The organism is Pseudogemmobacter humi (assembly GCF_900609055.1).
In the GTDB taxonomy this organism is placed as follows: Bacteria; Pseudomonadota; Alphaproteobacteria; order Rhodobacterales; family Rhodobacteraceae; genus Pseudogemmobacter; species Pseudogemmobacter humi.
Genome location: NZ_UXAW01000041.1, coordinates 1 through 47,186, shown reverse-complemented (window position 1 = coordinate 47,186; position 47,186 = coordinate 1). Strand labels below are relative to the sequence as shown.

Here is a 47,186-nt window from a genome sequence, read left to right as displayed (position 1 = left end):
GTTCCTGCGTTTCCGCATTCCTGATCTCCTCGTCATTGGAGACCAGCAAACGTCAGATCGTAGCTTCCGTCACTGTCCGATTTCCGGGGAGTAGCTCACCCGACCACGACTGACACTCACGATCAATGCGGACTGCCCCTTAAGTTTTCAACCTCTTTGTGGCGCGAACACGATCTCGGGCAGAACCGTCTCCCAAGTATCCCTGCGACAGTAACCGGCGTATTTTTCTTCACCGTCAGACTTTCGCCACCGCACCACGGCGCCAACTCGGCCCTCCATGAAGGTATACTCCGGCGGATGCTTCCAAGTCTTGGACATACGGCCGATGACGCATCCGCGCTGATCGACCAGCATCCAGTTCGTATCCCGTAACTCGAGTCTGAGACTGTCCCCCACCCTGCAGCGCCGAACAGCGTCGTGAATCTCGTGTTGATCGCCCTGCCGTCCTGCGAAGGAGAGATCGGCATTTCTCAGATTGGGCGGGTGATAGACATTCGGTGACACCATCATATCCGACTGATTAGGACGAACAGGGCGTCGGAGCACGTTTGTAGAATCGTTCTTCAGCAAGACGTGCTCACCCGTGGTCATGACCGCCAGGCTCTTCTGGGCGCGCGTCATCGCCACGTAGAACAACCGGCGCGGCGCATCCAGATCCTCGCCTTTAGACGGTCGGTCCCAGCCTCCGTTCAGGATCACCACATGGTCAAACTCCAGCCCTTTCGCCCGGTGCGCCGTCAGCAGAAGCAGCCCGCGCTGTTCGCCGCGCGTGTCGCGGGACCATTCGGCCAGCCACTCGACAATGTCCGGCACCGGCATCGTCTTCGAGCCCAGCTCCCGCGCCAGTTCCGCCACGCCTTCCGCCAGGAGCTCAACCCACCGGTTGGTCACCTGTTCGTTGAGCACGGCCAGTATGTCGTCGATCCCCAGCAAATCCCCCTGACGTTGGCGCAGGCCCGCCACTAGCGCCTGCGTTTCACGCAGCCGCCAGATGTTTGGTAGGTCTTCATTGGCCATCTCGACCTTCACTCCCTGCGCCTCGGCATAGGACCGCGCCGCGCCCAGCTTGCGCCAGTCGCGCGAGATGATCGCGGTCCGCGACCAGGACCAATCCGGATCCAGCCGTGACAGGCGTATCAGCTCATCCACCGCCGCGATGGCCTGTGCGGCATCCCCGGCGGGCGCATCAAGCAACTGCACCCGGCCTTTGGCCACAGTGTCCATCTGCTCCAGAACGCCGCCCAACGGGTTAGCGCGCCGGGCCGCGTTGATCCTGATCTCGTGATCCAGTTTCATACGGTCCTTCGCGCCCGCGATCACCGCATTGGCGGCCGCGATTATGTTTCCAGTCGAGCGGTAGTTTTCGACCAGAAAGACCGGGCGCGCCTTATAGTCCTCTTCGAACTTGCGGATGAACTCGATGGAGGCGCCATTGAAGGCATAGATGTTCTGATCATCATCACCGACCGCGAAGAGGCTGAGCTTCAGGTCGCTGTCTTCCTGCTTCCGGCCGGCGACGGCGGCGATCAGCTTGTATTGCGCGGGTCCGATGTCCTGGTATTCATCGACCAGGATCCAGCGATAGCCCTGGATCAGCGTCTCGCGCTGCGCCTCGGCCTCGGATTTGGACAGGCCCTCGCCCTCCAGCTGGCGGACGGCCTCGAGCACAACATCGTCGAAATCCTCGGTATCGGCCCGCTGGCCGACGAAACTCGCCCCCACCAGTTTCATGGCAAGCGCGTGGCAGGTGGAGATCGTGACGCCCTGCGCGTCATCGCCCACCAGCGCCCGGAGCCGCACCCGGATTTCGGCGGCGGCGTGCCGGTTGTAGGCCAGGACCAGGATGCCGCGCGGATCCTCGCGCTTCATCCGCAGGAGATAGGCGATCCGATGCACCAGCACCCGGGTCTTACCCGATCCCGGACCTGCAAGGGCGAGAACATTGGTTCGGTCCCGGTCGTCGGTCACGATGTCTTGCTGGACCTTGTTGCCAAGCGCCTCGACGATTGTGCTCCACGAGGCACTGGTGGTCTGGCGCCGGACCTCGCGCCCCATACCCGGCATCCAGCGCTTCATGAACTGCTCTTTGTTGAGCAGGAAGTAGTCCTCTGACAGACGGGCGGCATCCGTCATGGTTTTAAGCCCGGTTTCCGCATAGGCGGCCATGACATGCGTCTGAAGGGTCTGCTCGGTATAATGGTCTTCCAGCGGGGCGAAATGGCCTTGCGTGAAGGCCCCGCCTGCCGGATCCAGATAGACGGTCATGGCCGAGCGGAAGACCGCCAGCCCCTTGCCCAAGGTCAGGACGCCCTGCTCGTGCAACCACATCAGCGCGCGTTCCAGAAGCTTGGTCATGTCGCGGATGCCACTGGTCCGCAGCAGGGCATCCTGCGTCAGCTGAGCCAGGAGATCCCCCACGGTCGTCTCGACCTGCACGTCCTTGCCGCGAACACCTTTCTCCAGCCGACCGGTCAGATGGGCCAGCAGCAACTCCGCCGCCGACCATCGCAGCCGGGCGGTCTCGTTCACCGTGGCCCAGGGCCGGATCAGCGTGACCAGCAGCGTGTTGCGGCTGGCCTTGCGCAGCGCGATGTTGCCGCGCCCGCCCTCCAGGCTGCGCCCGTCCTGCGCGATCCCACGCATCAGCCGGTCGATCGTGTCAGGCCGCACATCCGGGTGATGCTTGTCCCGCAGATGCTGGCAGGTCTCGGCCAGATGCAGCGGCGCGGGCGTCCTGTCGTCCAGATCCGGGGCAAGCTCCTGCAGGAAACCGATCAGATCGCGCTCCAGCGCGCAGGCCTCCGACAGGCGCTGCACCGAGGCGCGCGGGACACCGACATGGAGGAAGACCGTCATCGCGATATCATTGCGCGCGATCCCGAGGGCTTCCAGCGTGGCCATCGCCTTTGGCAGCGCCCCGGGGGACATCTTCGCCGCGCCGCACAGCTCATCCGTCGAGACGCCCTCATCGGGTGCCGCGTTGAACAGCCGCGAGACGATGCCCAGAAGCTGCGTGCGCGCAACCTGGGTCAGATCGGCCTGCGCGAGAAGGGCCTTCGCCTCCTCCAGGGTCCGCACCATCAACGAGGAGGGGAAGACCTGGACCCGGTTCTCCTCGCGCGACAGGAGCTTGGCCTCCTCCAGCCAGGACACGGCGGTCTTGACGCGGGTATCGTCCGTATTGCCGTCGCGCTCGAACTCCTGGTCCTTCTCCGACCGCACGATCTCGCCCGAAGTGACGACGACCTTCCCCGTCTTCTTTGTGCGCTCGTCGATCCGGCGCAGCGCCTTCAGGATCGCTCCGATCTCGTGCCGGGCCAAGCGCGAGCTGGCCGAGAGCCGGAATTGCCGCTCCACATCATCAGCCACGAACAGAAGGACGCAATGCGCGTCCTGCCGGTCCCGGCCAGCCCGACCGGCCTCCTGCAGATAATTCTCCAAGGATCCGGGAATGTCGGCATGGACGACCAGCCGGATGTCCGGCTTGTCGATGCCCATACCGAAGGCATTGGTTGCCGCGATCACGCGCAACTCCCCGACGCGGAACTGCTCCTGAACCGATTGCTTGTCATCCGCGCTAAGGCCGGCGTGGAAATGCGCGGCATCAAGGCCCTGGGTGCGCAGGAAGGCGGCCACCCGCTCCGTCTCCGCTCGGGAGGCACAATAGACGACGGCGCCGGACCGCCCTTCTTCGGGCAGCAGCTCACCGATGACGGACAGCACATCCGACAGCTTGCTGTTCTTCGTCGTCGGGCGGACGTCGAAGGCCAGGTTGGTGCGCGATGCCCCACCGTCAAGCGGTAGCAGCGTGATCCCGGCGCGGGTCTGGAAATGGTCGATGATATCCGCCACTACCTCGGGCTTGGCGGTGGCCGTCAGGCACAGCACGGGGGCCGGATCCTGATCCCCGGAGAATTCCTTGATGAACCGGCCGAGATAGCGGTAGTCGGGCCTGAAGTCGTGCCCCCACTTCGATACGCAGTGCGCCTCGTCGATCGCCCAGAGCCCGACCTCGCGCTGCGCCAGCACATTGCGGATCGAGACGCTGCGCAGCTGCTCGGGCGAGATGATCAGGATCCCGGCATCGCCCAGCCGGACCCTGTCCAGCGCGTCCTGCCGTTCCGGCATGGAAAGCATACCGTTGATCGTGACCGAGCAAGAAATGCCCGCGCGCTCCATCCCCTGGACCTGGTCGGCCATCAGCGCGACCAGCGGCGAGATCACGACGGTCAGCGCGCCGATCTTGTCGAAACGCGAGAGCGCGGGCACCTGATAGCACAGCGATTTTCCTGTCCCAGTCGGCAGGATTCCAAGAACGCTGTTGCCCGACATCGCCTCATCGACGATTCGCTCCTGCAACGGTCGGCCCTCCGGGTCGACAGGCTGTGGGCGGAAGGCGGGAAAGCCGAACCATCTTTCCAGCGCCCGCACGGGGTCATTCTGCTCGGCGCACCAGCCGCAGCCGGGATCCTTGCACGACGTGTCGCGCAGATGCCGAACGATCAGCGAAGCTTCCCGGAACCGGGCGCGCACCCAAGGCGGCATCACAGAGTCGCCCCCGGCCACCGTGATCCATGACAAGGCATAGGCCATCGGCCATCCGTTACGCGGACTGCTCAGCCGGGTGAGGGTCTGCTCGACACGCCGGTCACAGGCTCGCCCGGCCAGCATACGCCGGACTGCGGCCATCGCCTCATCGAGGTCAGGGCAAGCCTTGCCACGCAGGTATCGGAAGACCGCATCAAAGCCTCCGGCATTCTCGATGCGCGTGGACAGATAGTGATAGGCCGTTAATGCATCGGGCGCGTCACGGCCCAGTTGTCCCAGCGCATCAAGTTGGTTCGCCAGCACTTCGAAAACAAGACGCGCATCCCGTTCGGGATCATTCACATGCCCTGTGGCAAGGCGACCATCATGGTAGTGTTTCACCAGATGGTGATACGGGTTCCGAGGGAAGGCGAGCGGGTTTAGCCACAAGGTGTCGATCGGCGACCGCATGGCCCGCTCAATCCCTGGCCGCTGAGCCACGAGATGCTCGAGGTCATGATTTAGTATGTTATGCCCGATTGGATAATCGACATGACCAAGCTGGACCTCAAGTGCGTCCAGAACTTGCTCGGTCAGTCGGCCCACAACCTTCAGGGCAGTCTGGTCATCGTTGCGCACAGCAGCAACCGCAAACACCTTCGCCTCACGCGGATCCACCTCGAGGTCGATCGATAGGCAACGTGACAAGATGTTAGTGTGTCGAAGTTCCATCCGCGAATGCTTACCGAAATGGGCACAGTGAAAAAGCCCGTTTGTCTTCAATGATGTGTGGAAGCTTATCTGGTCGTCCTGATGATGGCGAGATCATCCTTCGTTGCCAAACAGGGGGCATATTGTTTGCCCCCTGCCAAATCGACTTTCAGGCCGCCTGCCAGACCTGATTGAGTATCCTCGCCGCGATCTCGGCCTTGTCCTGGGGCAAGAAGCGCCCGTAGTGCTGCGCGACCATCTCGGCGGTATCCTGGATCGCGTAGCTGGCCTGTTCATAGGAACCGGTCTGCTTCAGGATATGCGTGGCCAGAACGTCCCGGACATTGTGGGGGCCGTGAGGCAGTAGGCCCTTGATCGCGCCGCGCTCTGTCCAGGGGTTGTAGATACCATAGCGCTGGATCGCGGTGCGCCAGGCCTCGTAGAAGGTATTCTGACAATAGGCGGCATTGGTGCTGGTCATCTTCGCAGTCTTGACAAATAGAGTGCCAGGATCGGCGGCCGCACCGATCAGCCTGCTGCGATGACGATCAATCCAGGCCTCAAGCAGTTCATAGAGCCGACTGAGGTCTGGGAGGATCAGGCGGAAGGGCTTTGAACCGAAAAATGACGAATTCGCGTTCTTGAATGCGACAGATGGGATCAGGATTTCCCATCCGTGATCGCGGCTGCTCCAGCGCAACTCGCCGCGTTTCATATCCTCGAGCTTGCGTTCCGCCGTGGGCAGGTTGCCCGGTTTGCACAGCAGCAGTTCCCTCAGGTTCTTCTGCCGCAATCCGGTGTGCAGGCCGATGCGAAGCAGAAGAAAGGATCTGACGACCTCCGCCGCAGCGCGCGGATGATGTCGCTCATCCGGCATCTGGTTCAGGATCTCCTCGGTGATCTTGCGATACTCGCCGACCGGACTGGAGGCCTCCAGGACCGGCAGGATGGGCTCGAAGGGATCGCGGTGGATCCGGGCGACGCGGTCGATTTCCTTGATGCGCCGCCGGGCGTGCTTATACATCCGCTCGCACGCACCTGCCCAATCGGCACGGACTGCGGCTATGTCCTGACCGCTGATCAGCCCGTCGATCTCACGCAGGTTGTCCGCGATACGCGGGGTCTGGCGCAACCAGCCGGTTTCCTCCCGGCAGAAGGCGGCGGCGATGGAAAGAAGGTCGACTTCCCATTTCGTGTAGAATCCGCGGCGCCGTTCGCGCCATGTCAGATACCAGTCCCAGACCTGCGGAAAGACCATCATTGCGAAGGTCAGCAGCTTTGGATCAACGCCGCAACCCTGAACCTCGCTTTCGGGCGGGGCGGCGAATGCGCCGAACCACAGCCCGAAATGCTCGACCTTCTGCGCGGCGGTCTCGGTGCCCCAGACGCCGTTCCGTTGCAGACCGAAGTCGGCGAAAGTAGCGGTCTTGAACCTAAGGATGGCAGCCATTTCGTCATTCAGCCGTTTCGGCGCAATCGTTATGCCGGAGTCCTCCGGTGTCTGGGCGATGGAAGATGGTCGCCGGGGGCCTGAGGCGCAGGTGAACCGCACGGCATAGCGCTGCCGCATCATAGCGGCCTGATAGCGCCGATAATCCGTCGAACCGCTGATGATGACGTTGCGCACCCAGTCTAGGATTTCCGACTTCTCATGGCGGCTGCGGTGGTTGAAATCATCCGGCAGATGCCAGGCGAGGCGCCGGCGTTCGGCGGGTGTTACCCCTTCCAGATTGAAGTCACCCGGCGCACGGTCCCGGGTGCCGGCCTTCTCCACAAAGTAGCCCTCGGGAAGCCGGTATCGCCGCTCGATCCGTCCCAGAATTTCTAAGCTGAGGGTGGCGCGCGGTAGTTTGGTCCCGCGGCCCCAACTGATCAGCGTGCTGCGATTGACGCCATCTTCGGGCCGGACGACAGCGTCGTAGAGGTGATAGGTCGTTTCGCCGTGGCCGCTTGCGTGCAGCCTCAGTGCGGCGCCGAAGCTGTCTGGTTCGTCCCAGGTCGAGAAAAGGGGCTCCGGGAACTCAACTATCAGGCGCGCTTCCCTGCCAGGGCGCTTACCGGTGTGGCCCGGGACTTTTGCGTTACACGTTGGCACCGCCTTCGCGGCAACATCCCCTGCCTTTGCGATGGCTACCGATGTGGCTCTGCGGCCCCCAGCCTCCAGGCCGGCTCGAAGTCGGCCTTCTGCCGCCGCGCGCGCGATCGCGTCAAATACCGGGGTGAGGTGCGCCTTTTGCGCCTGTAGCAAGGATCGGTCCAACCCCAAGGTCTCAGCCACAGCTCCGAGGTCAAGCGTTGCCCCTCGGTAGGGAGGATACTCCTCTCGGCTGAGCAGCTCGGCCATGTATCGATGCAGGGTCCGGACAACTTCCTCCGACAGGACGGGCGCCAGCCGTCTGGCGCAGAATTCTGACAGCATGCGTGGGGTCAAGGTTGAAGCTTTTGTTTTCATTGGGGCCTTCCGATCTTTCGAATGGCCGGTCTACTGAATGCTTCCGCGGATAGGGAGGTGCGCCTCCTCCCGATAATGCGAAGCTGTGACCTGATCACAGCCACTAAGAACGAAGGGCTTATTCCGGCGAGGTAGGCCCCGCTGACCAGCTGCTTCGCTCCAGTATGCTCACGACGCCCCACCGCGATCGGGATTGGACAGAGGGCAAGCAGGACCTGCACCATCCGGTGTGGGCGCTCACCATCGCATCGCGGGGTTTCTCATGGGCGAAGCCCTAGCGGATAGACGGTGTTCACCCCGCTTACCTGCCGCAAAACGCGGCAAAAGCTACCAGCGCAATCGAATCGAGGAATCCAACAGGGTTTGCCTGCCCATCCCCCCATCATATCATAGCATAATCAATGCTTTACGTCTGCGCACATTATTCCTTTCCTGCGCACCATTTGCCAGCCCACCCGAAGGCCCGCTTCACGCGAGCCTTCTTGCGTTTTCAACTGCCGAATATCGAAAGTTCCGTTGCCCACTCAATAGCAAGCTGAGAATATTCGGCGATCAGGATAAGGAAAGATAATGGGCCGGCGCAGCAGGAAGCAGATCGAAGACGACATGATCGCCAAGATTGTCGTTGTATTTCTCGCTGTCGGTGGAGCTGTCTCAGCCATTGTATGGTTCGCGACCAAGGTCATCAGGAGCGTGGCAGCGCGATGGGCCGAGAGACCGGCTGACGTCATCATTGTCGCGATCGCCCTTATCTTTCTTGCGCTCATCCTTCTGTCCCTAAAAACCAATATCCGTGTCTTCCCGAAGCCGATGCATGACGCCCTCCACCGGCACGGCAAGACACGCTCGTCACCCAGAGTGACAAACACCGGCACCAGGGTCCCGACCATCTCAGACGATCCACCGATCAACGGACACGAGTTCGAGCATTGGGTTGCGGCTAAGCTGAAGGCCGATGGTTGGGATGCCACAGTGACCCGCGGTTCCGGCGACCAAGGACTCGACATTATCGCCTGGCGCTATGGCAAGTCTATTGGCATCCAATGCAAGCGTTTCAAGGGATCCGTAGGCAATGGGGCGGTCCAAGAGGCACATGCGGGGAGAATGTATCATCACTGCAATGCGGCCGCGGTAGTCACTACTGGTCGCTACACCCGATCTGCCAAGGATCTTTCGCTCAGAACGGGCGTCATCCTTCTCACGCCCGACGATCTGCCCCAGCTTGCCCAGATAGCGGGCTTCGCTTCCGCCTATTACAACTGGCCGCCGCGACATCCCGCTCAAACGTCAAAGCCAACCGGCTGAAGAACCGGTGTCTGGCTTCAGATGTCAATCGGCGTGAAAAGTTGACCCATCATTAGCGCACAATATTGATGGGAAGGACGATTCCTGTTCGGGACACGGCGCACGTCGGCGCCGTGGTATGATCAGGGCTCCATAATTGCACACCGGAACACACTGAAGGGCGGTCCCTCGCACCCAAGACCTCCAACGCGCCCCGATACACGCACACCGAACCGCCGCCGAACCTCGCAAGAGTTCGCGCTTGGCGGTCTTTTCGCCAACTTCCTCCAGAACTGATGTCAGTGGCACGGCTTACCCGCAGAGGGGATTATTTCTTCTCGATATTTCATGCATTTAGCTTGCGCATGCTTTTGGTTTCTTGCGCAGGCTATTGCTTTTCGTGGTCAATCAGCCCAATTTTAAGCAATTGAATCGAAATAGTTTTTCGATTTCCCGAATCGATGGCGCGTCACGTTCTGCGCATGCTTTTGGTTTCTCTGGCAGGTATCCCGCGCAGGGTTGAATGGCCATGGCCTGCGATAACGGCCAGACCCGTCGCAGGATTGATGATCGTTAAGACTGCCCGGCCCCTCGGGATCATTTGATTTCAATATGTTACGCCAGGCGTCCCTGGCCGGGTGTTTTCGGGCCATTGCAACGCGGCCGAGCCCGCCGCCGGTCAGCAGCCTGGCGCGGGCCGCGACCGGACCCGCCGATCTTCAGCAACTGACGATGCGAGACGACGGGGCCGACATCCCGGGTGTCGATACTGTGGCCGAAGGTGACGCTGGCTGCCCGTCCGGGCCCGGCTGTGGGCGGGGCGAGCCCGGACGCATCGGGCGGACACAGGGACCGGCGAGCCTCGCTGCCGGAGATTCAAAATCCCATGGCACTCCGTATTGCCGGGATACTCCTGACGCCCGCGAAAGCTCCGGGGTGACTGCGGCTGTCGTGGGGGATGACCTTCATCGCGCCCGGCTTCCGGTCATCCGGGGAAACGGGGCCATCGCCGTTTCGCGGCCCCGGCGGCGGCGATCACCTAGGTAAACGATACCTATAGACCTAGATGACTAAGGGTTGCATTCATTTCCGCAGAACGAAGGAATGCCCTCTGGCAATGGCCAGAAAAGACGGCCCGTTGCGCGGCGGAAGCGCATGAAAAGCAGGGGAACTGACGGCATGAACGAAGCGGCGATCATCGGCACGGGGTTGATCGGACAGGGCTGGGCGATCGTCTTCGCCCGGGCCGGCTGGAACGTGAAGCTCTACGATCCCGCGCCGGGCGCGGCCGCGCGGGGGCTCGGGATGATCGTCGCGCAACTCGCGCTTCTGAAGCGCGAGGGGCTGATCGGCGACGATCAGGCGGCAGCGGCCCGGATAGCCATCGCGGACACCCTGGAGGAGGCGCTGAGATCGGCGGATTACGTCCAGGAATCCGCGCCCGAGACGCCCGAGGCCAAGCGCCGTCTGTTTGCCGAAATGGACGTGCTGAGCCGCCCGGATGCGCTTTTGTGCAGCTCGACCTCGACCATTCCCGCCAGCGCCTTCACCGAACATCTCGGCGGCCGCGAACGCTGTCTGGTCGCCCATCCGGTGAACCCGACCTATCTCGTTCCGCTGGTCGAGCTTTGCGGTGCGCCCTGGACGGCGGGCGAAAGCCTGCTGCGGGCGAAGGAGATCCTGCGCGGCATCGGGCAGCAGCCGGTCGTGCTGAACAAGGAGATCGAGGGTTTCGTGATGAACCGGCTTCAGGGCGCGGTGCTGCACGAGGCGTTCCGGCTGTTCAGCGAGGGCATCGCCTCGGCGCGGGATATCGACAGCACGATCAAGCACGGCCTCGGCCTTCGCTGGGCCTTCATCGGCCCGTTCGAGACCATCGACCTCAACTCGCCCAACGGGATCGAGGAATATTGCGAGCGTTATCAGGGGGTCTACCAGTCGATCGGCGCCACCCTGGGCCAATGCGTCGACTGGCAGGAGGCGCTGCGTCAGGGGATCGCCGCCGAACTGCGGCAGGATCTGCCGCGCGAGGATCTGGAAAAGCGGCGGCTGTGGCGGGACGGGAAACTGATGCGGCTGGTGCGCCAGCTTTACCGCGGGGCCGAGTAACCGGCGCATCGCCCGCGAGGGGAAGGAAACGGATATGTCTGCACCTGTTATCATCACCTGCGCGGTGACCGGCGGCACCGATCATGCGCATAAGAGCGCGGCGGTCCCGGTGACGCCCGAGGCGATCGCCGCCTCGGCGCTGGACGCCGCCGAGGCCGGGGCGGCCATCGTCCATATCCATGTCCGCGATCCGGTCACCACGCTGGCCTCGACCGATTTCGCCCTCTACGAGGATGTGACCCGGCGCATCCGGCAGGGGCGCCCCGATCTCATCATCAACCTGACCACGGGGCCGGGCGCGATGGTCACGGCGGATCAGATCCGCGACGGGCAGTCCGGCGCGGCGGCGATCCATACGCCGGAAAGCCGGGTGGCCCATATCACCCGGCTCCGCCCCGAAATATGCAGCCTCGATATCGCGGCGATGAATTTCGGGGATCAGATGTTCCTGAACTCCATCCCCGATCTGAAGGTGATGGCGCGGCTGATCCGCGAGGCGGGCGTCATGCCCGAGCTGGAGGCCTTCGATCTCGGCCATCTCGGCATCATCAGCCATTTCCTCGCGAAGGATATCGTCGCATCGCCGCCTCTGGTGCAGATCGGGCTGGGGGTTCTGGGCGGCGCGTCGCCCGATGCGCACAGCATGTCGGCGCTGGTCCGAATGCTGCCCGCAGGTGCGGCCTGGGCGATGTTCGGCGTCGGGCGCCATCAGTTCCCGGTGGCGACTCAGGCGATGCTCATGGGCGGCCATGTCCGCGTCGGGCTGGAGGACAATCTCTGGCTGGAAGACGGCGTCCTTGCAGAGTCGAACGCGGCGCTGGTGGCGAAGATGGTCTCCATCATGCGGCTGCTGGACCGGCGGCCCGCGACGACCGCCGAGGCCCGCGCCATCCTCGGTCTGCGGGGGGCGTGAGCATGGCGGCCGACCCGGGGGAATATACGGATGTCTGCCGGATGGCGCTCCAGATCCGCTGGGGCGACATGGACGCGGCCGGGCATGTGAACAACACGGTCTATTTCCGCTTCATGGAGCAGATCAGGATCGCCTGGTTCGAGGGCCTCGGGCTGCTTGGCGAACTGGGAAGCGGCGAGGGGCCAGTCATCGTCGATGCGACCGCGCGCTTCCTGCGGCAGCTCCGCTATCCCGGGGATGTCCTCGCCACGATGTCGGCGGGAAGCCCGGGGCGCAGCAGTTTCGATACGCGCTACCGGCTCAGCCGCACCGACGATCCCGATACGATCTGCGCCGAGGGCTCCGCCCGCTGCGTCTGGATCGACTTTCGTCAACAGAAGTCGGCGCCGATGCCCGACAGCCTGCGCAACGCCATCCTCCATCCGCGCCCGATCCCCGTCGGACCCGGCAGAACACAAGATTGATAAGGAAATGCCATGTCTCGTCTGCATGATGATCTGATCGTTTTCGATGGGCTGATCGTCTCGAATTTCGATCGTTCGGTTTATGAGGACATGCGCAAAGGCGGCGTCACCGCCGCGAACTGCACATGCTGCGTCTGGGAGAATTTCCACGACACCATGCGCAACATGGCGCGGCTGCGGCAGGATTTCGTGGCCCATTCCGACCTTATCACGCAGGTCTGCAAGGTTCAGGACATCTACGACGCCCGCGATCAGGGCAAGACCGGCATGATCCTCGGCTGGCAGAACACCTCGGGGCTTGAGGACCGCATCGAATATCTCGAACTGTTCTACAGGCTGGGGCTGCGGATCGTTCAGCTGACCTACAACACGCAGAACTATGTCGGCTCCGGCTGCTACGAAAGCGTGGACAGCGGGCTTTCCGATTTCGGGCGCGACGTGCTGGCGGGGATGAACAGCCTCGGGATTCTCTGCGATCTGTCCCATGTCGGGCCGAAGACCTCGGAGGATGCGATCCTCGCTTCGACGAAGCGGGTCGCCTATTCCCACTGCCTGCCCGCCGGGCTGAAGGCCCATCCGCGCAACAAGACCGACGAGCAGCTGCGTTTCATCGCCGGGCATGACGGCTTCGTCGGCGTCACCATGTTCCCGCCCTTCCTGAAGAACGGAACCAGGTCGGATGTTTCCGATTATGTCGAGGCCATCGAATATGTCATCAATATCGTCGGCGAGGATGCGGTCGGAATCGGCACCGATTTCACCCAGGGCTATGACGCATCCTTCTTTGAATGGATTTCGCGCGACAAGGGCACGGGCCGCCTGCTCACCGATCTGGGCGAGATCGTCAATCCGGCCGGAATGCGCGAGATCGGCGATTTCCCGAACCTGACCGCCGCGATGGAAAAACGCGGATGGCCGGTGGGCAGGATCGAGAAAATCATGGGCGAAAACTGGGTGCAGCTTCTGAAAGATGTCTGGGTGGAATAAAGCCCCACCCCGGCTTGCCCCAGGCATACGGAGATATGCGGGACGATACAGTGGCCTGGAAAAGAAAATGCGCACCGCAACCGGCCGCGATGCCGCGCATGACGCCAGAATTATCCAACGGGAGAAATGACCATGACGATCAACAGACGAAACCTCCTTCTGTCCGGGGCGGCCTGCACCGGGGCCTCGGTATTCGGTTTCGCCTCGCTCGACGAGGCGTTCGCGCAGGCCACGGGCCGGCTGACGGTCTGCCTTTATCCCGAGCCGCCGTCGCTGATGCTGGGCCTGACGCAGACCACGCCGGCCTTCATCGTCGCCGGCAAGATCTATCAGGGGCTTCTGACCTATGATTTCGATCTGAACCCGCAGCCCGGCCTGGCCAAAGAATGGAGCGTCTCGGAAGACGGTCTGACCTATACGTTCAGATTGCAGGAAAACGTCAGGTGGCATGACGGGGCGCCGTTCACCGCCCATGACGTGGTTTTCTCGACCCAGGAATGCCTGCCCGAGATCCATTCGCGGGCGCGCGCGAATTTCGCCAGTGTGGAATCGGCCACCGCGCTGGACGATCATACCGTCGAATACAGGCTGAAGACCCCGTTCACCGCCTTCCTGCAGGTGTTCGAGGCCAGCGGCGCGCCGATCCTTCCCGCGCATATCTACAAGGGGACCGATTACCGGACCAATCCGGCCAATGAATCCCCCATCGGCACCGGCCCGTTCAGGCTGAAGGAGTGGCGCCGCGGCGAATATATCCATCTCGTCCGGAACGAGGATTACTACAAGGAAGACCTTCCGCTTCTGAACGAGATCTATTTCCAGATCATCCCGGATTCGGCCTCGCGCCTGGTCGCGCTGCAAAACGGCACGGTCGATGTCACCGGCTATGACAACATAGATTACGTCTTCATGCCGGCGATCAGGGAATCTGCGGATTTCGGCATCACCCACGACGGCTATCAGTTCGCCGCGCCGCTGGCGACGCTGGAGTTCAACACCCGCAGCGGCCATGTCGCCGACAAGCGTTTCCGTAAGGCGATGCTGCATGCGATCGACCGCGATTTCATCATCGAGAACATCTGGTTCGGCCAGGCCGCGCCGGCGACCGGGCTGGTCAGCTCTCCGACCCGCTATTACAAGGATACCGGGCCGCTTTATCCTTACGATCCGGGCCAGGCGACCGCGCTGCTGGACGAGATGGGGTTGCAGCCGGACGCGAACGGCGTGCGGGCGAGCGTGAAGCTGCTTGGCATTCCCTATGGCGATATGTGGACCAAGCTCGGCGAATATGTGAAGCAATCGCTGAGCCAGGTCGGTATCGACATCCAGATCGAGAACACCGATCCGGGCAACTGGGCCTCGCGCTATTCCAACTGGGAGTTCGAGACCACCTTCTGCTTCTGGTATCAGTTCGGCCATCCCGGTCTGGGCATCACGCGGCTCTATCACAGCTCCAGCATCGCGAAGGGCATCTACGGCAGCAACACCGCGGGCTACGAGAACCCCGAGGTGGACAGGCTGTTCGACGAGGCCATCCGCGAGATCGACGAGGAGAAACGCGCCGCGATGTACGGGCGTCTCCAGGAGATCCTGATCGAGGACCTGCCGAACGCCCCGCTGTTCGAGATCAAATGGGCGACGGTCATGCGCAAAGGTGTAAAGAATGTCGTCACCACCGCGATCGGGATCTGCGAAGGCTTCGAGACGGCGACCGTCGAGTGACCCTGCCAGAGGAGTGATCTGACATGCTGAAAGCCGGGCTGGGGCGCGTGATCAAGGTGCTGATGGTATTGATCACCGTCATTATATGCAATTTCGCTCTGGTCCGGCTGGCGCCCGGCGATCCCGTCAGCGTCATCGCGGGTGAGACGGGCGCGTCCGATGCGGCTTTCGTCGCTTCTCTGCGCGAGGAATTCCAGCTGGACAAACCTATCCATGTCCAGCTGGGAACCTATCTGGCCAATGTCGCCACCGGCGATCTGGGCTACAGCTACCGGCAGCGCCGGCCCGTCGCGGATCTGATCTGGGAACGGATGCCGGCGACGCTGCTGCTGACCGGGACGGCCTTCGTCCTCTCGCTCGTGGTCGGGGTGGCCTCGGGCATATTCGCCGGGCTGAAACGCGGCACCTGGGGGGACAATACGCTGGTTGTGCTTTGCCTCTTCGGCTATGCGCTGCCCGCGTTCTGGCTGGGGCTGGTTCTCGTCCTGATCTTTTCGGTCTGGTTGCAGTGGTTGCCGGCCTTCGGCATGCAGACGCTGGGCTTCACCGGCACCTGGTGGGAGCAGGCCGCAGACGTGGCGAGGCATCTCGTCCTGCCCGCCGTCACCCTCTCGGCCTATTACATCGCCCTTTATACCCGGGTGATGCGCAGTTCGGTGGCGGATGTGCAGAGCTCTGATTTCATCAAGACCGCGCGGGCCAGGGGCCTTTCGCGCCGGCGGATCATCGGCGTTCACATGCTGCGCAACGCGGCGCTTCCGGTCATCACGCTTGCCGGGGTGCAGGCGGGTCAGCTTATCGGCGGCTCCATCGTCGTCGAGACGGTTTTCGCATGGCCGGGCATCGGCCGTCTCGCGCTCGATTCCCTGCTTCAGCGCGAATACATGGTTCTGCTGGGCGTGTTCATCGTCACTTCGGTCATGGTGATCGCCCTGAACATCATCACCGACATCATTCTTGCCATCGTCGATCCCCGGATCAGGAAGGCGGCCGCATGAAACTTTTCCTCAGCAACAAAAGCGCCGCCGCAGGGCTGGTGATGCTTGTTCTCATCGTCCTTGCCGCCCTTCTGGCGGATGGGCTTGCCCCCCATGATCCCTGGCAGACCGTGGGGCGGCCGCTGTCACCGCCCGGCACCGCCTATCTGCTGGGCTCCGACACCCTGGGGCGCGACACCCTGTCGGGCATCCTGCACGGCGCGCGTGTCAGCCTGGAGATCGGCATCCTTGCCGCGATCGTATCGGTCTGCATCGGCGTCGCCGTCGGCCTGGTCGCGGGCTATTTCGGCGGCCGGGTCGATGACCTCGCCATGGGCCTGACCGAGATCGTCCAGACGATCCCGTCCTTCGTGCTGATGGTGGTGCTGGTTGCGATCTTCCAGCCCTCGATCACCTCGATCATCGTCGCGATCGCCGTCGTCAGCTGGCCGCCGCTGGCCCGTCTGGTCAGAGGAGAGGTGCTGTCGCTCAGGACGCGCGAATTCGTCGAGGCGGCACGGCTGTCCGGCCTTGGAAACCTGCCGATCATGCTGCGGGAAATCCTGCCGAACTGCGCCTCGCATATCATCGTGATGGGCTCGCTCATGGTCGCCAATGCGATCCTGCTGGAAAGCGCGCTCAGCTTCCTTGGCCTGAGCGATCCGAATGTGATCACCTGGGGTTATATGATCGGATCCTCGCGCGCGATGCTGCATCTTGCATGGTGGACCTGCGTCTTTCCGGGCCTTGCGATTTTCATCACCGTTCTGGCCATCAATCTTGTCGGCGAAGGCATCAATGACGTCTTCAATCCCAAACTCGCCGGGCGGAGGGGATGATATGACCGCTCTTCTCGACATCCGCGATCTCGATGTGGCGCTGCCCGCGGTTTCCGACCGCCGTTTCGCGGTCAGGGGCGCCAGTCTCCGGGTCGACCGCAATGAAATCGTCTGCGTCGTCGGCGAATCCGGCTCGGGCAAATCCACGCTCGCCCATGCCGTCATGGGGCTGCTCAGCCCGGCGCTGAAGATATCGGGGGGCCGCATCGACCTGGACGGCAGGTCCGTCACCGATGCGACGCCCGCCGACCTGCGCGCCATGCGCGGCGAGAAGATGAGCATGATCTTCCAGGAGCCGCTGACCGCGCTGAACCCGCTGATGCCGGTGGGCAAGCAGATCGCCGAGGGGTTCCGCGCCCATAACGTGAAGGCCTCCGGGGCCGGGATCGCCGGACGGGTGGCCGATCTGCTGCGGCAGGTGGGGCTGCCGGATGTGGAGCGCGTCGCCCGATCCTATCCGTTCGAGCTTTCCGGCGGCCAGCGCCAGCGGATCATGATCGCCTCGGCCATCTCGCTGAAGCCGAGGCTGCTGATCGCCGACGAGCCGACCACGGCGCTTGATGTCACCACCCAGGCGCAGGTGCTGCGGCTGATCGTGGATTAGCAGAAGGAATATCAGCTCGGCGTTCTGTTCATCACCCATGATTTCGGCGTGGTCGCCGATATCGCCGACCGGATCGTGGTGATGCGGCAGGGCGAGATCGTGGAACAGGGACCGACCGCGCAGATCCTCGGCGATCCGCAGCAGGAATATACGCAGAAGCTGATCGCGGCGGTTCCGCCGCTGAAGCCGAAGCCCGCGGCCCGGGTGTCGGGGGCAGAGCTGATCACCATCCGCGACCTGTCCAAGACCTATGGCGGCAGGCGCGGCCTTTTCGCCGCGAGGACGCCGGCCTTCACCGTCTCGGACAGGATCAGCATGACGATCCGCGAGGGCGAGATCTATGGCCTCGTCGGCGAATCCGGCTCGGGCAAGTCGACGCTGGGGCGGATGATCGTCGGGCTGGCCGACCCCGACAGCGGCGAGATCCGCTGCGGCGATCAGCCGGTGAGCCGGGCGGCCTTCCTTGCCAGCAAGACCCTGCGCCGCAGCATCCAGATGGTGTTCCAGGATCCCTACAGCTCTTTCAATCCGCGGATGAAGATCGGCCCCGCCCTGATCGCCGGCAGCGTGGCGGGGGGCGAGAGCCGGGCCGATGCTATGCGGCGCGCGCGCGAGCTGGTGGAACTGGTCCAGCTGGACCAGAGCGCACTCGACCGCTTCCCGCATGAATTCTCGGGCGGCCAGCGCCAGCGCCTCGGCATCGCGCGCGCGCTGATGATGCAGCCGCGGCTTCTGGTGGCCGACGAGGCGGTCTCGGCGCTGGATGTCTCGGTGCAGGAGCAGGTGATCCGGCTGCTGCTGGACATCAAGGCCAGGATCGGCCTCTCGATCCTGTTCATCACCCATGACCTGCGGGTCGCGGGCCAGATCTGCGACCGGATCGGCGTTCTGCGCAAGGGCGTCCTGGTCGAGGAGAACACCGCCGAGCGCATCCTGACCGAACCCACGCATGATTATACCAGAATGCTGCTGGATTCGGTGCCTGGCCGCAGCTGGCGGTGAGGTGCGGGGATCGCGTCCATCTGCGTCGCCGCCCCGAAGTCGCGGGGGGCGCGCGGTGGACCGGAAGGCGGCGATGCACTAACGTCCGCAGCGGACCACAGAATGGGGGAGGCACATCGCCCCCGGGAGCTTGCCGGCAGGATGTCCGACACCGATCTCGACTACCGCAGGATATTCCTTGGCCTTCCCGTCGCGGCGATCATCGCGAGAAACCGGGTGATGGTGGATTGCAACGATGTCACGCTCAGCCTGTTCCGGGCCGAGCGGGGCGATATCGTCGGCAATCTCTTCGAGGTGCTCTACCCCAATCACACCGAATTCGAGGCCGCCGGTCAGCGGATGGAGCCCCTGCTCGCCGCCCGGCTGTCGCGGTCTGACGACCGGATCATGCGCCGCATCGACGGAACGCATTTCTGGGTGACGGTGCGGGGCCATGCGTTCAACCGGAAGGTGCCGCATGAGGTGACGGCCTGGACGTTTTCCGAGCTTTCGGACGATGCGGGCCAGCAGCGGACCGCCGTCGCGCTGACCAGGCGCGAAAGAGACGTTGCGGCTTTGCTGATCGACAGGATGACCAGCAAACAGATCGCGAAATCCCTGAACATCAGCCCGAAGACGGTCGATATTCACCGCGCGGGCCTGCTGCGGAAATATGCGGTGCGCAACACCGACGATCTCATCAGATGCCTGCTCAACTGAGGCTTTCGGGCCCTGCCGGTCGCAGGTTCCGGCGGAACCGTCCCGCCGCCGTCCTGGCCGGGATCACATCTCCCCGACCCGCCCGAGGGGCCCCGGGCCATCCGGCCGCCCTCAGCGGCGTCATGGCAGCCCGCATGTCATGACCGGGGCCTGTTGCGCCGGGCTGCCCCGGGCCGGCAAAGGCCGTCCGCCTTTGCGCCAGCCCCGGGGCAGGGGTCAGCCGGCCGCGCGTTCCCCGATTGCGTCCCGGATCGCCTCGGCCGCCTCGGTCAGGTCGGCGCGCACGGCGGCATCGGCGGCGTCGGCATCGCGGCGTTTTATCGCGTCGATGGTTTCCTCGTGCCGGTGCTGGCCCGTGCGCGACAGAACCCCGCTGCGCACGATGTTCATCAAGGGCCCGTAGCGCATCCACAAAAGCTCGATCAGATCCACCAGGTCGTCGTTGCCGCAGGCCCGGTAGATGGTGAAGTGAAACTGCTGGTTCAGCCGCAGGTAATTCTTCGTATCCTCAAGCGGCACCATGCGGCGCATCTCGCGCTCGATCGCGGTCAGTTCCGCGACGATGGCGGGATCGGCCCGGGTCGCCGCCAGCCGGGCGGCCTCGCCTTCAAGGTGCAGACGCAGCGGCAGCAGCGAATCAAGGCGTTCGGTCGTCGCCTCGGGCACGCGCAGCGAGCGCCGGGGCAGGGCCTCGATGGCGCGCGCCACCACGAGGCGGCTGGTCGCCTCGCGCACCGGCATCTGGCTGGTGCCGAAGGCCTGGGCCAGTTCGGGCAGCGTGATCTTCTGGCCGGGCACGAATTCGCCGATCATGAACCCCTGCTTGAGCTCGCTATAAACGTGATCCGGTTCGGAAATCACCTTTCGCTGCTGGAAAGCGGGAAGGGCGGTGGCATGCTGAGGCATCATCTGAGTTCCCAATGGATCCGGTTCCGGTCTTTCCGGACGGGCAGGCCGACATCCGGCGCCGCTTCTTTTTAGGGCAGAGACCGGAGCTTTGTCAGCAGGCGATCCGACATCCGCCCCGGTGCGGCCCGTCTTGTCGATAAAAAATATCTGATCAGATATCATATTGACAAGAGGGTTCCTGCGGACCTACGGTAACTCAAATGACCGTGCCGAAGCATGGCGCCAACCTCTCTCAACAGGGATAAAAGCTATGACCAAACACACTGGGCCTGCCCAAACGCGGCGGCATTTCCTGCGCATGGCCGGGGCTGCCGGGCTGGCCGCGCCGGCGCTGATCGGATCGCGGGGCCTCGCGGCCGAGCCGCAGCGCATCAAGATGGGCATGGTCACGCCGCTTGAGGGCGAATGCGCGCAATGGGGCATTCCGATCACCCGCGCCGGTCAGATCTGGGCCGATGAGCACAACGCCGAAGGCGGCATCCTCTGCGGCGACGGCGAGCGCCACATGATCGACTATTCCGCCTATACCAATGTCTGTTTCTATCCGAACGAGGAACTGACGGCCTTCCGCAACGCCGTGCTTCAGGACGGCTGCAAATACATGTTCCAGACCTATACCCCGGCCTCGCGCAAGGCGATCGCCCGCTTCGCCACCCAGAACGAGGTGCTGACGAACTCTTACGGCGGCGGCTTCATGAGCGGGGATTTCCCCTATCTGATGGGCGGGATCACCGGTTCTCCCACCGCCTTCCTCGGGCTGGTCTCGCATGTGCTGGAGCGGCACCCGGAAATCAAACGCGTCGCGCTGATGTTCACCGACAATTCCTTCGGCCTTGCGGGGCGGGCCTACAGCCACGCCGGTTGTGCACCCTATGTCGCCGCCGGCAATATCGAGATCGTCTATAACGAGCTGTTCGACCCCAATATGACGGACTACTTCCCGCTGCTCGGCGCGGTGATGCAGACCCGGCCGGATGCGATCTTCTATTCCGACCTGCCGCCCGGCAAACAGGCGATCCTGCTGGAGGCCGCCCAGTCCCTCGGCTTTGAAGGGGTCTGGATGTCGCATTCCTGGGATCTGCCGCAGATCGCCCAGCGGGTGGATCTGGCCGCGCTGGAAGGCCGGGTCTACGGCGGTTTCGGGGTGGATGCGATGGAGCCCTCGTTCTCGGACAAGGCGCACCGGATGTATCAGTCCTATGTCGAAAAGTTCGGCGCCGGGGAATGGATCGGCTTCGCCGGGCTGACCTATTCGGCGATGGCGACGCTGGACGCCGCCTTCGCGCAAAGCCCCTCGGTCGAGCCCGCCGACGTGATGGAAACGCTTTACGGCATGAGCGACATCGACCATCCGATCTACGGCAAATCCGCCTGGTCGGGCCAGGACATCTTCGGGGTGAACCATCACCTTCTGACGCCCACGCCGAAATACGTCATCCAGGACGGTGGCCTCGCCCTTTCCGGGGTCGTGAACGATCACGACTGGTGGGAAGAGCACAAGGCCGCCGCGCTGCCGGTGCTGCAACAGCATCAGATGACCGAAGTCTGACGACACGCCGGAGCGCCCGGCGCTTTGGGCAGGGCGCGCCTTCCGGGCGCACCCGACGATCCCCCTTTCCCCACTGACGGAGGCTCCCTTGGCCAGAGACGATATTCTCATTCCGCCCTACAAGACGGAACTCTTTGCGGAACCGATCCGCCCGGAAGAGATCGCGGGTCTGCCCGGCGCGCTCGACACCGGCCTTGATCAGGTGGATCCGGTGACCTTCTCGGTCGTCCACGCCCGGATCGAGGGCATCATGACCGAGATGACCGAGACCATCCTCGCCACGGCGCGCAACCCGATCCTGCACGGGGCCAAGGATTTCACCTGCTGCCTGCTCGACACCTACGGCGCCTCGATCCTGTCGATGGTCGATTGCATCCCGGTTCATGTCGGCACGATGAGCCCGCCCCTGCGCTTCATCATCCGCGCCTTCGGCGACGACATCCGCGAAGGCGATGTGTTCCTGAACAACGCCTCCTATGCCGGCAACAGCCATGTCGGCGATTTCACCATGTTCGCGCCGATCTTCTATGAGGGTAAGATCGTCGCCTGGGCGTGCTCGAAATGCCACCTGCTGGACATCGGCGCGCATCTTCCGACCAGCATGGACCCCTTCGCCAAGGACATCTACGAGGAAGGCTTCCACTTCCCCGGCGTGCGGCTGTGCCGCGACCACAAGCCGATCACCGATCTCGTGCGCTTCATCGCCTACAACTTCCGCTATCCGCAGCAATGGCACGGCGACTTCCTCGCGCAGCTTTCCTCGCTCTGGGTGGCCGAGGCCCGCGTGATCGAACTGTGCAAGCGCTTCGGCTACGACACGTTCAAGGGCTGCCTGACCGAGAGCCTGCGCTACGGCGAGCGCGCGATGCGCGAGGAAATCGCGAAACTGCCGAAGATCACCGTCACCGAGACGCTGAAGACCGAGTGCTTCAAGGGCTATATCGACGAGCCGCTTGAGTTCAAAATGACCCTCACCATCGACCCGGAAGAGGGCTACATCGACTTCGACTATTCGGAAATGCCCGATCAGATCGATTTCAGCTACAACCTCAGCTACGCCACCTGCCGCTGCTCGGCGATCCAGGGCACGCTGCCGATCCTGTCGCCCGATCTGCCCTACAACAGCGGTGCGCTGGACCGGATCCGCGTCAAGCAGCGCGTGGGCGCGCTGGCGGGGATCCCGCGCTGGCCGGTCGGCACCGAGGTCGCCACCGTCGGGCTGAACGACGAGGTGACGAACCTTGTCTTCAAGACCTGGGCGAAGGTTCTGCCCGACCGCGCGCTGGCGGGGATGGGCGAGCATCCGGCGGCGAACCACACCGGCGCCGGGATCGACCCGCGCAAGAACGATCAGCCCTATGGCCACCTGCATTATCTGGCCGCCAGCGCCGCGGGCGCGACCGAGGGCTTCGACGGCCTGCCGCATATGTTCGGCCACTGCATCATGGGCAACATGGGCTACGAATCCCTTGAGATCCACGAGCAGTCGCTGCCGCGCATCATCTGGGAGGTGAAGGCCGAGCAGGATTCCGGCGGCGCCGGCAAATGGCGCGGCGGCATCGCCATGTCGCACCGGCTTCAGCCCGTCGACCACGACATGCAGCTCATCTATTGCGGCGTCGGCCATACCTGGCCCGCCTTTGGCCTCTACGGCGGCGAGGGCGGCGAAGTGGCCGACCACTGGCTGCTCGATGCCGGAACCCAGGAGATCGAGGCCCGGCTGGAGAACATGGGCGAGACGATCTGCCGCCGCGACCAGCACTGGTATGCCAGGACCGGCGGCGGCGGCGGCTTCGGCGACCCGCTGGAGCGCGACCCCGCAAAGGTGCGCGACGACGCCCGCGACGGCTTCATCTCGCTGAAGGCGGCGCGCGAGGTCTACGGCGTCGTGCTCGACACGAAACCCGAACTCTATGCGGTCGACGAAGCTGCGACGCAGGCATTGCGCGCCGAAATGCGCGCCGCGGCCTGAGCAAAAGGACATGACCATGAAATATCGTATCAGCGTCGATGTCGGCGGCACCTTCACCGACCTGACCATCGCCGAATCCGAGACCTTCACCCAGCTCGGCAGCCACAAGTCGCCGACCACGCCCGAGGACCGCTCCGTCGGCATCCTCAACGCGATGACGCTGGCGGCCGAGGGGCTGAACCTGACGCTTCAGGAACTTCTGTCGCAGACGGCGGTGTTCTGCCACGGCTCGACCACGGCCACGAACACCATCATCGAGATGAGCGGCGCCAAGACCGGGCTGATCTGCACCCGCGGCACCAAATACATCCTGTGGCGCGGCGAGGGCCGGCGCCAGACCATGTTCAACTACAAGATGGAGCCGAACAAACCGCTGATCCGGCCCTATCTCTGCCGCGAGGTGACCGAGCGGATCGACGCCCAGGGCAATATCCTCGTGCCGCTGAACGAGGACGAGGTGCGCGCCGAGGTCCGCCAGCTGCGCGAATGGGGCGTCGAGGCCATCGCGGTCTGCACCATGTGGTCCATCGTCAACGACAAGCACGAGCGCCGCATCGCCGAGATCATCGAAGAGGAATGGCCCGGCGTCGATTATTGCATCAGCTCGGACATCCAGCCGATCATCCGCGAATATTACCGCACCAGCTGCGTGGTGCTGAACGCCATGCTGCAACCCAAGGTCTCGCGCTATCTGCGCAACCTCCAGGGCAAGCTGGAAGAGCGTGGCTTCCGCGGCGAGACGCTGATCGTGGTGTCGAACGGCGGCGTGGTGCCGATCTCGGAAGTGGCGAAAAAGCCGGTGTTCATGCTGTTCTCGGGCCCGTCGATGGCGCCGGAAGCCGGGTATTACTTCAGCGAGATCGAGGGCATTCCGAACTGCATCACCGTCGATATGGGCGGGACCAGCTTCGATGTCTCGACCGTGCTGGAAGGCCAGGTCACCACCACCAAGGACGGCCGGATCCTGAACTATCCGACGGGCGTCGCCTCGATCGAGATCGCGACGCTCGGCGCGGGCGGCGGCTCGATCGCCACCATCGACAAGGGGCTGATCAAGGTCGGCCCGCGCAGCGCCGAGGCGGTGCCCGGCCCGGCCTGCTACATGCGCGGCGGCACCGAGCCCACCGTGACCGACGCCTATGTGGTGCTGGGCTACATCAGCCCCGAACACTTCCTGAACGGCCGGATGAAGATCGACCGCGACCTCGCGGTGAAGGCGGTGAAAGAGCATATCGCCGATCCGCTCGGGATCAGCGTCGAGGACGCCGCGCTCGGGATCACCCAGGTGGTGAACGAGAACATGCTGGGCGGCATCCTCGACATGACGATCCGCCGCGGCGTCGATCCGCGCGAATTCGCGCTGGTCACCGGCGGCGGCGCAACGGCGGTGCCGGTCGCGTTCCTGGCCCGCGAGATGGGGATCAGGAAGATCGTGATCCCGCGCGAAACCTCGGTCCTTTGTGCCTTCGGCGCCAACAACGCCGCCATCGCCATGAGCGAGGTGGTCTCGAAATACAGCGACACCGGCAATTTCGACTACGAGGGCGTCAATGCCGCCGTGGCCGGGATCACCGGCAAGGGATCGGAATTCCTGACCCGGATGGGGATCGCCCCCAGGGATCAGAAGTTCGAGCTGTTTGTCTCGGCCCGCTATCCGATGCAGACGACCGAGCTGGAGATCCCGATCACGCTGGACGACGGCAAGATCACCCCGGCGAAGCTGGACGAGATCACCGAGGCGTTCCACGCCGCCTATCTGGCGCGCTACAAGACCAACGATCCGGCCTCGGACGTGGAATTCCTGATGTGGCGCAATATGGCGACCTTCCAGCGCCCCAAGATCGTGCTGGCCGAGCGCGCGAAATCCACCGAAGCCACCCCGCTTTCGGCGATGCTGAGCACCAGCAAGGCCTATTTCGGCGGCGGCGAGGCGGTGGACATGCCGATCTATGACGGCGACCGGCTGCAATACGGCATGAGCGTTCCCGGCCCGGCGCTGGTGGTGCTGCCCGATACCACCATCGTCGTGCCGCCCTTCGCGACGCTGAACATGCGTAAGCACGGCTATTTCGTGATGGATGTCGATGTCGACACGCAGCAGACGAACGCCAGATCGCGCAAGCGCGCGCTCGCGGCGGCAGGCTGAACCCGTCCAGGTCCTGTCCCGGACAGACCGGGGCAGGACTCGTCCGACCCCCGCGCGAGGTGAACATGCCCGACATCAACGTCATGCAGATACTGATCAATTTCCTGTCGCTGAGCGCGTTCTACGGGCTGTTCGCCGTCGGGCTCGCGCTGGTGTTCGGCGTGATGAAGGTGGTGAACTTCGCCCATGGCGAGTTCTTCATGATGGGCGGCTATGCGCTGTGGCTGCTGCTTGCCCTCATGCCCGGGGTGCCGCTCTGGCTGGTGTTCGCCGGCGCATTGGTGATCGGGCCGCTGGTCGTCGCGGTGATGGGGATCGTGGTCGAAAAGGCGATCTTCGAGCCGACCTCGCGCGATGCTTTCGGCGGTTTCATCGCCTCGCTGGGCCTGTCTTACGTGCTTCAGGCGCTGGTGGTCATGGCTTTCGGCGTGGTGTCGAAAAGCCTGCCGGTGATGATCCCGGGCCAGATCCAGATCCTCGGGGGCACGCTGACCTGGCAGCGCCTGGTGGTGATCCTCTGCGGCGTCGTGATGATGGCGGCGCTTTGGTATTTCCTGGCGCGCACCCGCGCCGGGCGGGCGGTGCGGGCGGCCTCGCAGGATCGCAACGCGGCGCTTTTGCAGGGCATAAACCTGCGCCGGGTGCGGATGATGACCATGGCGATCGGCGTGGCGATGGCGGGGCTTTCCGGCGTGCTGATGGCCAGCGTGATCAACGTCAGCCCCTATATGGGCCTTGAGGCGATCTGGAAGGCCTTCATCGTCGTCATCGTCGGCGGTCTGGGCAGCATCCCGGGCGCCATCGTCGCGGCCATGCTGTTCGGCCTGATCGACAGCATCGTGACCACCATCGGCTACGGCCAGTATGTGATCATCATCGACACGGTGATCATGCTGGGCGTTCTGACCTTCTTCCCGCGCGGCCTGCTGGGACGCGAGGCCCCGCCGCTGGATCAGGGCCAGGTCCAGCGCGACCAGTTCATGGACGGCCGCGTCTGCGTCGGGCTGCGGCTGGCGCTGGTGACCGGCTTCGTTGCGGCGCTGGTGGCGCTGCCGCTGATGGCCTCGCAATATTATACCGGCATCGGCATCCTGTTCCTGATCAACCTGATCCTCGTGATCAGCTACCGCACCATCACCACCATGGGCGGCTGGTCCTTCGCCCATATCACCATGCTGGCGATCGGCGGCTATACCACGGCGCTGTTGCAGACCCGGCTCGGGCTGTCGTTCTGGGCGATCCTGCCGCTTTCGGGGATCGTGGCCATGGGCGTGGCGCTGCTGATCGCCTTTCCCGTCATGGGGACGCGGCAGTTCTACTTCTTCCTCAGCACTTTCGCCGCCGGAGAGGCGATCCGGCAATGCTTCATCCAGTTCCGCGGCACCTTCGGCGGCATCGAGGGGATCCCCTTCCTCTCGCCGCCCGAGGATCTGTTCGGGCTGAGCTTCTACGATCCGGTCAATTACTATTTCCTCGCCCTTGCGGTCTGCATCGTCAGCGGCGCGCTGCTCTGGGTCTTCGACCGCAGCCGGACCGGGCGCACGATCAAAGCGATGTCGGAGAACGAGAACCTTTCGGCGGCGGTGGGCATCAACGGGCTTGCGCTGAAGATGCTGGCCTTCTGCGTGGGGTCTTTCTTCGCGGGCTGCGCCGGGTCTTTGTTCGCCGCTTACAACGGTTTCGTGGCGCCGACCGATTTCACCGCGCAGTTCATGTTCAAGATCATCGCCGCGGTGATCATCGGCGGCACCCGCACCTTCTGGGGGCCGGTGATCGGGCTGGTCGTCCTGACCGTGATCGAGGAAGCCCTGACCGGCGCCAATCAGCTGGTTCCGCTGTTCTGGGGGCTGATCATCATCTTCACGGTCCTGTTCATCCCCTCGGGGCTGGAGGGGCTTGGGCGCCGGATCCTGCGGCGCCTCACCGCTGGCAAACCGGCGCCGGCAACTTATCAGGGGGGCAACGATGCTTCGCGTGCATGAACTGACGCGGCGGTTCGGCCGGCTCACGGCGCTGGATGCGGTCTCGTTCGAGGTCGCCGAGGCGACGATCCACGGGCTGATCGGGCCCAACGGCTCGGGCAAGACCACTTTCTTCAACCTGGCGACCGGGTTTCTGGCCCCGAACGGCGGCAGGGTGTTCTGGGAGGGCGGTGACATCACCGGCCTGCCGCCCCATGCCATCTCGCGCCTCGGGATCGCGCGGACGTTTCAGAACACCAGCAATTTCGCCAATCTGACCCTGCGCGAGAATCTGGTGATGGCCGCCCGCAACCGGGTGCGCACCGGGGCGCTGGCGCGGATGCTGCATCTGCGCCCGGCCCGCGACGAAGAGGCCGAACACGGCCGCATCGCGGAAGCGATCCTGGAGCGGTTCGGGATGGCCGGCCTTGCCGATACCGTCGCCGCCGATCTGCCGGGCGGCACGCAGAAGATCCTCGGCGTCGCCATCGCATTGGCCACCGCGCCCCGGCTTCTGATGCTGGACGAGCCGCTCGCGGGGCTGAACCCGGCCGAGAAGGTGCAGCTGATGGAGATCCTGCGCGGCATCCGCGAAGAGGGGCTGACGCTTCTGCTGATCGAACATGACATGAAGGCGATCATGCAGGCCTGCGACCGCATCACCGTCCTGAGCTATGGCACGCTGCTGGCCGAGGGCACCCCCGCCGAGATCAGCCGCGATCCGGCGACGATCAAAGCCTATCTCGGGACGGAGGCCGCCTGATGCTGAGCATATCCGGTCTGACCGTGGATTACGGCGGCGTCATCGCGCTGGAGGATGTGTCGCTGACCGCCCGCAGCGGGGTGATCACCACCATCGTCGGCGCGAACGGCGCGGGGAAATCCAGCCTGCTCAAGGCAATCTCGGGCCTCGTGCGCCCCCGTCAGGGAGAGATCCTGTTCGACGGCACCCCGATCACCGGCATGGCGCCCGAGGCCATCGTGCGCATGGGCCTGTGCCATGTGCCCGAGGGGCGGGGGCTGTTTCCCTATATGTCGGTGCTCGACAACCTGCTGACCGGCGCCAGCCTGCGCCGCGACGCCGCCGGAATCCGCGACGATCTTGACAAGGTGTTCCACTATTTCCCGGCGCTGAAGGATCACCGCCACCGGATCGCGCGCAATTTCAGCGGCGGCCAGCAGCAGATGATCGCCATCGGCCGCGGGATCATGTCGCGCCCGAAGTTCTGTCTGTTCGACGAGCCCTCGATCGGCCTTGCGCCCCTGATCGTGCGCGACGTGATCGACACCATCGCCACCATCGCGCGCGAGGACAAATGCGGCGTGCTGCTGGTCGAGCAGAACGCCAATCTCGCGCTCGACGTGGCCGAGGACGCCTGGGTCATCGAACTGGGGCGGATCACCCTTTCCGGCAATGCGAAGGCGCTGAAGGCGAACGAAGGGGTGCGGCGGGCCTATCTGGGACTTTAGGGCGCGCCGGGCAAGGGCGCATGACCACTTCAACAGAGATCCGGCTTTATAAGCCTTCAGGTCTGATCAGATATCACAGGAATGAACTATGGCGCGGGATGAACTGAGAAAAGATATCGCTCTGCCCAATATCGCGATCATCGGAACCGGGCTGATCGGGTGCAGCTGGGCCGCGCTGATGGCCGGGGCCGGGCGCAGGGTGGCGATCTACGACACCCGCCCCGAGGCCGGCGCTGCCTTTCTGGAGTTCTGGAACGGGGTGAAGCCCGCCCTGGTGGAACTGGGGCTGGCGCAGCCGGAACAGGAGCCCGATTTCCGCATCGCCTCCTCGCTGGACGAGGCGCTGCGCGAGGCGGATTTCGTCTTTGAATGCATCCCCGAGCGGCTGGATCTGAAACGTGCGCTTTATAGCGAGATGGAGCCGCTCCTGAAGCCGCAGGCCATCGTCGCGACCAGTTCCTCGGGGCTGAAACTGTCGGATCTGCAAACCGGCTGGCAGAATCCGGCGCGCATCATCATCGGCCATCCGTTCAACCCGCCGCATCTGGTGCCGCTGGTCGAGCTTTACGCCAACGACCGGACCGATCCCGATGTGCTGCCCGCCGCCCGGGGGCTTTATGAAAGCTGCGGCAAGGTGGCGATCACCCTGAAACGCGAGGTGATGGGCCATGTCGCCAACCGCCTTCAGGCCGCGATCTGGCGCGAGGCGATCCATCTGGTCGAGGCCGATGTCGCCTCGGTCGAGGATGTGAATGCCGCGGTCTGGGCCGGGCCGGGGCTGCGCTGGGCGATCATGGGGCCGCATATGCTGTTGCATCTGGGCGGCGGGGCCGGGGGGCTTGGCGCCTATTGCGAGCAGTTCACCCAGAGCTACACCGAATGGTGGGAGGATCTGGGCAAGCCGCAGCTGACGCCCGAGACCATCGCCACTCTGGTCGCGGGCCTGTCCGAAGAGATCGCCGGCCGCGACTATGCCACCCTGCGCCAGCAGCGCGACCGCCAGCTGGTGGCGGTGCTGAAAGCCCTGGCCGAGACGCGGCAGAGCCCGGCCACGGCCCCGGTGGCGGGCTGATATTTCAGGATACAGACAGGAGAAATCCATGAAACGCAAAGTCGTGCTGACCTGCGCCGTGACCGGCGACGGCCCGATCCATCCGCGCTATCCCGATTACCCGGTGACGCCCGAACAGATCGCGAAATCCAGCCTGGAGGCCGCCGCCGCCGGCGCTTCGGTCGTGCATATCCACGGCCGCAACCCCGCGACGGGCGAGGGCGACCGCTCGCCGCAGGTCTTCCGCGAGATCGTCGAGCGCATCCGGGCGGAAAACCCGGATGTGGTGATCAACCTGACCACCGGCATGGGCGCGACCTTCGTGCCCGACCCGGCGGACGAGGCGGTGGCGCATCCCACGACCGACGTGGCCACGGCCGAAGACCGCGTGCGTCATGTCGCCGAGATGCGGCCCGAGATCTGCACGCTCGACACCACGACGATGAACCTCGAAGGCGGCATCGCGGGCGCGCCCGACTGCGTTTTCATGAACACGCCGGGCAAGCTGCGCGACATGGCGGAACTGATCCGCAAGGCGGGCGCGAAACCCGAGATCGAGGCGTTCAACCCCGGCGACATCCTGCTGGCACGGCGCCTGATCGAGAACGGCCATATCGACGCGCCGGCCCTGTTCCAGATCTGCCTCGGCGTGAAATGGTCGGCCCCGGCGGATGCGCAGAGCCTGCTCTACATGAAGGGCCTGCTGCCCGAGGGCGCGATCTGGAGCGCCTTCGGCATCTCGCGCTGGCAGATGGAGATCGTGGCGCTCTCCACCATCCTCGGCGGTCATTGCCGGGTGGGGCTGGAGGACAACATCTATCTGGAGCGCGGGGTCTTCGCCACCAACGCCCAACTGGTGGAACGCGCGGCACGGATCATCCGCGACCTCGGCTGCGAGGTGGCCACCCCGGACGAGGCGCGCGAAATCCTCGGCCTCGGGGCGCGGGCATGAGCGGCGAACGGGAGATCACCTCCTTCGTCGCCCATACCTGGCTCTGCGATCATTTCGGCCATCTGAACGTCCGCCATTATGCCGCGGCCTTCGACGATGCGACTTTCGTGTTCTGGAGCGGCCTCGGCTTCCGGCCCGGGCCGGACAGCCCGATGCCGGTCACGCTGGAGGTGAAGACGAGCTTCCGCCAGGAGACCCAAGTGGGCTCGGTGGTTCGTATCGCCGCGCAGGTGAGCAAGGTCGGCACCAAATCCGTGGGGCTGACCTTAACCATGCGCGATGCGGGCGGCGATGTGCTGGCCCTCTGCGAGGTGGTCGAGGTCTTCATGGATCCGCAAAGCCGCCGGAGCTGTCCGATCCCGGTCGCCCTGCGCGAAGCCCTGTCCGAAGCGGCAGGCCCGATGCCGGGCTGAGCGGGCAGGCCCGTATCGGATCGCAGGACCATCGGGGCCCCGGGGCTTTGAGGAGGGTTTCTTCATGACGCTGCGCCTGGTTTTCCTGGCCTGTCTGAGCAATGCGGCGATGGGTGTTCTGTATGTCTGGAGCCTGTTTCTGCTGCCGCTGGAGGCGGCGCTCGGCACATCGCGTTCCGGCCTCAGCCTGATCCCGGCCTGCGCGCTGGTGGCCTTCACCCTCGGCATGGTGCTGCATGACCGGCTGCTGCGGATGCTGGGCTTCAGAGCCTTTTCGCTGCTCGCCTTCGGCCTGGCCGGTGGCGGGCATCTGGTCTTTGCGGCCGGCGGCAGTCTGGTCACGCTTTTCATCGGCTACGGGCTGCTGTTCGGGCTGGGGGCGGGCCTCGGCTACGGGCTGGCGCTCGCGCTGGTCACCCGGCTGCCCGATGCGGTCCGCAGCCTCGGCCTCGGGCTGGCGATGGCGGCTTTCGCCGTCAGCGGGGTCGCCCTGTCGGGCCTCTTCGCCGGGCCGATCCGCGATGGCGATCCCGCTTACGTGTTTCTGATCATCGGCATCGCCATCGTGCTGACCGGCCTTGTGGTGACGGCGCTGCTGCCGGTCTCGCGGCCGGTGGCGGTGGCAGAGGAGGTGCGGGCGCTGCCGCTCCTCCGGGATGTCACCGATCCGAAATTCCTGCGGCTTGCGCTGATCTTCTTCTTCATCTGCTACACCGGGCTGATGGTGGTGGCGCATCTGACCGGCATCGTTCTGGCGCAGGGCGGCACCGCAAGGCTGGCCGGGCTGGCCCCCGGGGTGTTTACCTTCGGCTATATCCTCGGCTCGCTGGCGGGCGGGCGGCTGGTCGAGCTGTCTTCGGGCCGGACCATGCTGATCCTGTCGAATTTGCTTGCGGGGGCGGGCCTCGTGACGCTCCTGTTGCCGGCCCCGCCGCTGGCGCTGGCCGGGGCGCTGGCGGTGGGGATGGTGTTCGGGGGCTCGGCCTCGCTGATGCCGGTGCTGATCGGCGGGGAATTCGGCACCGAGAGGACAGGCGGGATCTACGGACGGCTGATGCTCGCTTTCGGCGCCGCGGGGCTGGTGGCGCCCCCGCTTTCCGGCCGGCTGTTCGCGGCGGCCGGTTCCTACATCCCGGCCCTCGGCATCGGCGTGGCGATGTGCGCGGCAGGGATGGCCCTGGGGATGACGATGAAGCCGGAAAAGAGCGGCGGGTAGGGCCGATCAGCCGGGGCGGTCGGCCTCTTTCTTGCCCGACATCTGACCGCGTAGCATGAGGATCGCTTTCGCGTTTCCTGATCCTGGGCCGGGTTTCATATGCCATCCGATCGCCCCTTCATGAGGACCCGCGGCGGCGTTTTCCAATCTGGTGCGGAGGGTGACTTCGGATGCGTATCGGATTCCATCTGGCTTGCCCGTCCCCGCGATGTTCAGCGAAGGCTCTGGCAAGAGCGGGGGTTTCATGGTCACGAAGGGAGCATGGGTATCGGCAATCAGCGCCCGGGTCTTCGCATGGCAAAGGGCGGGACCGGGTGGCGGTCGCGACAGAGGGCTTGCCGCGCCAGTGCGGGGATGCAAGATTCGGGGCCGGAAGGCTGGCCGGTCCGGCTGCCCGGGGGAACAGAGATGACACGCCAGACGCAGGCCGCCGAACGCAGCGCGGATTTCAGCGAAGCGCTGGCGCAGGCCGCGGTCCTGGTGATCGACGACGAGCCGGGGATGCGCCACTTTCTGCAACGCACGCTGGCCAGCCGCTGCAAGACGGTGGAGATCGCCGCCGACACCGATCAGGCGGCGGAGTTGCTGGCGGCGGGGCATTTCGATGTGGTGATCCTCGACAATGTGATGAACGGCCGGCGCGGGGTGGACTGGCTGGCGGCGCAGCGGGCTTCGGGCTTCTTTCCGCCGGCGATCCTGATCACCGCCTATGCCGATCTGGAAACCGTGATCCAGGCGCTTCAGGCCGGGGCCTCGGATTTCCTGCTGAAGCCGTTCCGCTCGAACCAGATCCTGAACGCGCTGGCGCGCTGCCTCGACCGCATCCGGCTGGAGCGGGAGAACCATGTCCTGCGCCATGAGTTGCGCGCGAACTCCGACCATATCTTCCTGCGCGACCGGCTGATCGGAGAATCTGCCGCGATCCGGGCGGTGCGCGACATGATCGGGCGGGTGGCGCCCTTGCCCTCTTCGGTGCTGCTGACCGGCCAGTCGGGCACCGGCAAGGAAATCGCCGCGCGGATGATCCACGCGCTTTCGCCGCGGGCGGAAAAGCCCTTCGTGCCGGTGAACTGCGCGGCGATACCGGCCGATATGATGGAGACCGAGCTTTTCGGCCATATGAAGGGCGCCTTCACCGGCGCGCATCAGAGCCGCGAGGGGCTGTTCCAGCATTCCCGCGGCGGCACGCTGTTTCTCGACGAGATCGGCGAGCTGCCGCTGGCGGTGCAGGCCAAGCTGCTGCGGGTGCTGGAGGACCGGCGCATCCGTCCGCTCGGCTCGGAACGCGAGGTGCCGGTGGATGTGCGTCTGGTGTTCGCCACCAATGCCGATCTGGAGAAGGCGGTGGCCGAAGGGCGGTTCCGCGCGGATCTTCTCTATCGGATCAATGTGTTGTCGATCCATATGCCGCCCCTGTCGGCGCGGGGTGACGATGTGCAGGATCTGGCGACGCTGTTCATGACGAAACTGTCGCAGCAGCTCGGGATGCCGCCGGTGCCGGTCACGCCCGAGGTGCGCGCGGGCTTTGCCGCCTATTCCTGGCCGGGCAATGTGCGCGAATTGCGCAACATCATCGAGCGGGCGCTGATCCTCGGCCGGTTCGCGACCGAGGGCGCCCCGTCCGCCGCCGCCGCGCCGTCCGCCGCCGCGCCCGAAACGCTGGCCGATGTCGAGCGCCGCGCCATCCTCGCCGCGCTGGCCGCCTGCGACGGCGACCGCGAGGCGGCGGCGGCCCGGCTGGGCATCTCGCGCAAGACCATCGACCGGCGGCTTGCCGACTGGAATGGCTGATCCGGCCCCGCCCCCTCCGCGCCCGCGTTCGGTGCGCCACCGGCTGCTGGCCATCGCGCTTTTGCCGACGCTGGTGATCCTGCCCCTTCTGCTGGGCGGCACGATGCTGCGCTGGCAGGCCAAGTTCGACGACCTGCTGATCACCAAGGTCAACAGCGACCTGACCGTGGCGCGGCAATATCTGGCCCGCCTGCTGGAGACCGCGGGCGAGCGGGTGGATGCGCTCAGCCGCTCGGTCGCCTATGCCGCGGCGGCGGAACCGGCTGCGCTGCTCGACGAACAGCGCCGGCAGATGGGGCTCGATTTCCTCTATCTCGCCGATCCGGCGGGGCGCCCGCTGGCGGCCAGCCCGCCCGGGGCCGAGGCCGCGCCGCCCGGGCCGCTGATCGCCGGCGCGCTGGAAGGCCGGGCCGGAACCGGGATCGAGATCTTCGCCAATGACGACCTGGCCGCGCTGGATCCCGCGCTTGCCGCCCGCGCGCGGCTGCCGTTGGTGCCGACGCCGAACGCCGTGCCGACCGGGCGGCTGGAAGAGGACCGCGGCCTCGTCGTCCTGACCGCCGTGCCCGCGCCTTTGCCCGACGGGCGGCGGGGCGCCCTGGTCGGCGGGCTGCTTCTGAACCAGAACCTCGTCTTCATCGACACGATCAACGATCTGGTCTACCGCGCCGGCAGCCTGCCCGAGGGCAGCCAGGGCACCGCGACGCTGTTTCTCGACGATGTGCGGATCTCGACCAATGTCCGGCTGTTCGAGGGCAGCCGCGCGCTTGGCACCCGGGTCTCGGCCAGCGTGCGCGAAAGGGTGCTCGGGCGGGGCGAGACCTGGCTCGACAGCGCCTTCGTGGTCAACGACTGGTATGTCTCGGCCTATGAGCCGATCCTCGACAGCGCCGGGGCGCGGGTGGGGATGCTTTATGTCGGCTTTCTCGAAGCGCCCTTCACCGACGCGCGGCGCACGACGCTCTGGCTGGTGGGGCTTGGCTTTCTGGCCGTCACCGCGATCTCGATCCCGGTCTTCCTGCGTTGGGCGGGCGGCGTGTTCCGCCCGCTGGAGCAGATGTCCGACACCATCGCCCGGGTCGAGGGCGGCGATCTCGGCGCGCGCAGCGGGGTGGGCGAGCGCAGCGATGAGGTGGGGCGGGTGGCCGGGCATCTCGACCATCTGCTCGACCTGCTCCAGGAACGCGACGCCGAGCTGCGCCGCTGGAACGACGAGCTGAGCGCCCGGGTCGAGGACACCACGCGCAAGCTGATCGTCTCGGAAAAGCTGGCCACCATCGGCGAGATCACCGCCGCCGCGGCGCATGAGATCAACAATCCGGTGGCGGTCCTCCAGGGCAATCTGGATCTGCTGCGCGAGATCATCGGGCCTCATGCCGCCGGGGCCGCGACCGAGTTCCGGCTGATGGACGAACAGATCCAGCGCATCAGCCAGATCGTCAACCGGCTGCTGCAATTCGCCCGGCCCGAGGAATATGCCGGCTGGGCGGCGCGCACCGATCCGCGCGATGCGGTGGCCGACTGCCTGCCGCTGGTGCGCCATCTGTTGTCGCGCAGCGGCGTCACGCTGCGGCAGGACGGCCAGGTCGGGCGGCAGGTGCTGATGAACCGCACCGAATTGCAGCAGGTGCTGGTCAATCTGATCGTCAACGCGATCCATGCCATGCCCGCCGGCGGCGAGATCGTCGTGACCCTGAGCGACGCCGACGAGGGCGGCACCCCGGGCGTGCGGATCGCGGTCGCGGATCAGGGCGTGGGCATGGACGCGGCCACCCTGTCGCGCATCTTCGAGCCGTTCTTCACCACCCGCGCGGGCAGCGGCGGCACCGGCCTCGGGCTGTCGATCTGCCGCACCCTGGTCGAGCGCCAGGGCGGCCGCATCGATGCCGCAGGCAGCCCGGGCCGGGGCACGACCTTCACGCTCTGGCTGCCGGCCGCGCTCTGACGGACATTCTGTCCGGCCGCTACGGACATTCTGTCCTCAGATTGCGCGGAAAATTCCGTCAAGTCATTGATAATCCTTATCGTCCAGCCTGGCACGATTCATGCTTGTTTCCCTTGTGAGGGAGTTTCTCCGGTGACGACGGAGGCGGCCGCATTGCGGCCGGAAAGCCACCGCGAGAGCCCCTTCGTCAAGCGCCCCGCAGAGGGCAAGGGAGGGAGAAATGACCGTAATATCCGAAGGCTATCCAGGCCGCGGCCCGGGGATACTTGACCGCGAAAGGATCATCGCGAAGCCGGGCTTCAACCGCTGGCTGGTGCCGCCCGCCGCCCTGGCGATCCATCTGTGCATCGGCATGGCCTACGGCTTTTCCGTCTTCTGGCTGCCGCTGTCCGCCGCGCTGCCGGGCGAGGCGAGCGAGGCCTGCAAGACCATGAGCCTGTTCACCGCGCTGTTCACCACCGACTGCAACTGGCGCATGGCCGATCTGGGCTGGATCTACACGCTGTTCTTCGTGCTTCTGGGCTGTTCGGCGGCGATCTGGGGCGGCTGGCTGGAACGGGTCGGCCCGCGCAAGGCCGGTTTCGTCTCGGCCTGCTGCTGGTGCGGCGGCATCGCCATCGCCTCGCTGGGCGTCATCACCCATCAGCTCTGGCTGATGTGGCTGGGCGCCGGGGTGATCGGCGGCATCGGTCTGGGTCTCGGTTATATCTCGCCGGTCTCGACGCTGATCAAATGGTTCCCCGACCGGCGCGGCATGGCGACCGGCATGGCGATCATGGGCTTCGGCGGCGGCGCCATGGTCGGCTCGCCGCTGGCGCAGAAGCTGATGGAATATTTCCGCACCGATGCCTCGCCCGGCGTCTGGCAGGCTTTCCTCGCCATGGCGGCGATCTATCTGGTCTTCATGATGGGCGGCGCCTTCGGCTATCGCATCCCGCCCGCCGGCTGGCGCCCCGAGGGCTGGACGCCCCCGGCCGCGAAGAGGAAAGCGATGATCACCGAGCATCACATCCATCTGCGCGATGCCCATAAGACGAAGCAGTTCTGGCTGATCTGGATCGTGTTGTGCATGAACGTCTCGGCCGGGATCGGCATTCTCGGCGCCGCCTCGCCTTTGTTGCAGGAGATCTTCGCCGGCCGGCTGATCGGTCTGCCGGAGCTGAGCTTCTCGCAGCTGAGCGCCGAACAGCAGCTTCAGATCGCCGGGATCGCGGCGGGGTTCACCTCGCTCTTGTCGCTGTTCAACATCGTGGGGCGGTTCTTCTGGGCCTCGATCTCGGACCGGCTGGGGCGCAAGAACACCTATTACGTGTTCTTCCTGCTGGGCATCCTGCTTTACGCCTCGGCGCCGACCTTCGCCCATATGGGCAACCAGCTGCTGTTCGTCGCGGTCTTCTGCATCATCCTGTCGATGTATGGCGGCGGGTTCTCGACGGTGCCCGCCTATCTGGCCGACATCTTCGGCACCCAGTTCGTCGGCGCGATCCATGGCCGGCTGCTGACCGCCTGGGCCACGGCGGGCATCCTGGGCCCGGTGGTGGTGAACTACATCCGCCAGTATCAGGTGAACCGCGGGCTGGAAGGGGCCGATGCCTACAGCGCGACGATCTATGTGCTGTGCGGCATGCTGTTCATCGGCCTGATCGCCAATGCGCTGATCCGGCCGCTGGACGACAAATGGTTCATGAAGCCCGAGGAGGTCGCGGCGCTTCAGGCCCGCTCGGCGGGGGCCGAGGCCCGGATCGAGCACGGCTCGTTCGGCATCGACCGCGGACGCTTCGACCTGCCGGCGCTGCTGGCCTGGGTCGCCGTGGGGGTTCCGGCGCTCTGGGGCGCCTGGTTCACCCTGGTGAAAACCGCGGCGCTGTTCTGACACCGCCCGCCCGCCGGGCTTTCCGGCGGGCGGTTAAAGCCTGTGCGCGGCCGGCCCCGGATCCGCGGATCGAAAAACGGTGCGCGTATCATTGGCGTCTGCCGGGGACTCTGGTTCCGTGCTCCGGTGAGGAAAACCGCAGGCCCGCAGGACGGTCATGGCAGGCAATGGCCGGGCCGACATCACCCCCGGGGGCTGCACCTGCCGCCCGGGGGAGATTCCGGCAGCCGGAGGCAGGTCAGAGCGTGCGGCCGCTTTCGCGCAGCAGGGTCTTCTGCATCTTGCCCACCCGCGCCTTGCGTGAGGGGATCATGGCGCGGCAGGAGGCCGTGCGCCTCGGGTCCGGCTTGTTGGCCCAGAGGGGAAACCCTCCGCTTCAGGTGACGATCCTGCCGGGCCAGCGTCCTTCCCTGACCAGCTTGCGGGAGATCGACGCGATGCTGCGTCCGGCGAAATCCGCCAGTTGCGAGACCGGCCGGTCCGAGGGGAAGCAGAGCTCCAGCTTGCGCTTGATGACGGGGCTGGCCAGCGGCGCGACCGAGACCCGGCCCGCGGCAAGATCGTCCTGAACCGCCGCCAGCGGCAGGATCGTCCAGCACCGCCCCTCGCGGACGAGATCGCGGACGATCGAAAGGGAATCGGCCTCCACCACGACGTTCAGGGTCGAGCGGCAGGCCTTTGCGGCGTTCTCGACGAGGATGCGCAGGCTGTGGTCACGTCCGGGGAGCGCGAGCGGCGCGTCCCTGAGATCCCGCACATTCAGCGGCATGTCGGGTTGCAGCCCGGCTTCGGGCGGGGCAACGGCGTAGAGATCCTCCTCGACAAGCGGCTCGGCCCTGAGCGAGCGTATGCCCAGCGGATCGTAGAGCACCAGCACGTCGATCTTGCCCTGCAAGGCCCAGTCCATCAGGTAAAGCGAATAGCTGTTGACGATCCGCACCGTCGCATAGGGACAGGCCTCGCGGATCGTGTCGAAGAGCGGGACGGCGAGGATATCCGACACGGTCGGCGTCAGCCCGATCGCGATATGGCCGCGCAGGCTTTCGCTCTCGTCGGCGACCGAGATCCGCATCTCGTCGATCTCGGCGACGATGCGCTGCGCGTGCCTGAGCGCGATCTGGCCCTGTTCGGTCAGGACCATGCCGCGCCCATGCCGCTCGAACAGGCGGGTGCCGAGCTCCTCCTCAAGCATCCTCACATGCCGGCTCAGTGCCGGCTGTGCGATGCAGAGACGGTCCGCCGCCTTGGACAGGCTCCCCGTCTCGGCCACCTGGATCAGCGTGCGAATCTGGGTGATATCCATCGAGACGGAATATCAGCATCGCCGCTGCCTGGAAAGCGCGGCCCGGCTAGGCCTTGCCGTTGGCGATCATCACATGTTTGGTGCGCGAGAAATCCTCAAGCGAGAGGATCGACAATTCCCGGCCATGGCCGGAGGCATTGAAGCCGCCCCAGGGCATCTCGGTGGGCAGGACGAGATGGGCATTCACCCAGACCGTGCCGAAATCCAGCGCGTCGGTCAGGCGCAGGGCGCGGCCGATATCGCGGGTCCAGACCGAGGAGGCGAGGCCGTAAGGCACGTCATTGGCCTGGCGGATCGCATCGGCTTCGTCGTCGAAGGTCTCGACCGAGATCACCGGGCCGAAGACCTCGTGCCGGGTGATCCAGCTTCCGCGCGCGACATCGGTGAGGATGGTCGGCGGGAAGAAGAAGCCATCGCGGCTGATCGGCGTGCCGCCAAGCGCGACGGTCGCGCCCTCGTCGCGCGCGCGCGCCACGGCGGCGGCGACCGAGGCCAGATGGCGGGCGCTGATCAGCGGGCCCATCTCGATATCGTCGCCTTCCTCCAATGTGCCGACCCTGATCGTTGAAACCGCCTCGATCAGCCGCGCGGTCAGCGCCTCGCGCACCGATGCGGCGCAGATCACCCGCGTGGCCGAGCCGCATTCCTGACCCGAGTTCCAGAAGCCCGCTGCCCGCACCGTCGCCGCCACGGCGTCGAGATCGGCATCCTCGAACACCACGACCGGCCCCTTGCCGCCCAGTTCCAGATGGGTGGGCTTCAGCGTCCGGGCCGAGGCTTCGACGACGCGCCGGCCGCTGGCGACACTGCCGGTCAGCGATACCATGTCGATCCCCGGATGTTCCGAGATCGCCGAGCCGACCTCTTCTCCGGTGCCCAGGACGATGTTCAGCACGCCGGGGGGCAGGATGTCGGCCACGATCTCCATGAACAGCAGCGCGGTCAGCGGCGTCATCTCCGAGGGCTTGAGCACGATCGTGTTGCCCGCCGCCATCGCCCCCGCGACCTTGAAGGCGAAGGTCAGCATCGGATAGTTCCATGGGGTGATGGCGCCGATGACGCCCAGAGGCTCGCGCCGGATCATGGACAGATGGCCGGGCAGGTATTCGTCGGTGGCCGGGGCCTGCATCGCGCGCGACTGGCCGGCGAGACAGCGGAACACGTCGGCGACGACCGGGACCTCGGGCTGCGACACCATTGCAGGCTTGCCGGTATGCAGCGATTCGAGAAAGGCCAGATCGTCGGCCCGCGCCTCGATCGCATCGGCGATGCGCAGCATCACCCGCGCCCGCTCCGAGGGCGGGGTAGCGCGCCAGAGCGGGAAGGCACGGCGCGCGGCCGCCACCGCCCGGTCCACATCGGCGGCGCTGCCGCGCGCGATCGCGGCGATGGGTTTGCCGGTGGCCGGGTTGAGCACGTCGAGCCGCGCGCCGGTCACGGGTTCGCTCTTGCCGTCGATGACATGGCCCAGAGGGGCGGTCTTCAGGCGCTCTTCGGCCTTGCGGCAGAGCGCGAGGGAGGTGTGTTCGGCGGTCATTTGCGGTCCTCTGGATCGGAAAGGGAAACGGGAAGGCCGGCGGCCCGGATCAGGTGATGTGCGGTCATCAGGTCCAGATGCGCGCCGCCGCCATTCTTGAACACGGTGATGTCGCGTGGGCCGGTGCGGCCGGGCATGCCGGCGGTCAGGTCGTAGAGATCGCCCAGCACGTCGCTCTCGCGGATCGCACCCGAGGCCAGCGGGATCTTCAGTTCGCCGATATCGTGCAGCACCGTCTCGCGGCAGTCGACGAAGAGGCGGGCCTTTTGCAGCAGCGTGTCGTCGGCCTCGCGCATTTCGGCGGTGAAGGCTCCGATCAGATCGACATGGGTGCCGGGACGAAGCCAGTCGCCGCGCAGCACCGGCTCCACCGTCGCGGTGGCCGAGGCGATGATATCGGCCTGCGCCACCGCGGCCGCGAGATCGGGGGCAGGGCGGGCCGGGATATGCTGACCGGCAAGGCGCGCGGCCAGTTCCGCGGCCGCGGCCGGGCTGCGGTTCCAGATGGCGATATCCGCAAGCGCCGGAAAGATGTCGCGATAGGCATGAGCGAGGCTTTCGGCCACCACCCCCGCCCCGAGGATCAGGAGGCGCCGGCTGTCGGGGCGGGCGAGGATGCGCGCGCCCAGCACGGAATCGCCCGCCGTCTTCCAATAGGTGACCAGCGGCCCATCGACAAAGGCGAGCGGCCTGCCGGTCAGGTCGTCGAAGACGGTCATCGCGCCCTGCACACTGGGTTTCCCGAGCGCGCGGTTGGCGGCGATGCGGGACATGGACTTGACGCCGAAGCCGAGGCCGTCGATCCAGGCGGCGCGGCTGAGCAAAGTGTCCGGGCCACGGGTCAGGAACTGGTCGCCCAGCCGGGCGCGGGGCAGGCGGTGACCGGCTTCGATGGCGTCGGCGATGGCGGTCCAGGAGACCTTGCCCGCTAAATCCTCTGGTCCGATCTGCGCCGTCTTTGTCACCACGTTCCCCTCTGAATGCCCGGTGATCCGGGTTTCAGGGTGAACATTTCGCACAAGATCGACCCCCTGAAATATACTATTGTTGTATAACTGAAAGACGCGATTGCTGTTGGTCGCCGCCGCGCGGGCGCCGGTAGACTGGCCGGCGAAGACCCGGTTCCGGCGCATGAATTGCGGCGCCGTTGCGGACTGGTGCGGCATCTTTCTGGAAGGGGTGAACCCATGAACCTGCATGACCATTGGATCGACGGCGTTTCGGTCGCGCCCGCGGATGGGGCGCGGCTGGAACGGGTGTCGCCCGCCGACGGACGGGTGATCGCGGCGGCGGCGCTTGGAACGGCCGGGGATCTGGATGCGGCGGTCGTGGCGGCGCGGCGGGCCTTCGACACCGGGCCGTGGACGACCCTGCCGGGCAGCCAGCGGGGCGAGGTCCTGTTGCGGCTCGCGGCGCTCATCGAGGAAAATCTGGAGGCGCTGGCCTTCCTTGAGGCCGAGGAAGCGGGCAAGCCGCTCGCCGTCGGCCGGAGCGAGTTGCAGTTCGGCATCGAACTGATCCGCTACGCCGCCTCGCTTGCCTCCGGCCTGTCCGGGCGGCTGCTGAGCGAGAGCGGGCCGGAGGCGATGGGTCTGGTCCTGCAACAGCCGCTGGGCGTGATCGGGGTGATCTGTCCCTGGAACTATCCGGCGGTCTGTCTGCTTCAGAAACTGCCTTTCGCGCTCGCGGCGGGCTGCGCGGTCGTGGCCAAACCCTCGGAGCTGACGGCCGGGACCACGGTGCAGATCGCGCGGCTGGCCCGAGAGGCGGGATTGCCGGACGGCCAGTTCAACGTGGTGATCGGCACCGGCGAGGTCGTGGGCGAGGCGATGACCGCGCATCCCGGGATCGACAAGATCTCCTTCACCGGATCGGGCCGCATCGGGCGGCGGATCGCGGCGAAATGCGGCGAGAGCCTCAAGCGCTATTCGCTGGAACTGGGCGGCAAGGGCGCGAACATCATCTTCGCCGATGCCGATCTCGACGCCGCCGTCGAGGGCGCGTTTCAGGGCTTCACCATCAACAAGGGCGAGGAATGCTGCGCCGGCAGCCGGATCCTGGTCGAGGAGAGCATCGCCGGGGACTTTACCGCGCGCCTGCTGGCCCGCTGCGCCGCCGCGCGGCTTGGCGGTGTGCGCGACGAAGAGGCCGAGATCGGGCCGCTGATCCATGAGCAGCACCTTCAGAAAGTGCTGTCCTTCATCGAAGGGGCCAGGGCCGACGGCGCACGCCTGCTGTGCGGCGGCGAACGCCTGACCGGGGGCGACTATGCCAAGGGAACCTATCTGCCGCCCACCATCTTCACCGATGTCCGCCCCGACATGACGCTGTTTCGCGAAGAGGTTTTCGGACCCGTGGCGGCGCTGATGACCTTCCGCACCCTGGACGAGGCGGTGCAGATCGCCAACGACACGACCTACGGCCTTGCCAACGGGATCTGGACAGGCAGCCTCGACAAGGCGATGGCGATGACCCGGCGGCTGCAAAGCGGGATGCTCTACGTGAACACCTATCTCGAACTGGTGCCGCAACTGCCCTTCGGTGGCATGAAGAGCAGCGGCATGGGCCACGAGAACGGGCCGGAAGGGCTGCAGGAGTTCCTGACGACGCGCTCTGCCTTCATCCGGCTCAGGACGGCATTCTGAGGGGGCGGCAACCGGGGCTCTCGCAGCGAAAGCCCCGGTTGCCGCGACCGAACGGCTAAAGCGCCGCGACGACGATGATCTCGACCCTGACCTCGGGCAGCGCCAGCGGGATTTCCCCGGTGGCGCGGGTCGGTGCATGGCCCTCGGCCACCCATTTGTCCCAGACGCTGTTCATGCCCTCGAAGTCGGCGATATCGGCGAGCCAGACCTGCGCGGTCAGGAGCCGGGTCTTGTCGGTGCCGGCCAGGGCCAGCAGGCGGTCGATCTCGGCCAGTGTCGCGGCGGTCTGCTCGGTGATCGTCTCGCCGGCTCCGACCTGCCCGGCCAGATAGACGAGGCCGCCGTGCACGACGCACTGGCTCATCCTCCTGCCGGTTTCGTATCGGGTGATCTGTGTCATTCGGTCAACTCCATTGCGGTCAGAAACGGCTCATCCAGGTATCGGTCAGCGTGAAGCCGTCCTGGAACGGATCGGTGGGGTCCATCCCCATCTGGCTGAGGCCGGTGATCCAGGCCTGCCCGGCGACCGAGGGGATCACCGCGTCATAGGGGCCGACGCGCGCCAGCCCTTCGATGCCGCAATGAAACTCGGTTCCGATGATGGATTGATGCACGAAGACCTCGCCCTGCCGGATCTGCCCCCTGGCATGCATGACCGCCAGCCGCGCCGAAGAGCCGGTTCCGCAGGGCGAGCGGTCGCAGCGCCCCGGCGAGACCACGACGGCGTTCCTGGACCGGATCTCGCCCCCCTCGCGGCGCAGGGGGCCGGTGAAGGACAATTGGGTGATGCCGGGGATCTCCGGGTTCTCGGGATGGCTGACGGCAAGCTGTTCGGCAGCGGCGGCCTTGATCCTCTGGCCGACGGCGCACATGTCGCGCGCCTCGTCGGGGGTGATGGCGAAGCCGGCATCCGCCGCCTCGACGAACACATAGGTCATGCCGCCATAGGCGACATCGACCCTGAACGACCCCAGGCCATCGACTTCGATCATGCTGTCCATGTGATAGACGAAGGCAGGCTGGTTGACGAAAGTGACCCGCGTGACCTTGCCGTCCTTGCAGTCGCAGCGCACCCGGATCAGCCCGGCGGGAGCTTCGAGGACCAGATCGGTGACCGGCTCTTTCATCGGCAGGATGCCGGTCTCAAGAAGCACGGTCGCGACGCAGATCGTGTTTGATCCCGACATTGCCGGATATTCGCAAATCTCCAGAATGACGAAACCCATATCCGCCTCGGGATTGTTCGAGGGCAGGATCATATTGGAATTATGCCAGACAGCGCCGCGCGGCTCGAAAAGAACCATCTTGCGGATATGGTCCATATTGTTCTGCAATTCATTGCGCTTGTCGAACATCGTTTCGCCGCGGACCTGTCCGAAACCTCCGACGATGACTTTGCCGATCTCGCCCTCGGCATGGCAATCGACAATCTGCAAGACCCTGTTCCAACGCATTCCGGCACCCTTTTCTGTGGTTTTCCCACTGCGGCACCCGTCAGGCGCCCGGCTTTCCGACCGGACCGGCGATGCCTTCCGCTGCGATCATAGCCTTGTGCCGGAAGATGAGGAGTTACGCTTTTCAAAAGCAGAATTAGAGAAATTCTATTCCTGAGACGGATATTGTTTCTTGACGTTTCCTCAGTCGGATTGCGTGATGGCGGTGCTGTAATTCCAATTCTGGAATTGCAGGATTGAAAGAGATCCGCGCAATGTCGTTTCGTCCGAATGCCGAGCAGATCGAAAAGCTGAAAAGGATCGGCGCCGCCACTTTGCATGAGGCGCAGGGCCAGACCGGCGCGCTCGATTCCGGGCTGAAGCCGCTCGACGCGGGGCTGCGTCTCGCGGGCACGGCCTTCACCGTCGACTGCCGCGCCCATGACAATCTGGCGATCCATCTTGCCGTCACCATGGCCGGCCCCGGCGACATTCTGGTCGTCGACGCCAAGGGCTTTATCGAGGCCGGTCCCTGGGGCGATATCCTGACGCTGGGGGCGCAGAAGCGCGGCATCGCCGGTCTGGTCATCGACGGCGCGGTGCGCGACAGCGAAGAGATCATCGCTATGCGCTTCCCGGTCTTCGCGCGCGGGCTGTCGATCAAGGGCACGCTCAAGGCCCAGCCGGGCCGGATCGGCGCGCCCGTCATCTGCGGCGGGCAGCAGATCCGCACGGGCGATATCATTGTCGGCGACCGCGACGGCCTTGTCGTGGTGCGGCCAGAGCGGCTGGACGAGGTGCTCACCGCCGCCGCGGCGCGCGAGGAGGCCGAGCGCCGTATGCGAGAGCGGCTGGAGGCGGGCGAGACCACGCTGGAGATCCTCGGGCTGGAGCCGGCGCTGAAGCGGCTGGGGATGATCTAGCGTCCGGCGGGATCTGCATTCACCGCAATCCGATCATGGCACATGCGAGCCGGATGAAGCCCGTGAATGCGGGGCGTGCATTGCCGCCCCACAAAGCGATGCGTCGGACCCGTCTGAGAGAGACCTTCGGGAGGGTGACGCTCCGTGACGAGGTTCCAGGTCGATGCGGGGCGCGGCCTGGGCTGGTCCTGATCAGCCCGCATCCCGGATGGGTCCTGGCAATGAAAGCAGGAAGCTGATCGCATCGTAAGCCGCAACGGCCATGACGGGGCCGACACTTTGCAGACCGGACAGGAGGGGCCCGGCCTTACGTGTCGTTTGATCGTCAGCCGCCGGGCGACTTCCCCCCCCACTTGCGTGGACACAGTGGAGAGCATCCACCGATGCATCAGAAGGTGTTCTGTGAAAACGGGAACAGACCGACGCCGGAGTTTCGGGGGTGCCTGGCGCTGACGAGCGGGAGGACGCCTCGGAAGACCACGGATGATCCGGGCACCGGGCTTGTCGGGGTCGCCCGGCAATCCCGCCGACAGGCAGAAAACGCCATCGCCAGATAGATCGACGGCTTCTGCAACCCCGTCAGACGACATTCATCGCCCGACCTCCAAAGCCCCGTCACCTCTGAGCGGAACGCAAGGGAACTGAGCTGATCCCTCTTCGCAAAAGCCGGGAAAGGCCATCCGCCGGCTTCTCGCCCTCACAGCTTTGCTGTGAGTTCCGGGACGAGTGTGAAGAGGTCGCCGACGAGGCCGTAGTCTGCGACCTGGAAGATCGGGGCCTCTTCGTCCTTGTTGATCGCGACGATGA

General features: G+C 65.2%; 34 protein-coding genes and 1 pseudogene. 26 read left to right on the top strand and 9 right to left on the bottom strand.

Annotation, left to right across the window (positions count from 1 at the left end):
- Window positions 1-147: 147 nt before the first annotated feature.
- The gene (locus XINFAN_RS04000) at window positions 148-5,259 is read right to left on the bottom strand and encodes a RecQ family ATP-dependent DNA helicase (protein ID WP_124085202.1); all 5,112 of its coding nucleotides are present in this window, start codon (window positions 5,257-5,259) and stop codon (window positions 148-150) included.
- Between the two features lie 148 nt (window positions 5,260-5,407).
- Window positions 5,408-7,690: a hypothetical protein gene (locus XINFAN_RS03995; RefSeq protein ID WP_199286354.1), complete on the bottom strand. Its 2,283-nt coding sequence runs from the start codon at window positions 7,688-7,690 to the stop codon at window positions 5,408-5,410.
- Between the two features lie 570 nt (window positions 7,691-8,260).
- Between XINFAN_RS03995 and XINFAN_RS03990 the strand changes: the two genes are divergently transcribed.
- The 11 genes from XINFAN_RS03990 to XINFAN_RS03945 all read left to right on the top strand — a co-directional run bounded on the left by XINFAN_RS03990 (window position 8,261) and on the right by XINFAN_RS03945 (window position 19,290).
- On the top strand, window positions 8,261-8,995 hold the full coding sequence (locus XINFAN_RS03990; protein WP_124085201.1) for a restriction endonuclease: 735 nt from the start codon (window positions 8,261-8,263) through the stop codon (window positions 8,993-8,995).
- 1,158 nt (window positions 8,996-10,153) lie between these two features.
- Entirely contained in the window at window positions 10,154-11,083 is a 930-nt protein-coding gene (locus tag XINFAN_RS03985; RefSeq protein ID WP_124085200.1) for a 3-hydroxyacyl-CoA dehydrogenase, read from the top strand.
- Between the two features lie 34 nt (window positions 11,084-11,117).
- Entirely contained in the window at window positions 11,118-11,996 is an 879-nt protein-coding gene (locus XINFAN_RS03980; protein WP_124085199.1) for a beta-keto acid cleavage family enzyme, read from the top strand.
- A gap of 2 nt (window positions 11,997-11,998) precedes the next feature.
- A complete protein-coding gene (locus XINFAN_RS03975; protein WP_124085198.1) occupies window positions 11,999-12,460 on the top strand; it encodes an acyl-CoA thioesterase in 462 nt (153 codons plus the stop codon).
- Between the two features lie 12 nt (window positions 12,461-12,472).
- Window positions 12,473-13,447, top strand: coding sequence for a dipeptidase (locus XINFAN_RS03970; protein WP_124085197.1), 975 nt, complete (start codon window positions 12,473-12,475; stop codon window positions 13,445-13,447).
- Between the two features lie 132 nt (window positions 13,448-13,579).
- On the top strand, window positions 13,580-15,169 hold the full coding sequence (locus XINFAN_RS03965; RefSeq protein WP_160144528.1) for an ABC transporter substrate-binding protein: 1,590 nt from the start codon (window positions 13,580-13,582) through the stop codon (window positions 15,167-15,169).
- Window positions 15,170-15,192: 23 nt separating this feature from the next.
- Window positions 15,193-16,167, top strand: a complete 975-nt coding sequence (locus tag XINFAN_RS03960; protein WP_124085195.1) for an ABC transporter permease — start codon at window positions 15,193-15,195, stop codon at window positions 16,165-16,167.
- Complete coding sequence (locus XINFAN_RS03955; RefSeq protein WP_124085194.1) at window positions 16,164-16,985, top strand: ABC transporter permease; 822 nt, start codon at window positions 16,164-16,166, stop codon at window positions 16,983-16,985. Before XINFAN_RS03960 ends, XINFAN_RS03955 begins: the two co-directional genes overlap by 4 nt.
- A gap of 1 nt (window position 16,986) precedes the next feature.
- On the top strand, window positions 16,987-17,589 hold the full coding sequence (locus XINFAN_RS22490) for an ABC transporter ATP-binding protein (RefSeq protein WP_233352117.1): 603 nt from the start codon (window positions 16,987-16,989) through the stop codon (window positions 17,587-17,589).
- A 48-nt stretch (window positions 17,590-17,637) separates the two neighbouring features.
- Complete coding sequence (locus XINFAN_RS22485) at window positions 17,638-18,591, top strand: ABC transporter ATP-binding protein (protein WP_354002124.1); 954 nt, start codon at window positions 17,638-17,640, stop codon at window positions 18,589-18,591.
- Between the two features lie 141 nt (window positions 18,592-18,732).
- Window positions 18,733-19,290 carry a helix-turn-helix transcriptional regulator gene (locus XINFAN_RS03945; protein ID WP_124085193.1) on the top strand — a complete coding sequence of 186 codons (558 nt, stop codon included), beginning with the start codon at window positions 18,733-18,735 and terminating at the stop codon, window positions 19,288-19,290.
- Window positions 19,291-19,506: 216 nt separating this feature from the next.
- On the opposite strand, the gene XINFAN_RS03940 is transcribed toward XINFAN_RS03945, so the two are convergent.
- Window positions 19,507-20,151, bottom strand: a complete 645-nt coding sequence (locus XINFAN_RS03940; protein ID WP_160144527.1) for a GntR family transcriptional regulator — start codon at window positions 20,149-20,151, stop codon at window positions 19,507-19,509.
- A gap of 298 nt (window positions 20,152-20,449) precedes the next feature.
- On the opposite strand from XINFAN_RS03940, the gene XINFAN_RS03935 reads away from it, so the two are divergent.
- The 13 genes from XINFAN_RS03935 (at window position 20,450) to XINFAN_RS03875 (ending at window position 38,538) form a co-directional block, all read left to right on the top strand.
- Window positions 20,450-21,748, top strand: coding sequence for an ABC transporter substrate-binding protein (locus XINFAN_RS03935; protein ID WP_124085191.1), 1,299 nt, complete (start codon window positions 20,450-20,452; stop codon window positions 21,746-21,748).
- A gap of 88 nt (window positions 21,749-21,836) precedes the next feature.
- Window positions 21,837-23,720, top strand: coding sequence for a hydantoinase B/oxoprolinase family protein (locus tag XINFAN_RS03930; protein ID WP_124085190.1), 1,884 nt, complete (start codon window positions 21,837-21,839; stop codon window positions 23,718-23,720).
- Window positions 23,721-23,736: 16 nt separating this feature from the next.
- Complete coding sequence (locus tag XINFAN_RS03925) at window positions 23,737-25,866, top strand: hydantoinase/oxoprolinase family protein (RefSeq protein WP_160144526.1); 2,130 nt, start codon at window positions 23,737-23,739, stop codon at window positions 25,864-25,866.
- A 65-nt stretch (window positions 25,867-25,931) separates the two neighbouring features.
- A complete protein-coding gene (locus XINFAN_RS03920; protein WP_124085188.1) occupies window positions 25,932-27,848 on the top strand; it encodes an ABC transporter permease in 1,917 nt (638 codons plus the stop codon).
- Complete coding sequence (locus tag XINFAN_RS03915; RefSeq protein WP_124085187.1) at window positions 27,832-28,590, top strand: ABC transporter ATP-binding protein; 759 nt, start codon at window positions 27,832-27,834, stop codon at window positions 28,588-28,590. The genes XINFAN_RS03920 and XINFAN_RS03915 overlap by 17 nt, the downstream gene beginning before the upstream one ends.
- Window positions 28,590-29,297 carry an ABC transporter ATP-binding protein gene (locus XINFAN_RS03910; protein ID WP_124085186.1) on the top strand — a complete coding sequence of 236 codons (708 nt, stop codon included), beginning with the start codon at window positions 28,590-28,592 and terminating at the stop codon, window positions 29,295-29,297. Before XINFAN_RS03915 ends, XINFAN_RS03910 begins: the two co-directional genes overlap by 1 nt.
- 88 nt (window positions 29,298-29,385) lie before the next feature.
- A complete protein-coding gene (locus XINFAN_RS03905; protein WP_124085185.1) occupies window positions 29,386-30,369 on the top strand; it encodes a 3-hydroxyacyl-CoA dehydrogenase NAD-binding domain-containing protein in 984 nt (327 codons plus the stop codon).
- A 28-nt stretch (window positions 30,370-30,397) separates the two neighbouring features.
- Entirely contained in the window at window positions 30,398-31,300 is a 903-nt protein-coding gene (locus XINFAN_RS03900) for a beta-keto acid cleavage family enzyme (protein ID WP_124085184.1), read from the top strand.
- Window positions 31,297-31,713 carry an acyl-CoA thioesterase gene (locus XINFAN_RS03895; RefSeq protein WP_124085183.1) on the top strand — a complete coding sequence of 139 codons (417 nt, stop codon included), beginning with the start codon at window positions 31,297-31,299 and terminating at the stop codon, window positions 31,711-31,713. Before XINFAN_RS03900 ends, XINFAN_RS03895 begins: the two co-directional genes overlap by 4 nt.
- Window positions 31,714-31,777: 64 nt before the next feature.
- Complete coding sequence (locus XINFAN_RS03890) at window positions 31,778-32,929, top strand: MFS transporter (RefSeq protein ID WP_124085182.1); 1,152 nt, start codon at window positions 31,778-31,780, stop codon at window positions 32,927-32,929.
- A 408-nt stretch (window positions 32,930-33,337) separates the two neighbouring features.
- Window positions 33,338-34,720: a sigma-54-dependent transcriptional regulator gene (locus tag XINFAN_RS03885; protein WP_124085181.1), complete on the top strand. Its 1,383-nt coding sequence runs from the start codon at window positions 33,338-33,340 to the stop codon at window positions 34,718-34,720.
- The gene (locus tag XINFAN_RS03880; protein ID WP_124085180.1) at window positions 34,713-36,665 is read left to right on the top strand and encodes a sensor histidine kinase; all 1,953 of its coding nucleotides are present in this window, start codon (window positions 34,713-34,715) and stop codon (window positions 36,663-36,665) included. Before XINFAN_RS03885 ends, XINFAN_RS03880 begins: the two co-directional genes overlap by 8 nt.
- Window positions 36,666-36,885: 220 nt before the next feature.
- Complete coding sequence (locus XINFAN_RS03875) at window positions 36,886-38,538, top strand: OFA family MFS transporter (RefSeq protein WP_124085179.1); 1,653 nt, start codon at window positions 36,886-36,888, stop codon at window positions 38,536-38,538.
- 376 nt (window positions 38,539-38,914) lie between these two features.
- Here the strand turns inward: XINFAN_RS03875 and XINFAN_RS03870 are convergent, their stop codons facing one another.
- The 3 genes from XINFAN_RS03870 to XINFAN_RS03860 are packed head-to-tail and all read right to left on the bottom strand — an operon-like array spanning window position 38,915 to window position 42,343.
- A complete protein-coding gene (locus XINFAN_RS03870) occupies window positions 38,915-39,841 on the bottom strand; it encodes a LysR family transcriptional regulator (RefSeq protein WP_124085178.1) in 927 nt (308 codons plus the stop codon).
- A 46-nt stretch (window positions 39,842-39,887) separates the two neighbouring features.
- Complete coding sequence (locus XINFAN_RS03865; protein WP_124085177.1) at window positions 39,888-41,378, bottom strand: aminobutyraldehyde dehydrogenase; 1,491 nt, start codon at window positions 41,376-41,378, stop codon at window positions 39,888-39,890.
- Window positions 41,375-42,343, bottom strand: a complete 969-nt coding sequence (locus XINFAN_RS03860) for an ornithine cyclodeaminase family protein (protein ID WP_233352116.1) — start codon at window positions 42,341-42,343, stop codon at window positions 41,375-41,377. The genes XINFAN_RS03865 and XINFAN_RS03860 overlap by 4 nt, the downstream gene beginning before the upstream one ends.
- A 222-nt stretch (window positions 42,344-42,565) precedes the next feature.
- Here XINFAN_RS03860 and XINFAN_RS03855 point away from each other — a divergent pair, with 222 nt between their 5' ends.
- Window positions 42,566-44,023, top strand: a complete 1,458-nt coding sequence (locus tag XINFAN_RS03855; RefSeq protein WP_124085175.1) for an aldehyde dehydrogenase family protein — start codon at window positions 42,566-42,568, stop codon at window positions 44,021-44,023.
- A 55-nt stretch (window positions 44,024-44,078) separates the two neighbouring features.
- Here XINFAN_RS03855 and XINFAN_RS03850 read toward each other — a convergent pair whose 3' ends face one another.
- Complete coding sequence (locus XINFAN_RS03850; protein ID WP_124085174.1) at window positions 44,079-44,423, bottom strand: RidA family protein; 345 nt, start codon at window positions 44,421-44,423, stop codon at window positions 44,079-44,081.
- Between the two features lie 19 nt (window positions 44,424-44,442).
- The gene (locus tag XINFAN_RS03845) at window positions 44,443-45,477 is read right to left on the bottom strand and encodes a proline racemase family protein (RefSeq protein ID WP_124085173.1); all 1,035 of its coding nucleotides are present in this window, start codon (window positions 45,475-45,477) and stop codon (window positions 44,443-44,445) included.
- A gap of 254 nt (window positions 45,478-45,731) precedes the next feature.
- Here XINFAN_RS03845 and XINFAN_RS03840 point away from each other — a divergent pair, with 254 nt between their 5' ends.
- On the top strand, window positions 45,732-46,379 hold the full coding sequence (locus XINFAN_RS03840) for a 4-carboxy-4-hydroxy-2-oxoadipate aldolase/oxaloacetate decarboxylase (RefSeq protein ID WP_124085172.1): 648 nt from the start codon (window positions 45,732-45,734) through the stop codon (window positions 46,377-46,379).
- Between the two features lie 697 nt (window positions 46,380-47,076).
- Here the strand turns inward: XINFAN_RS03840 and XINFAN_RS03835 are convergent.
- Window positions 47,077-47,186: pseudogene (locus tag XINFAN_RS03835) on the bottom strand (electron transfer flavoprotein subunit alpha/FixB family protein); the annotation flags it as partial.

What these genes read in the sequence shown, in the direction of transcription:
- XINFAN_RS03865 (WP_124085177.1), bottom strand. Translation starts at nt 41,378, where the DNA reads ATGACCGCCGAACACACCTCCCTCGCGCTCTGCCGCAAGGCCGAAGAG.
- XINFAN_RS03890 (WP_124085182.1), top strand. Translation starts at nt 31,778, where the DNA reads ATGACGCTGCGCCTGGTTTTCCTGGCCTGTCTGAGCAATGCGGCGATG.
- XINFAN_RS03845 (WP_124085173.1), bottom strand. Translation starts at nt 45,477, where the DNA reads ATGCGTTGGAACAGGGTCTTGCAGATTGTCGATTGCCATGCCGAGGGC.
- XINFAN_RS03840 (WP_124085172.1), top strand. Translation starts at nt 45,732, where the DNA reads ATGTCGTTTCGTCCGAATGCCGAGCAGATCGAAAAGCTGAAAAGGATC.
- XINFAN_RS03850 (WP_124085174.1), bottom strand. Translation starts at nt 44,423, where the DNA reads ATGACACAGATCACCCGATACGAAACCGGCAGGAGGATGAGCCAGTGC.
- XINFAN_RS03920 (WP_124085188.1), top strand. Translation starts at nt 25,932, where the DNA reads ATGCCCGACATCAACGTCATGCAGATACTGATCAATTTCCTGTCGCTG.
- XINFAN_RS22490 (WP_233352117.1), top strand. Translation starts at nt 16,987, where the DNA reads ATGACCGCTCTTCTCGACATCCGCGATCTCGATGTGGCGCTGCCCGCG.
- XINFAN_RS03985 (WP_124085200.1), top strand. Translation starts at nt 10,154, where the DNA reads ATGAACGAAGCGGCGATCATCGGCACGGGGTTGATCGGACAGGGCTGG.
- XINFAN_RS03855 (WP_124085175.1), top strand. Translation starts at nt 42,566, where the DNA reads ATGAACCTGCATGACCATTGGATCGACGGCGTTTCGGTCGCGCCCGCG.
- XINFAN_RS03900 (WP_124085184.1), top strand. Translation starts at nt 30,398, where the DNA reads ATGAAACGCAAAGTCGTGCTGACCTGCGCCGTGACCGGCGACGGCCCG.
- XINFAN_RS03875 (WP_124085179.1), top strand. Translation starts at nt 36,886, where the DNA reads ATGACCGTAATATCCGAAGGCTATCCAGGCCGCGGCCCGGGGATACTT.
- XINFAN_RS03910 (WP_124085186.1), top strand. Translation starts at nt 28,590, where the DNA reads ATGCTGAGCATATCCGGTCTGACCGTGGATTACGGCGGCGTCATCGCG.
- XINFAN_RS03905 (WP_124085185.1), top strand. Translation starts at nt 29,386, where the DNA reads ATGGCGCGGGATGAACTGAGAAAAGATATCGCTCTGCCCAATATCGCG.
- XINFAN_RS03870 (WP_124085178.1), bottom strand. Translation starts at nt 39,841, where the DNA reads ATGGATATCACCCAGATTCGCACGCTGATCCAGGTGGCCGAGACGGGG.
- XINFAN_RS03970 (WP_124085197.1), top strand. Translation starts at nt 12,473, where the DNA reads ATGTCTCGTCTGCATGATGATCTGATCGTTTTCGATGGGCTGATCGTC.
- XINFAN_RS03935 (WP_124085191.1), top strand. Translation starts at nt 20,450, where the DNA reads ATGACCAAACACACTGGGCCTGCCCAAACGCGGCGGCATTTCCTGCGC.
- XINFAN_RS03945 (WP_124085193.1), top strand. Translation starts at nt 18,733, where the DNA reads ATGTCCGACACCGATCTCGACTACCGCAGGATATTCCTTGGCCTTCCC.
- XINFAN_RS03885 (WP_124085181.1), top strand. Translation starts at nt 33,338, where the DNA reads ATGACACGCCAGACGCAGGCCGCCGAACGCAGCGCGGATTTCAGCGAA.
- XINFAN_RS03980 (WP_124085199.1), top strand. Translation starts at nt 11,118, where the DNA reads ATGTCTGCACCTGTTATCATCACCTGCGCGGTGACCGGCGGCACCGAT.
- XINFAN_RS03955 (WP_124085194.1), top strand. Translation starts at nt 16,164, where the DNA reads ATGAAACTTTTCCTCAGCAACAAAAGCGCCGCCGCAGGGCTGGTGATG.
- XINFAN_RS03960 (WP_124085195.1), top strand. Translation starts at nt 15,193, where the DNA reads ATGCTGAAAGCCGGGCTGGGGCGCGTGATCAAGGTGCTGATGGTATTG.
- XINFAN_RS03990 (WP_124085201.1), top strand. Translation starts at nt 8,261, where the DNA reads ATGGGCCGGCGCAGCAGGAAGCAGATCGAAGACGACATGATCGCCAAG.
- XINFAN_RS04000 (WP_124085202.1), bottom strand. Translation starts at nt 5,259, where the DNA reads ATGGAACTTCGACACACTAACATCTTGTCACGTTGCCTATCGATCGAC.
- XINFAN_RS03895 (WP_124085183.1), top strand. Translation starts at nt 31,297, where the DNA reads ATGAGCGGCGAACGGGAGATCACCTCCTTCGTCGCCCATACCTGGCTC.
- XINFAN_RS03975 (WP_124085198.1), top strand. Translation starts at nt 11,999, where the DNA reads ATGGCGGCCGACCCGGGGGAATATACGGATGTCTGCCGGATGGCGCTC.
- XINFAN_RS03925 (WP_160144526.1), top strand. Translation starts at nt 23,737, where the DNA reads ATGAAATATCGTATCAGCGTCGATGTCGGCGGCACCTTCACCGACCTG.
- XINFAN_RS03995 (WP_199286354.1), bottom strand. Translation starts at nt 7,690, where the DNA reads ATGAAAACAAAAGCTTCAACCTTGACCCCACGCATGCTGTCAGAATTC.
- XINFAN_RS03880 (WP_124085180.1), top strand. Translation starts at nt 34,713, where the DNA reads ATGGCTGATCCGGCCCCGCCCCCTCCGCGCCCGCGTTCGGTGCGCCAC.
- XINFAN_RS03965 (WP_160144528.1), top strand. Translation starts at nt 13,580, where the DNA reads ATGACGATCAACAGACGAAACCTCCTTCTGTCCGGGGCGGCCTGCACC.
- XINFAN_RS03915 (WP_124085187.1), top strand. Translation starts at nt 27,832, where the DNA reads ATGCTTCGCGTGCATGAACTGACGCGGCGGTTCGGCCGGCTCACGGCG.